Annotated in this window: 54 protein-coding genes, 1 tRNA gene and 1 riboswitch (2 of these 56 only partly in view); of the genes, 30 read left to right on the forward strand and 25 right to left on the reverse strand. The window is 67.5% G+C overall.

Going from position 1 to position 54,663, the window contains the following annotated elements:
* The 4 genes in view from J7U46_RS15780 to J7U46_RS15795 are tightly spaced (at most 44 nt apart) and all read right to left on the reverse strand, a layout consistent with a single transcriptional unit that may run on beyond the window.
* A protein-coding gene (locus J7U46_RS15780) for an FIST N-terminal domain-containing protein (RefSeq protein WP_282827500.1) crosses the window boundary here: on the reverse strand, window positions 1-880 show its 5' portion. Its footprint begins 275 nt before the window's first position; 880 of the gene's 1,155 nt are visible here — the first part of the coding sequence; its start codon is at window positions 878-880; its stop codon lies off the left edge, out of view.
* A 20-nt stretch (window positions 881-900) separates the two neighbouring features.
* Window positions 901-1,581, reverse strand: coding sequence for a PhaM family polyhydroxyalkanoate granule multifunctional regulatory protein (locus tag J7U46_RS15785; RefSeq protein ID WP_282827502.1), 681 nt, complete (start codon window positions 1,579-1,581; stop codon window positions 901-903).
* A 44-nt stretch (window positions 1,582-1,625) separates the two neighbouring features.
* On the reverse strand, window positions 1,626-2,555 hold the full coding sequence (locus J7U46_RS15790) for a TraB/GumN family protein (protein WP_282827504.1): 930 nt from the start codon (window positions 2,553-2,555) through the stop codon (window positions 1,626-1,628).
* Window positions 2,555-3,049, reverse strand: a complete 495-nt coding sequence (locus J7U46_RS15795; protein WP_282827506.1) for a retropepsin-like aspartic protease — start codon at window positions 3,047-3,049, stop codon at window positions 2,555-2,557. Before J7U46_RS15795 ends, J7U46_RS15790 begins: the two co-directional genes overlap by 1 nt.
* A gap of 86 nt (window positions 3,050-3,135) precedes the next feature.
* Between J7U46_RS15795 and J7U46_RS15800 the strand changes: the two genes are divergently transcribed.
* Window positions 3,136-5,283 carry a M3 family metallopeptidase gene (locus J7U46_RS15800; protein WP_282827508.1) on the forward strand — a complete coding sequence of 716 codons (2,148 nt, stop codon included), beginning with the start codon at window positions 3,136-3,138 and terminating at the stop codon, window positions 5,281-5,283.
* A gap of 7 nt (window positions 5,284-5,290) precedes the next feature.
* Here the strand turns inward: J7U46_RS15800 and J7U46_RS15805 are convergent, their stop codons facing one another.
* The 3 genes from J7U46_RS15805 to J7U46_RS15815 all read right to left on the reverse strand — a co-directional run bounded on the left by J7U46_RS15805 (window position 5,291) and on the right by J7U46_RS15815 (window position 9,069).
* Complete coding sequence (locus J7U46_RS15805) at window positions 5,291-7,591, reverse strand: AAA family ATPase (protein ID WP_282827510.1); 2,301 nt, start codon at window positions 7,589-7,591, stop codon at window positions 5,291-5,293.
* Between the two features lie 104 nt (window positions 7,592-7,695).
* Window positions 7,696-7,977: a DUF3567 domain-containing protein gene (locus J7U46_RS15810; protein WP_282827512.1), complete on the reverse strand. Its 282-nt coding sequence runs from the start codon at window positions 7,975-7,977 to the stop codon at window positions 7,696-7,698.
* Window positions 7,978-8,109: 132 nt separating this feature from the next.
* The gene (locus J7U46_RS15815; protein WP_282827514.1) at window positions 8,110-9,069 is read right to left on the reverse strand and encodes a DUF3108 domain-containing protein; all 960 of its coding nucleotides are present in this window, start codon (window positions 9,067-9,069) and stop codon (window positions 8,110-8,112) included.
* 52 nt (window positions 9,070-9,121) lie between these two features.
* Here J7U46_RS15815 and J7U46_RS15820 point away from each other — a divergent pair, with 52 nt between their 5' ends.
* The 3 genes from J7U46_RS15820 to J7U46_RS15830 all read left to right on the forward strand — a co-directional run bounded on the left by J7U46_RS15820 (window position 9,122) and on the right by J7U46_RS15830 (window position 11,812).
* The gene (locus tag J7U46_RS15820; protein ID WP_282827517.1) at window positions 9,122-10,120 is read left to right on the forward strand and encodes a fumarylacetoacetate hydrolase family protein; all 999 of its coding nucleotides are present in this window, start codon (window positions 9,122-9,124) and stop codon (window positions 10,118-10,120) included.
* An 82-nt stretch (window positions 10,121-10,202) separates the two neighbouring features.
* Window positions 10,203-11,138, forward strand: a complete 936-nt coding sequence (locus J7U46_RS15825; RefSeq protein WP_282827518.1) for a nucleoside hydrolase — start codon at window positions 10,203-10,205, stop codon at window positions 11,136-11,138.
* Entirely contained in the window at window positions 11,135-11,812 is a 678-nt protein-coding gene (locus tag J7U46_RS15830) for a DUF4197 domain-containing protein (RefSeq protein WP_282827520.1), read from the forward strand. The genes J7U46_RS15825 and J7U46_RS15830 overlap by 4 nt, the downstream gene beginning before the upstream one ends.
* Here the strand turns inward: J7U46_RS15830 and J7U46_RS15835 are convergent, their stop codons facing one another.
* Together J7U46_RS15835 and J7U46_RS15840 are read right to left on the reverse strand one after the other, a co-directional pair.
* Entirely contained in the window at window positions 11,813-12,625 is an 813-nt protein-coding gene (locus J7U46_RS15835) for a hypothetical protein (RefSeq protein WP_282827522.1), read from the reverse strand. It abuts the gene before it with no gap.
* Window positions 12,622-13,464: a prohibitin family protein gene (locus J7U46_RS15840; protein WP_282827523.1), complete on the reverse strand. Its 843-nt coding sequence runs from the start codon at window positions 13,462-13,464 to the stop codon at window positions 12,622-12,624. The genes J7U46_RS15835 and J7U46_RS15840 overlap by 4 nt, the downstream gene beginning before the upstream one ends.
* Window positions 13,465-13,626: 162 nt before the next feature.
* Here J7U46_RS15840 and J7U46_RS15845 point away from each other — a divergent pair, with 162 nt between their 5' ends.
* A complete protein-coding gene (locus J7U46_RS15845; RefSeq protein WP_282827525.1) occupies window positions 13,627-14,346 on the forward strand; it encodes a ProQ/FinO family protein in 720 nt (239 codons plus the stop codon).
* Here the strand turns inward: J7U46_RS15845 and J7U46_RS15850 are convergent.
* Entirely contained in the window at window positions 14,303-14,698 is a 396-nt protein-coding gene (locus J7U46_RS15850) for a rhodanese-like domain-containing protein (RefSeq protein WP_282827528.1), read from the reverse strand. The two genes, J7U46_RS15845 and J7U46_RS15850, sit on opposite strands and share 44 nt — an antisense overlap.
* Window positions 14,699-14,731: 33 nt before the next feature.
* On the opposite strand from J7U46_RS15850, the gene J7U46_RS15855 reads away from it, so the two are divergent.
* Window positions 14,732-15,790: a homocysteine S-methyltransferase family protein gene (locus J7U46_RS15855; protein ID WP_282827530.1), complete on the forward strand. Its 1,059-nt coding sequence runs from the start codon at window positions 14,732-14,734 to the stop codon at window positions 15,788-15,790.
* 13 nt (window positions 15,791-15,803) lie between these two features.
* Here the strand turns inward: J7U46_RS15855 and J7U46_RS15860 are convergent, their stop codons facing one another.
* Window positions 15,804-17,006, reverse strand: coding sequence for an HD domain-containing phosphohydrolase (locus tag J7U46_RS15860; RefSeq protein WP_282827533.1), 1,203 nt, complete (start codon window positions 17,004-17,006; stop codon window positions 15,804-15,806).
* Window positions 17,007-17,082: 76 nt separating this feature from the next.
* Window positions 17,083-17,190, forward strand: a riboswitch (S-adenosyl-L-homocysteine riboswitch).
* A 60-nt stretch (window positions 17,191-17,250) separates the two neighbouring features.
* Here J7U46_RS15860 and metH point away from each other — a divergent pair.
* On the forward strand, window positions 17,251-19,986 hold the full coding sequence (gene metH, locus J7U46_RS15865; protein ID WP_282827535.1) for a methionine synthase: 2,736 nt from the start codon (window positions 17,251-17,253) through the stop codon (window positions 19,984-19,986).
* Here metH and J7U46_RS15870 read toward each other — a convergent pair.
* Together J7U46_RS15870 and J7U46_RS15875 are read right to left on the reverse strand one after the other, a co-directional pair.
* On the reverse strand, window positions 19,983-21,317 hold the full coding sequence (locus tag J7U46_RS15870; RefSeq protein ID WP_282827536.1) for a histidine-type phosphatase: 1,335 nt from the start codon (window positions 21,315-21,317) through the stop codon (window positions 19,983-19,985). The two genes, metH and J7U46_RS15870, sit on opposite strands and share 4 nt — an antisense overlap.
* Window positions 21,318-21,322: 5 nt before the next feature.
* On the reverse strand, window positions 21,323-23,869 hold the full coding sequence (locus tag J7U46_RS15875; protein WP_282827538.1) for a TonB-dependent receptor: 2,547 nt from the start codon (window positions 23,867-23,869) through the stop codon (window positions 21,323-21,325).
* A gap of 205 nt (window positions 23,870-24,074) precedes the next feature.
* On the opposite strand from J7U46_RS15875, the gene J7U46_RS15880 reads away from it, so the two are divergent.
* Window positions 24,075-24,596, forward strand: coding sequence for a glycine zipper 2TM domain-containing protein (locus J7U46_RS15880; protein ID WP_282827540.1), 522 nt, complete (start codon window positions 24,075-24,077; stop codon window positions 24,594-24,596).
* A 6-nt stretch (window positions 24,597-24,602) separates the two neighbouring features.
* Here J7U46_RS15880 and nudC read toward each other — a convergent pair whose 3' ends face one another.
* Genes nudC through J7U46_RS15900 form a run of 4 tightly spaced genes read right to left on the reverse strand, consistent with a single transcriptional unit; the run spans window position 24,603 to window position 29,144 of the window.
* Entirely contained in the window at window positions 24,603-25,412 is an 810-nt protein-coding gene (gene nudC, locus J7U46_RS15885; RefSeq protein ID WP_282827541.1) for an NAD(+) diphosphatase, read from the reverse strand.
* A gap of 6 nt (window positions 25,413-25,418) precedes the next feature.
* The gene (locus J7U46_RS15890) at window positions 25,419-26,930 is read right to left on the reverse strand and encodes a YifB family Mg chelatase-like AAA ATPase (protein WP_282827543.1); all 1,512 of its coding nucleotides are present in this window, start codon (window positions 26,928-26,930) and stop codon (window positions 25,419-25,421) included.
* A 31-nt stretch (window positions 26,931-26,961) separates the two neighbouring features.
* Entirely contained in the window at window positions 26,962-28,536 is a 1,575-nt protein-coding gene (locus tag J7U46_RS15895; RefSeq protein ID WP_282827545.1) for a hypothetical protein, read from the reverse strand.
* On the reverse strand, window positions 28,533-29,144 hold the full coding sequence (locus J7U46_RS15900) for a fused MFS/spermidine synthase (protein ID WP_282827547.1): 612 nt from the start codon (window positions 29,142-29,144) through the stop codon (window positions 28,533-28,535). Before J7U46_RS15900 ends, J7U46_RS15895 begins: the two co-directional genes overlap by 4 nt.
* Window positions 29,145-29,425: 281 nt before the next feature.
* Between J7U46_RS15900 and J7U46_RS15905 the strand changes: the two genes are divergently transcribed.
* The 4 genes from J7U46_RS15905 (at window position 29,426) to gshA (ending at window position 33,552) form a co-directional block, all read left to right on the forward strand.
* The gene (locus tag J7U46_RS15905; RefSeq protein ID WP_282827549.1) at window positions 29,426-30,154 is read left to right on the forward strand and encodes a TorF family putative porin; all 729 of its coding nucleotides are present in this window, start codon (window positions 29,426-29,428) and stop codon (window positions 30,152-30,154) included.
* A gap of 37 nt (window positions 30,155-30,191) precedes the next feature.
* Window positions 30,192-30,530, forward strand: a complete 339-nt coding sequence (glnK, locus tag J7U46_RS15910) for a P-II family nitrogen regulator (RefSeq protein ID WP_282827551.1) — start codon at window positions 30,192-30,194, stop codon at window positions 30,528-30,530.
* Window positions 30,531-30,561: 31 nt separating this feature from the next.
* Complete coding sequence (gene amt / locus J7U46_RS15915) at window positions 30,562-32,094, forward strand: ammonium transporter (protein WP_282827553.1); 1,533 nt, start codon at window positions 30,562-30,564, stop codon at window positions 32,092-32,094.
* Window positions 32,095-32,256: 162 nt separating this feature from the next.
* On the forward strand, window positions 32,257-33,552 hold the full coding sequence (gshA, locus tag J7U46_RS15920; RefSeq protein ID WP_282827555.1) for a glutamate--cysteine ligase: 1,296 nt from the start codon (window positions 32,257-32,259) through the stop codon (window positions 33,550-33,552).
* 15 nt (window positions 33,553-33,567) lie between these two features.
* Here gshA and J7U46_RS15925 read toward each other — a convergent pair whose 3' ends face one another.
* Together J7U46_RS15925 and J7U46_RS15930 are read right to left on the reverse strand one after the other, a co-directional pair.
* Window positions 33,568-34,329 carry a hypothetical protein gene (locus J7U46_RS15925; RefSeq protein ID WP_282827557.1) on the reverse strand — a complete coding sequence of 254 codons (762 nt, stop codon included), beginning with the start codon at window positions 34,327-34,329 and terminating at the stop codon, window positions 33,568-33,570.
* 82 nt (window positions 34,330-34,411) lie between these two features.
* Window positions 34,412-35,494 (reverse strand): DUF2332 domain-containing protein, encoded by a 1,083-nt coding sequence (locus J7U46_RS15930; protein ID WP_282827559.1) that lies wholly within the window; start codon window positions 35,492-35,494, stop codon window positions 34,412-34,414.
* Window positions 35,495-35,633: 139 nt separating this feature from the next.
* Here J7U46_RS15930 and J7U46_RS15935 point away from each other — a divergent pair, with 139 nt between their 5' ends.
* The gene (locus J7U46_RS15935; protein WP_282827561.1) at window positions 35,634-35,984 is read left to right on the forward strand and encodes a DUF4870 domain-containing protein; all 351 of its coding nucleotides are present in this window, start codon (window positions 35,634-35,636) and stop codon (window positions 35,982-35,984) included.
* Window positions 35,985-36,117: 133 nt separating this feature from the next.
* Here J7U46_RS15935 and J7U46_RS15940 read toward each other — a convergent pair whose 3' ends face one another.
* A complete protein-coding gene (locus tag J7U46_RS15940; RefSeq protein ID WP_282827563.1) occupies window positions 36,118-36,606 on the reverse strand; it encodes a glutathione peroxidase in 489 nt (162 codons plus the stop codon).
* Between the two features lie 220 nt (window positions 36,607-36,826).
* Here J7U46_RS15940 and J7U46_RS15945 point away from each other — a divergent pair, with 220 nt between their 5' ends.
* Window positions 36,827-37,747, forward strand: a complete 921-nt coding sequence (locus J7U46_RS15945) for a hypothetical protein (protein ID WP_282827565.1) — start codon at window positions 36,827-36,829, stop codon at window positions 37,745-37,747.
* 136 nt (window positions 37,748-37,883) lie between these two features.
* Here J7U46_RS15945 and lplT read toward each other — a convergent pair whose 3' ends face one another.
* On the reverse strand, window positions 37,884-39,164 hold the full coding sequence (gene lplT / locus J7U46_RS15950) for a lysophospholipid transporter LplT (protein ID WP_282827567.1): 1,281 nt from the start codon (window positions 39,162-39,164) through the stop codon (window positions 37,884-37,886).
* A gap of 219 nt (window positions 39,165-39,383) precedes the next feature.
* Here lplT and alr point away from each other — a divergent pair, with 219 nt between their 5' ends.
* Together alr and arfB are read left to right on the forward strand one after the other, a co-directional pair.
* On the forward strand, window positions 39,384-40,493 hold the full coding sequence (gene alr / locus J7U46_RS15955) for an alanine racemase (protein ID WP_282827569.1): 1,110 nt from the start codon (window positions 39,384-39,386) through the stop codon (window positions 40,491-40,493).
* Between the two features lie 14 nt (window positions 40,494-40,507).
* Window positions 40,508-40,915, forward strand: a complete 408-nt coding sequence (arfB, locus tag J7U46_RS15960; protein WP_282827570.1) for an alternative ribosome rescue aminoacyl-tRNA hydrolase ArfB — start codon at window positions 40,508-40,510, stop codon at window positions 40,913-40,915.
* On the opposite strand, the gene J7U46_RS15965 is transcribed toward arfB, so the two are convergent.
* Entirely contained in the window at window positions 40,881-41,786 is a 906-nt protein-coding gene (locus J7U46_RS15965) for a DMT family transporter (protein ID WP_282827572.1), read from the reverse strand. The genes arfB and J7U46_RS15965 overlap by 35 nt on opposite strands.
* A gap of 10 nt (window positions 41,787-41,796) precedes the next feature.
* Window positions 41,797-42,426, reverse strand: a complete 630-nt coding sequence (locus J7U46_RS15970; RefSeq protein WP_282827574.1) for a LysE family transporter — start codon at window positions 42,424-42,426, stop codon at window positions 41,797-41,799.
* Window positions 42,427-42,547: 121 nt separating this feature from the next.
* Between J7U46_RS15970 and J7U46_RS15975 the strand changes: the two genes are divergently transcribed.
* The 8 genes from J7U46_RS15975 to J7U46_RS16010 are packed head-to-tail and all read left to right on the forward strand — an operon-like array spanning window position 42,548 to window position 48,267.
* On the forward strand, window positions 42,548-43,333 hold the full coding sequence (locus J7U46_RS15975; RefSeq protein WP_282827576.1) for a hypothetical protein: 786 nt from the start codon (window positions 42,548-42,550) through the stop codon (window positions 43,331-43,333).
* 11 nt (window positions 43,334-43,344) lie between these two features.
* Window positions 43,345-44,706 carry a DNA repair protein RadA gene (gene radA, locus J7U46_RS15980; protein WP_282827578.1) on the forward strand — a complete coding sequence of 454 codons (1,362 nt, stop codon included), beginning with the start codon at window positions 43,345-43,347 and terminating at the stop codon, window positions 44,704-44,706.
* 10 nt (window positions 44,707-44,716) lie between these two features.
* A complete protein-coding gene (locus tag J7U46_RS15985) occupies window positions 44,717-45,085 on the forward strand; it encodes an antibiotic biosynthesis monooxygenase (RefSeq protein WP_282827580.1) in 369 nt (122 codons plus the stop codon).
* A 40-nt stretch (window positions 45,086-45,125) separates the two neighbouring features.
* On the forward strand, window positions 45,126-46,049 hold the full coding sequence (locus J7U46_RS15990; RefSeq protein WP_282827581.1) for a branched-chain amino acid transaminase: 924 nt from the start codon (window positions 45,126-45,128) through the stop codon (window positions 46,047-46,049).
* 26 nt (window positions 46,050-46,075) lie between these two features.
* Window positions 46,076-46,291 carry a zinc-finger domain-containing protein gene (locus J7U46_RS15995; RefSeq protein WP_282827583.1) on the forward strand — a complete coding sequence of 72 codons (216 nt, stop codon included), beginning with the start codon at window positions 46,076-46,078 and terminating at the stop codon, window positions 46,289-46,291.
* A 5-nt stretch (window positions 46,292-46,296) separates the two neighbouring features.
* Window positions 46,297-46,752 carry a nuclear transport factor 2 family protein gene (locus J7U46_RS16000; RefSeq protein WP_282827585.1) on the forward strand — a complete coding sequence of 152 codons (456 nt, stop codon included), beginning with the start codon at window positions 46,297-46,299 and terminating at the stop codon, window positions 46,750-46,752.
* Window positions 46,749-47,738 (forward strand): alpha/beta fold hydrolase, encoded by a 990-nt coding sequence (locus tag J7U46_RS16005; protein ID WP_282827587.1) that lies wholly within the window; start codon window positions 46,749-46,751, stop codon window positions 47,736-47,738. The genes J7U46_RS16000 and J7U46_RS16005 overlap by 4 nt, the downstream gene beginning before the upstream one ends.
* 10 nt (window positions 47,739-47,748) lie before the next feature.
* Window positions 47,749-48,267 (forward strand): DUF2946 family protein, encoded by a 519-nt coding sequence (locus J7U46_RS16010; RefSeq protein ID WP_282827589.1) that lies wholly within the window; start codon window positions 47,749-47,751, stop codon window positions 48,265-48,267.
* 56 nt (window positions 48,268-48,323) lie between these two features.
* Here J7U46_RS16010 and J7U46_RS16015 read toward each other — a convergent pair whose 3' ends face one another.
* The gene (locus J7U46_RS16015; RefSeq protein ID WP_282827591.1) at window positions 48,324-48,869 is read right to left on the reverse strand and encodes a c-type cytochrome; all 546 of its coding nucleotides are present in this window, start codon (window positions 48,867-48,869) and stop codon (window positions 48,324-48,326) included.
* Window positions 48,870-49,018: 149 nt separating this feature from the next.
* Here J7U46_RS16015 and J7U46_RS16020 point away from each other — a divergent pair.
* From J7U46_RS16020 to J7U46_RS16030, 3 genes are all read left to right on the forward strand, one after another.
* A tRNA-Arg gene (locus tag J7U46_RS16020) sits at window positions 49,019-49,094 on the forward strand.
* Between the two features lie 542 nt (window positions 49,095-49,636).
* A complete protein-coding gene (locus J7U46_RS16025; RefSeq protein ID WP_282827593.1) occupies window positions 49,637-50,341 on the forward strand; it encodes a response regulator transcription factor in 705 nt (234 codons plus the stop codon).
* A complete protein-coding gene (locus tag J7U46_RS16030) occupies window positions 50,322-51,743 on the forward strand; it encodes an ATP-binding protein (protein WP_282827595.1) in 1,422 nt (473 codons plus the stop codon). Before J7U46_RS16025 ends, J7U46_RS16030 begins: the two co-directional genes overlap by 20 nt.
* Before the next feature lie 166 nt (window positions 51,744-51,909).
* Here J7U46_RS16030 and J7U46_RS16035 read toward each other — a convergent pair whose 3' ends face one another.
* Window positions 51,910-52,050 carry a hypothetical protein gene (locus J7U46_RS16035; RefSeq protein WP_282827597.1) on the reverse strand — a complete coding sequence of 47 codons (141 nt, stop codon included), beginning with the start codon at window positions 52,048-52,050 and terminating at the stop codon, window positions 51,910-51,912.
* Between the two features lie 47 nt (window positions 52,051-52,097).
* On the opposite strand from J7U46_RS16035, the gene J7U46_RS16040 reads away from it, so the two are divergent.
* The 3 genes from J7U46_RS16040 to J7U46_RS16050 form a co-directional block, all read left to right on the forward strand.
* Complete coding sequence (locus tag J7U46_RS16040; RefSeq protein ID WP_282827599.1) at window positions 52,098-53,477, forward strand: YHYH protein; 1,380 nt, start codon at window positions 52,098-52,100, stop codon at window positions 53,475-53,477.
* Between the two features lie 19 nt (window positions 53,478-53,496).
* A complete protein-coding gene (locus tag J7U46_RS16045; protein ID WP_282827601.1) occupies window positions 53,497-54,072 on the forward strand; it encodes a hypothetical protein in 576 nt (191 codons plus the stop codon).
* A 242-nt stretch (window positions 54,073-54,314) separates the two neighbouring features.
* A protein-coding gene (locus tag J7U46_RS16050) for a hypothetical protein (RefSeq protein ID WP_282827603.1) crosses the window boundary here: on the forward strand, window positions 54,315-54,663 show its 5' portion. Its footprint extends 806 nt past the window's final position; only the first 349 of its 1,155 coding nucleotides appear in the window; its start codon is at window positions 54,315-54,317; its stop codon lies off the right edge, out of view.

Below are 54,663 nucleotides of genomic sequence, written 5' to 3' on the forward strand. Positions count from 1 at the left end.
AGCTCAGGTGGTCGCCACGCCGCAGGCCTTCGCTGATGGCCACGCCGTGGCGCGCAGGGTCGATGCCGACCAGGTGGCGCACCATCACCTCGGGCCCCAAGGCATGCGGCCGCTGGCGCGTGCTGAACTCGCTGCGGCGCAGGCCGGCCAGGGTCTGGCGCAGGCGTGGCAAGGCCTCGCGCCAGTCGTCGGCCTCGGTCAGCACCGGCAGGGTCAGGTCTTGCAGCAACAGATCCAGTGCCGGCTCGCCGTCCAGCGCCAGCAGCAGGTTGCCGTCACAGTCGCTGACCTCACGCTCCTCGCCCAGCGGCTGGCAGCCCTGGCTGACGCGCGAAATGATGTCGACGCCGGCACCAAAGGCCACGCCCGAGAGGCCGCCGCGCCAGACGCCGTCGGCGATCTGCAGGCCCGGCTCGGTGCTCAGGCTGCTGGGCAGGCCGCCGAACAAATAACCATCGGCCGTGTGGCCGGCCATGTCGAGCAGCAGCTCGGGCAGGTCGGGAGCGGTGGCATCGGCATGGACTTGCGCCAGCCGCGCCGGCCAGCGCGCGAGCGGCCGAGCGCCGGAGAAAACGCGGAACTGCTCCTGCGGCAGCTCGGCCAGCATCAAGGCCAGGGCCGGTTCCTCATCGAAGTACTCAGCCTCACCGGCGATCAGGCCGACGGCGCTGCAGCCCACCCAGGCCACGCCCGGCCAGCGCTGCCGGGCCTCGTCCAGCAGGGCCTCGGCGGCCGGCACGAAGGCCGCACTCAGGTAAAGCCAGCCCAGCGTGGGCTGCAGGCCCGATGTGGCGCGCTGGGCCTCGATCTGTGCGGCCGCCAGCGCCATCGCCATCTGCGGCAGCGGATGGGTGGCATGGGCGCTGGCAAAGGGCTTCATGGCGGCCCGCAACAAGGCTTTCAGCGGCGGCGCGCCGTCGTCTTGGCGGCTGCCTTCTTGGCGGCGGGCTTGCCGGCCAGGCCCTTGGCCACCGTGCTGGCCACGGCGCCGGGCATCGAGGCGGCCTTGCGCAGCGTCTCGCCGGCGGCGTCGAAGCTCTGCTTGACCATGGCGCCGGCCAGGTTCTTGGCGGCATCGGTGGCCTGGTCTTTCATTGCATTGGCGGCCAGCTGGGTGAACTGCTGGCTGAGCGCCCCCCACCATTGCATGGGATCGACCGGCGGTGTCTTGGCATCGGCCTTGGTCGCGGGCTTGGCGGCTTCTGCCTTGTCCTCCACGACCTTCTTGGCGCGTGCCGCAGCCTTGGGCTTGGCCGGCAGGCCGGGGAAAGCCGGCATCTCCGGCATGGGCATCTTGAGGCTGTCGCGCAGCTCGGCCAGCGGCACGTTCATGGTCTGCAGCGTGGACAGCGTCATACGCTGGACCTCCAGCGCCTGGATGGTGGCGTTCAGCATGCGGGCGTTCTGCTCCAGCCAGAACTGCACGGTGCGCAGCTCCTCGATGCGCTTGCCCAGCTCCTCCGGGTTCAGCGTGGGCGCCACCCACTGACCGATGCCCGGCAGGGCCGAGCCGGCGTTCTTGACCAGGCCTTGCAGGAAGTCGAAACCCGGGACGAACTTGGTGAAGCTGGTGTCGGCCATGCGCGCTGTCTCCGCTTTGAAGAGGGTGAGCGCATCCTACGCGCTCAGCGCGGCTTGGGCAGCACTTGTTCCACCTCGAAGCCCTGCGCCCGCAGCAGTCGGGTCAAGGCCTTGTCGCCGCTCATGTGCAGGGCCCCCACCGCCACCAGCACCCGCTTGCCCGAGCCATGCAGGGCGGTGATGCGCGAGGCCAGGGCTTCGTTGCGGCCGTCGTTGATGCGGGCCAGCTGGGCACGCTCGATCTCGTCGTCCGCGCAGTGGCAAGTGGTCATGGACACCTCCAGCAGGGCCGCCATGTCGCCACGCTCCCAGGCCTCGGCCGTGCGGCGCAGCACGGGGCGCAGGCGCTGCTTCTCCAGCTGCTCAAGGCCCAGCGACAGCTCGCGCCTGGCCGCTGCAGGATCGGCGGGCACCACCGCCGCCAACTGCTCGGCCACCGATTCCAGCGCATGGATGGCTCGCCCGTCCCGACGCGCCCAGTTCAACAACGCGAACTCCTGGGCATAGGCCGGGTCCAGCCCATCCGCACGGCCGGACAGGCCCACCAGCGTCAAGAGCTGCACCAGCGGATGCAGGCCGGCCAGGGCCTGCTCGGGCATGCACGCGGCCCGGATCTGGGCCTGCAGCCGGCGCTCGCTGCGCAGGTCGAGCGGCATGGCAGGCAAGGCCCGCAGCGCCAACGGGAACTGCGGATCGTTGGCATCCAGCTCCACGGCCAGCAGTTCGGTCTTGCTCCAGGCCTCTCGCAAGGCCGGCCCCGGGAACAGCCAGCCCGGGCGGCCGACGTGGATGCTGCCGTAGAGGTAGCTGTCGTGGCCGTCGCGGCGGATGCGCCACAGCGGGCCGCGGTCCACCGCCTCGGCTTCGAGCTTGCGCAGCTCGGCAGCACTGGGCTGAGGCACGCTGGGGCAATCCTGGGCGTGAGCAACACCGGCCCACAGCAGCAGGCCGGTCAACAGAATTCGAACCCACATCAACGGTTTCCTCTCAAGCGCAGCTCATTGCCGCTCATGCTCATCTGCAGCTTGGACAGCATGTCCATGCCGAGCAGCGGCGCATCCAGCTGCGGTAGCACCGTGACCGGCAGCTGCCGCGCCTCCACGCCGCCCTCCAGCTGCAGATGGGCCCGGGCCCGCCAGCCGGTGGCCACACCCCCGGCCGTGCTGGAGCGCACCTCGCCCTCGGAAAGCAAGCCAGCCTCGCGCGCGAGCCGCTCGGGCAGCGCGGTGGAGGTGGCGCCGGTGTCGACCATGAACATCACCTCGATCTCGCCCAGCCGACCCGGCCAGTGGAAGTGGCCATCCGGCCCACGCTTGAGCACGATCTCGCCATTGCTGTCGATGCGGATGCGGCTGCGCCCCTGCTCGCGCTCCCAGGCCTTGAAGCCGAGGAAGACCAGCAGCATCACCAGCAGCCAGAGGGTGCCGAGCTTGAGGGAGGCGGGGAGTTCTTTGGAGCCGTCGTTCATGCCGCAACGATGCCATGGTTTTTGATTGGGCTCGGCCTCATCGGTTAGCCTTGCGCGCTTCGCATCCCGCATTTGGAGCCTGTCCCATGAGGATTTCCCGCTTGTCTCGTGCCATGGCCGCGACCGCCACCCTGGCCGCTGCCGCTTCGCTGAGCCTGGCCCAACCGGCCACCGACAACCCGCTGCTCAAGCCCAGCACGCTGCCCCTGCAGTACCCGGCCTTCGACAAGATCGCCGACACGCATTTCGGCCCGGCCCTGGACGCCGGCATGGCGGAGCAATTGGCCGAGGTCGAAGCCATCGCCAACAACCCGGCGGCCGCCACGTTCGAGAACACCATCGTCGCGCTCGAGAAGAGCGGCAAGACCCTGGGCCGCGCCAGCACCGTGCTGTTCTCGCTGCTGGGCGCCGATACCAACCCGGCCCGTCAGAAGCTGCAGGCCGACTACGCCGCCAAGCTCTCGGCCCACCGCGATGCGATCTCCTTGAATGCCAAGCTGTTCGCCCGTATCCAGGCGCTGAACGCCCAGCGCGACAAGCTCGGCCTCGATGCCGAGTCCGTGCGCCTGATCGAGCGCTACCAGCGCAACTTCGTGCGCGCCGGTGCCCAGCTGAACGAGGCGCAGAAGACCCGCATCAAGGCCATCAACTCGGAAATGGCCACGCTGTCCACGCGCTTCAACCAGAACGTGCTGGCCGAAGTCAATGACTCGGCCCTCGTGGTCGACACCGCCGAGCAGCTCGCCGGCCTCACGCCCGATCAGATTGCCGGTGCCGCCGCAGCGGCCAAGGCCCGCAAACTGGAAGGCAAGTACGTCATCGCCCTGCTCAACACCACGGGCCAGCCCTACCTGAATCAGCTGACCGACCGCGCGCTGCGCGAGCGCCTGTACAAGGCCTCGGTGGCGCGTGGCAGCCGTGGCAACAGCTTCGACAACACCGCCATCGTGGCCCGCGTCGCCACGCTTCGTGCCGAGCGCGCCGCCCTGCTGGGCTTTGCCACGCATGCCGACTATGTGCTGCAGGACGAGACCGCCAAAACGCCGCAGGCCGTGAACGACATGCTGGGCAAGCTGGCCCCCGCCGCCGTGGCCTCGGCCAAGCGCGAGGCCGCCGAGCTGCAAGCCCTGATCGACCAGGAGCAAGCCGCCAAGAAGCAGCCCACCTTCAAGCTCGAAGCCTGGGACTGGAGCCTCTATAGCGAACGCCTGCGCGCCGCCAAGTACGGCTTCGATGAATCGCAGCTCAAGCCCTACCTGGAGCTGAAGACGGTGCTGGAGCAAGGCGTGTTCTACGCCGCCGGCCAGCTCTACGGCCTCAAGTTCAAGCAGCGCGCCGACCTGCCGGTCTACCACCCGAGCGTGACCGTCTACGACGTCTACAACGCCGACGGCTCGCAGCTGGCCATCTTCATCGCCGACATGTACTCGCGCCCCAGCAAGCGCGGCGGTGCCTGGATGAATGCCTATGTGCAGCAGAACAAGCTGCTCGGCACCCTGCCCGTGGTGGCCAACCACCTGAACATCCCGCCCCCGGCCGCCGGCCAGCCCACGCTCCTGACCTGGGATGAGGTCAACACCATGTTCCATGAGTTCGGCCATGCGCTGCACGGCATGTTCTCGAACGTGATGTTCCCGAGCTTCTCGGGCACCAGCGTGCCGCGCGACTTCGTCGAGTACCCCTCGCAGGTCAACGAGATGTGGGCCAGCTGGCCCAGCGTGCTGGCCAACTACGCGCGTCACCACAAGACCGGCGAGCCCATGCCGCAGGCCTTGCTGGACAAGGTGGCGGCCGCCAAGAAGTTCAACCAGGGCTATGCCACAACCGAGTACCTGGCCGCCGCCCTGCTGGACCAGCGCTGGCACCAGCTGAAGGCCGCCGATGTGCCCGCCGCCGACCAGGTGATGGCCTTCGAAGCCAAGGCGCTGAAGGAAGCTGGCGTCGACTTCGCCCCGGTGCCGCCGCGCTACCGCACGCCCTACTTCAGCCACATCATGGGCGGCTACTCGGCCGGTTATTACGCCTACATCTGGAGCGAGGTGCTGGACGCCAACACGGTGGCCTGGTTCAACGCCAACGGCGGCCTGAAGCGCGAGAACGGCGACAAGTTCCGCGCGACGTTGCTGTCACGCGGCGGTGCCGAAGACGCGATCCAGATGTTCGTCAAGCTGACCGGCCATGCGCCGCAGATCGAGCCGTTGCTGGTGAAGCGCGGCCTGGTGACGGCCAAGTAAATGCGATCTACCTGAAACCGATACCGCGTCTTTGCCGGACCTCCGGCTTGACGCGGTGCTCGGACTCCAGCTGGGCGAGGAACTCGTCCGGCGTGAAGGCCTCGCCGAGGATGGCGACCTGCTCGGCCACGGCGGCGAAGTCGCCATGGGTCAGCTGGTCCAGCAAGGCCAGCCGCTCGCGCTGCTCGGCGCTCAGTGCCATCCCATCACCGCCCAGCGCCTCGCGTGCAAACATGCGCTCGCGCTGCTCGGCCTTGAGCGGATGGAAGCGGATCTTGAAGGCGAAGCGGCGCAAGGCCGCCTCGTCCAGCTCGTCGAACAGATTGGTCGTGCAGATGAAGAGCCCGTCGAAGCGCTCCATGCCGGCCAGCATCTCGTTGACCTCGCTCACCTCGTAGTTGCGCTCGGCCCGGCGGCGGCTGCGCAGAAAGCTGTCGGCTTCATCGAGCAGCAGCACCGCGCCCTCATGGGCGGCCGCCTCGAACATGCGGGCCATGTTGGTCTCGGTCTCGCCGACAAATTTGCTCATCAGGTCGCTGGCCTGGCGCACCATCAGCGGCCGGTGCAGCGATTGAGCGATGTGCTCGGCCAGGGCCGTCTTGCCAGTGCCCGGCGGGCCGAAGAAGCAGAGATTGCCACGCCCCCGGCGCTGCAGGGCCTCGACGATGCGCGGTATCTCGAAGCGCGATTCGCAGTTCAAGAGCTCGGGCTCGTACTGCGTCACGACCTGACGAGTGCGGGAGTCCTGGCCGCTCGTGCCCAGGGCCTTGTCGGCATTCAGCAGCTGGCGTTCGATCAGCTGCTCGCTGTTCGCCCCATCGCCGGCCAGTTGGGCAAAGCGTACCGCCGTGCGGATCTGCGCCGGCGTGAGTGCGCGGCGCTCGGCCAGGCGTTCGGCAAAGCCCTCGCCGACCTTGACCTCGGCCAGCGCCCGCTGCACCAGGCCGAGGCGCGCGCCGGGTGGCGGCGACTTCAGCTCCAGGTGGTACTGGAAGCGGCGGCGGAAGGCCGGGTCGATCTGCTCGATGCGATTGGTGACCCAGACCACCGGCACCGGGTTGGTCTCGAGGATCTGGTTGACCCAGGCCTTGCCGCTGACCGAGGCCGAATGCGGTGCCTCCAGCGCCGAATCGAGCCGGGCCATCAGCTGCATGGTGTCGCTGGACAGCGGCGGGAACACGTCCTCCACCTCGTCGAACAGCAAGGCCACCTTCTCGCTGGCCTTGAGGAATTGCTGGCTGATCTGCAGCGAGCGGTAGCGGTCGCGGCCGGTGAGCGAATTGCCGTCGCGGTCCGCGTACTCGACCTCGTAGAGATCGAGGCCCGCCTCCTCGGCCGCCACCTTGGCCAGCTCGGTCTTGCCGGTACCGGGCGGGCCGTAGAGCAGCACATTGACACCGGGCTCGCGCCGCTCCACGGCCTGGCGCAAGAGCGTGCCCAGCACCTGCAGGTCCTCAGCCACGAACTGGAAGTCGCGGCCGGTGAGCGTGCTCTTGACCACGGGCCGCGTGAACACGGCCATCAGGTCATGCGGCCCTTGGTACTCGCGCATCAGCACCGGCGGCAGTTGATCGCTGACCTTCATCAGGTCGGCCAGGTCGGTGATGTTGTGCTCCGAGATCAGGTTCTCGACCATGCCTATGCGCTCGAGCCGCGAGCCGGCGCGCAGGGCCTCGGCCACATCGCGCTCGTCCACGCCAGCCACGGCAGCAATCGCTGCGAAGGCCTCCTGCGCGTTGTTGACCTTGAACTCGACCAGGGCGCCGCGCAGCTCGCGCTGGTAGCGGGCCAGCGTGCCGTAGAGCAGCAGCGCGCGCTCGGCCGGGTTGAGCTGCAGGAGGTTGCCGAGCGCGGCGATGTTCTTCTCGACCAGGGTGTGCTCGCGCTTCAACTGCCGGTCCAGGTGGTCGCAGGTGGTGGCGAGCACGGCCAGCACGTCCTTCGGCGCGTCCTTCACATACTCGTCGAGGTAGAAGAACAGCGTGGCCTCGGCGAAGGGGCCGCTCCAGACACCGAAGCGGTCGAGGAAGGCGGCGTCATCGAGCGCTGCATGCCCAGCCCACAGCTCGTTGCCTTGCACGCGGCGTTCAAGGAACTCGCGCAGCCGCGTCAGCACGCGCACCGGCCAGACCAGGTGGCGGCCGGTGAAGGACAAAAGGCCGTTGAAATCGCGCCGCAGGTTGAAGCGGCCGGCATGGCGCACCGTCAGCGTCAGCACGAAATGCGAGCACATGCGATCCAGCACCGGGGCATTGCTGAGCCCGGGCGAAGCCAGCACACGTTGCTGCTCTGCCAGACGCTTGACCATGGGGCCACTCCTCGCTACCTGCGCCCGCCCCTTCGTGGGGCGGCGTGGTCCGATCTTGGCGCAGCGCGGCGCCAAGAACAAGGGCCCCGAAGGGCCCCTGCTGTTCAATGCATCACGACGGGCTGCTGTCCCATGTTCGCGTAGCGCTCGATGAAATCGTCCAGCTCGTCCTCGGAGGGCTCACGGTCGCCGATCAGCGCCTCGACGCCTTCCTGGAACTGCTGGGCCATGGCCCCCTCGATGAAGATCTCTCGCCGAGCGAACTTGTCGACGATCTCGAAGCCACCCCGGCTGAGACATTGCGAGGCCTCTTCGCTGACGCCCGTATCAACCGGCACCTCGAACTGGACCACGATGTAGCTGGGGGAGTTGTAAAGCATGTGCATGAGAACTCTCCTATGGCCGGTAGCTGGATCCAGACTAAGCGCATTCAAGGGCGCTCTGGAACAAATACTGGCAGAAAGCCCCTTATCTCGGGGGAATCCATGAGACCGCCCTGTGGTGGAAGCGGCACAAGATCACGGCGCGGGCGGCTGCTCGTCACGCTGCAGCAGCAATTCCCAGCGCAGCACCCCACCCTGCACATGGCGCACGCGCACCGGCAGGTGGTGGCGGGCCGGATCCAGCCACAGCTCGATGCGGGCATCCCAGGCGCCCACCGGCTCGCGCAGCAGGTGCAGGCTCTGCGCCAGGCGCCCGGCCGGCAGCTCGATGCCTTCCTGATCCAGCACACGGAAATGCCATTGCTGCAGCTCGCCCTTCAGCGTGGCCACCGGCATCACGAGTTCGGTGCCGCTCTGGTAGCGCTGCGGCTCGGCATCCACGAGGGCGGCGAGTTGCAGCCACCAGCTGATACGGTCTTGCGCGCCCTCCTGCAAGGGCAAGAGGGCCGGGCTGGCCGAGAAGCTGATCAGGCCCTCGTCGCGCCGGAAGTTCGTGGCCTGGCGGTCGCGTGGACCTTGCTTGCCCTGCTGCCTTTGCGCAAAGCGGCGCGGTGCGAGGCCGCTCTCGGGGTCCAGGTCACCGAGGCTGCGCCAGGCCGGCAGGGCCTTGCCCTCGAGCTCGCGCTCCAGCAAGGCCTCGTAGTGCCCCTCGCTCGGCCGCCAGCTGAGGCGCGCCGTGCCCTGCTTGTCGCCCTGGACCAGCAGGTACTGCCAGCTGAAGCCTGCCACGGTCTGCGGCGCGGCGGTCGCTGCGACGGCTTGCTCCGGCATGGTCCGCGCAGCCCGGCCGGGCACGCGAGCCGGGCGCGGGGCCTCAACGGGTGCCGGCTCCGCCTGGGCCGCAGGCGCTAACTCGGGCAGCAGCAGGCTGGTCGTCACCACGCGCGCCTGTACGCCCAAGGGCAAGGCCGGCGCACGGGCCATCAGGCTCCAGACCAGCAGGGCATGCAGGCCCACGGCCGCTACCAAGGCGCCCACCAGCACCGGGCGGCGGGGCGAGGAAGGCAATGGGGTCGTCGGCAGGGCTTGCAGCATGTGGACAATGCTAGCCAACGCGGAAGACATTCCGCATCGTCACCGAATAGCAATGAAACTCGCCACCTACAACGACGGCTCCCGCGACGGCCAATTGCTGGTCGTCTCGCGCGACCTGAGCCAGGCCCATTTCGCCAGCGGCATCGCCACCCGCATGCAGCAGCTGCTCGACGACTGGAACTTCGTCGCGCCGCAGCTGGAAGAAATCTCCCAGAACCTCAACCACGGCAAGGCCCGCCATGCCTTCCCGTTCGAGCCGCAGCGCTGCATGGCGCCATTGCCGCGCGCCTACCAGTGGGCCGATGGCTCGGCCTACATCAACCATGTGGAGCTGGTGCGCAAGGCCCGTGGCGCCGAGGTGCCCGAGAGCTTCTACACCGACCCGCTGATGTACCAGGGCGGCAGCGACGATTTCCTCGGCGCCTGCGAAGGCGCACGCTTCGTCTCCGAGGCCATGGGCATCGACTTCGAGGCCGAGATCGCCGTGATCACCGGCGACGTGGCCATGGGCACCGGCCCCGATGCGGCGCTGGAAGGTGTGCGCCTCGTGATGCTGGCCAACGACTGGAGCCTGCGCAACCTGATCCCGAACGAGCTGGCCAAGGGCTTCGGCTTCTTCCAGAGCAAACCGGCCACGGCCTTCAGCCCGGTGGCGGTGACGCCCGATGAGCTGGGCGAGGCCTGGAAGAAGGGACGATTGCACCTCACGCTGCAGACCATGTGGAACGGCCGCAAGGTCGGCCAATGCGAGGCCGGGCCGGAGATGACCTTCCACTTCGGCCAGCTGATCGCCCACATCGCCAAGACGCGCAATGTGCGAGCCGGCTCCATCGTCGGCTCGGGCACGGTCAGCAACAAGGACTGGGCCAAGGGCTACAGCTGCATCGCCGAGAAGCGCGCCATCGAGATGATCGAGAGCGGCGGCGAGGCCAAGACCGAGTTCATGAAGTTCGGCGACACGGTGCGCATCGAGATGAAGGGCAAGGACGGTCAGAGCCTGTTCGGCGCGATTGAGCAGGATGTGCTGCCGCTGCACGAGGAAGCGAAATGAGGACCGAGCGCAGGGCCGCTCCCAAGCCGGTCCTCATCCCCTCGGGGGATCGACCGACGTACCCGTCGGGCGAGGGGCTCACATGACCCCACGTCAAATCCTCATCGACACCGATCCGGGCCAGGACGATGCCATCGCCATCCTGCTTGCCCTGGCCAGCCCGGAGCTGGAAGTCCTGGGCATCACGACCGTCGCCGGCAATGTGCCGCTTCGGCTGACCAGCCGCAATGCCCGCATCATCTGCGAGCTGGCCGGCCGCAGCGACATCCCGGTCTACGCCGGTGCCGACAAACCCTTGCAGCGCGCCCTGGTCACGGCCGAATTCGTGCATGGCAAGAGCGGCCTGGACGGCATCACCCTGCCCGAGCCGCAGATGCCGCTGCGCGAAGGCCATGCGGTGAATTTCCTGATCGAGACGCTGATGGCGCGCGAAGGCGTCACCGTCTGCGCGCTGGGGCCGCTGACCAATATCGCCCTGGCCTTGCAGAAGGAACCCCGCATCGCCCAGCGCATCGAGCGCATCGTGCTGATGGGTGGTGGCTACTTCGAGGGTGGCAACATCACGCCGGCCGCCGAGTTCAATTTCTATGTGGACCCGCAGGCGGCGGCTCAAGTGTTTGCGGCCGGCATCCCGATCACGATGGCGCCGCTGGACGTGACCCACCAGGCGCTCACCACGCGGCCGCGCATCGCCGCGCTGCGCGCCCTCGGCAATCGCGTGGGCGAAGCTGCGGCCGCGTGGATGGAATTCTTCGAGCGTTTTGACGAAGAGAAATACGGCCAGGAAGGCGGGCCACTGCACGACCCCTGCGTGATCGCCTGGCTCTTGAAGCCCGAGCTGTTCACCGGCCGGCGCTGCAACGTCGAGATCGAGACCGGCAGCGAGCTGACCCTGGGCATGAGCGTGGTCGACTGGTGGGGCGTCACCCGCCGGCCGCAGAATGCGCTGGTGCTGGGCGGCATCGATGCCGACGGCTATTTCCGCTTGATCACCGAAAGACTGGGAGTGCTGCCATGAAGCGTCGTGATTTCACCCTTGTTGCGGGCTCCGGCCTGCTGATGCCGTCGGCCTTTGCGGCCGCCCTCAGCGAGACCGACGCCGCCAGCGGCATCCGCGCGGCGCTGGAGCGCGGCGCCGAATCGGCCGTGGCCCTGCTCGGCAAGAACGACGGCTTCATGGGCAACCCGCTGGTGCGTATCGAACTGCCCGAGCGGCTCAAGAGCGCCGTCAAGCTCCTGAAGGCCACCGGCCAGGGCAAGAAGGTCGATGAGCTGCTGCTGGCCATGAACCGCGCGGCCGAAGCCGCCGTGCCGGCTGCCAAGCCCCTGCTCGTGAAGGCGGTGAGGGACATCAGCGTGGAAGACGCCTTGAAGCTCGTGCGCGGCGGCAACGACAAGGCGGTGACCGATTTCTTCGCCGGCAAGACCCGCGAACCGCTGTCGGCAAAGTTCCTGCCCATCGTCACGCAAGCCACCGAGAAGGTGGCGCTGGCCGACAAGTACAACGCTGTCGCCGGCAAGGCCGCGGGCATGGGCCTCATGAAGGGCGAAGACGCCAACATCCAGCAGTACGTCACCGCCCGCGCGCTCGACGGCCTGTTCCTGATGATCGGTGAGGAAGAAAAGAAGATCCGCCAGGATCCGATAGGCACGGGCAGCGCGCTGCTGAAGAAGGTGTTCGGCAAGCTTTGATCAAGGCGACGGCCGCACAAAGCGCCTTATCGCCTCGACCAGCTCGGCATCCTGGCCGACAAAGCCGTGCGGCGAGCGGCCTTCGCAGGCATCGCCACTGCCGCCCGGGCCGCCCTTGATCAGCTGCTGCTCCAGGCGCGCATTGCGCAGGCGCTTGGCCACCTCGGCCATTTGCCGGGGCGGCGAGCGCGGGCAGTCGTCGTCGGCATGTCCGAGCAGCAGCACTGGCTGACGGATGGCGGCGAGGTCCAGGTCGAAGACCGATTGCGAGGTCCAGGTCTTGCGGCCCATGGGCGTGCCCACCGTCAGGATGGAACTGAGCACGACCCCATCGGGCGCGGCTGCACCTTGCAGGCGCGAGGCGGCGTTGACGGTCGAGATCGTGCCGCGGCTGGTGCCCACCAGCCAGACCTGGCCGCCGCCCTGGACGGCGCGCAGCGTCTCGATCAGGCGGCCGAGGTCTGCGGCATGACGCGGGTCGGTGCGAAAGCCCGCGAGGCCGTCGTCGCCGGCCTGCTGGTCCGAGGGCGCATCGACCAGCGCCGTGCCAAAGCCCTGGGCCTGCAGCAGCGGCTGCGCACGCACCAGGGCATTGCCCTTCAGCGCGGTTGCGCAACCCTTTTCATCGAGCTTGAGATGGCCGCCACCGCCGGCCAGCAGAACCAGCGTGATCGCTGGCTCTGCGCTCGGCGGGTTCAGCGAAAAGGCCTGGCTCGCGCCCTCGCGCACCGCCAGGCTGCGCAGCTCGCCGCAAGGCGCCGCCTGGACGGCGCCGGCGGCGGCCAGCATCAGCAGGGCCAGCGCCGCCCTCATTTGGCGCTGCTACCGCTCGGGTTCAGCTGGATGAAGGGCGTGCCGCCACCGGTGTAGTGGGGCAGGCGGCCGTCCCACTTCTTGATGGCGTCGGCCTCGTTCTCCAGCTGCTTCAGGCGCAGCAGTTCGGGCGTCACTTCCTGGCGCTTGGCCTTCAGCGACTCGGCCTCGCCGCGCGCCTTGGCCAGCGCCTGCTCGGCTTCCACCTTGATGCGCTCCAGGTCACGCTCGGCGGTCAGCTTCTTCTGCTCGGCCTCGACCTTGGCTTCAATCGCCTTGTCGAACACGGCCGAGAAGTCGTAATTCACTGCAGCCAGCGAGTCCACGATCACGCCATGGCGCTTCAGGCGCTGCTCCAGCGCGTCACGGATCTTGCTGCTGACTTCGGTGCGCTTGGTCACCAGCTCCTCGGCCGTGTACTGCGCAGTGATCGCCTTGGTCGATTCCTGCGCGGCAGGCTCGATCACGCGGGAAGCCACGGCGTTTTCATTGCCGATGGCCTGGTAGGTTTGGGCCACCAGGGCCGGGTCCAGACGCCAATTCAATGCCGCCGAGACGGCCACCTGCTGCAGGTCTTTCGAAGCGGCCACACCCTTGCCCTCGTTCTTCTGCAGGCGCACATCGATCATGTGGACCCGGTTCACGAAGGGCATGACGAAATGCAGGCCCTCGCCCAGCGGCTCGGGATCGACCTTGCCGAAGGTGGTGATCACGCCGCGCGTCCCGGACTGCACGATGCGCACCGGATTGATCATGCTGATCAGGACGATCACGGCGACGACGCCGACAGCGATCTTGGGCAGGGCGCCGAAGCGCGACGACGATGACGAGGAATACATGGCTCCTTCTCCTTCAGAGGTGTTGTGATTGAGGGCCGCAGGCTAGCAGTGCTGGGGTGCATCGCAAGTCGCCATCGGACGAACGGCTGGCACAAGCGCATGAGCTGCGTGGACAATACGGCCCTTTCCGAACCGAACGGCGCCAGCGCCTGACCTGCATTCATGACCGAGACCACTCCCCTGCCCGAGGCCACCGCCAGCGAGGCGCCCGAGGCCAACGAGGCAGCCGAACAGACGCCTGAAGCGAGCGCGGCTGCAGCGCCCACGCTGAGCCCGGCCGAGGTGGCTTCGCAACTGAAGGCGTTGTTCCCGGCCCTGTTCACCGGCATGCAGAAGCCCTTGAAGCTGCGCATCCAGGCCGACATCCAGCAACGCGCGCCGGGCAAGTTCACCAAGGCCCAGCTGTCCGCCTTCCTGCGCCGCCACACCGGCAGCACCGGCTACCTGATCGCCCTGGGCAAGGCCACGCACCGCTACGACCTGGACGGCAATGCCGGCGACGAACTGCTCGAAGAGCACCGCCTGGCCGCCCGCGAGGAACTGAAGCGCCGCCGTGGCGTGCAGCAGGAACGCGAGGCGCTGGAAAACCAGCAGCGCATGAACCGCGCCCAGCTGCTGCGCGATTTCCAGCGCACCACGCTGACCGAGGCCAACTTCTGCGTGCTGAAGGGCCTGAGCCCGGAAGAGCTGCCGGGCATCCTCGAGATCGCCAAGCGTGAAGCGGCCGAGCGGCCGGCGATGGAACCTCAGCAAGCGCGCGAGCCGCGCCCGGACCTGCGCCGCCAGCCGCGCCGCGAAGGCGGCGGTGGCCGCCCCGGCGGCAAGCCCGGCAACGGCCCTACATCTGCTCCCAAGGCAGGCCGTCGAAACGCCAGCCGCTGAGGCGGCCGCGCTGAAAATTGGCGTCGAGCTCACCCTCGAAGCCATGCACGACATTGACCACCTCGCTGAAGCCGGCGGCCTCCAGGGCCTCGCCGGCCGTCAGCGTGCGCTGGCCTGAGCGGCAGATCAGCACCACCGGCCGGTCCAACTGGCCATCGACCTCGCGCCTCACCTGGGCGACGAACTGGGCCGCATCGGCCTGCATCTCGGGGTACTCGTACCAGGCCAGGTGCACCACGCCGGGCGGATGGCCCACGTAGAGGTATTCCAGCTCCATGCGGATGTCGAGGAACAGCGCCTGCGGTCGTTCCTGCAGATAGGCGTGCGCATCCTTGGGCAGCAGGTGCTTCATGGGGTCTTTGGCCTGTGTTCCTACAATCGGGGCATGAACGACGCCTCTTCCATCCGCTACACGCGCGGCGCCCAGCTGCCGGACATTCTGCAACAACGGATCGCCATCCTCGACGGCGCCATGGGCACGATGATCCAGCGCTACAAGCTCGGTGAGGCCGACTACCGCGGTGAGCGATTTGCCGAGCATCACAAGGACCTGAAGGGCAACAACGACCTGCTGGTGCTGACCAAGCCCGAGGTCATCAGCGAGATCCACGAGCAGTACCTGGCCGCTGGCGCCGACATCATCGAGACCAACACCTTCGGCACCACCACGGTGGCGCAGGAAGACTACGAGCTCGGCGAGTACGCCTACGAAATGAACGTGGCCGCCGCCAAGCTCGCCCGCGCCGCCTGCGACAAGTACTCGACGCCCGACAAGCCCCGCTTCGCCGCCGGCGCCCTCGGCCCCACGCCACGCACCGCGTCCATCAGCCCGGACGTGAATGACCCCGGCGCCCGCAATGTCGATTTCGACACCCTGCGTGCGGCCTACTACGAGCAGGCCAAGGGCTTGCTGGAAGGCGGGGTCGACCTGTTCCTCGTGGAGACCATCTTCGACACGCTGAACGCCAAGGCCGCCATCTTCGCGCTGGACGAGCTGATGGAAGACACGGGCGAGCGCCTGCCGGTCATCATCTCCGGCACGGTGACGGACGCGTCCGGCCGCATCCTCTCGGGCCAGACGGTCACCGCCTTCTGGCACTCGGTGCGTCATGCCAAGCCGCTGGCCATCGGCCTGAACTGCGCCCTCGGTGCCACGCTGATGCGGCCCTACATCGAGGAGCTGGCCAAGGTGGCCGGTTCGACGGCCATCAGCTGCTATCCGAATGCCGGCCTGCCCAACCCGATGAGCGACACCGGCTTCGACGAAACGCCGGACGTGACTGGCCGATTGATGGAAGAGTTCGCCAAGAGCGGCTTCCTCAACATCGCCGGCGGCTGCTGCGGCACGACGCCGGGGCATATCGCGGCGATTGCGGCCAAGGTTTCGGCCTACAAACCACGCCTCAGCGGGCAGAAGTTTTTCAGCGAGTTGGTCGAGGCCTGAACTTTGCTGAAGCTCAATAGAGCTTCAGCAACCGCTCCATGTTGACGAGCAGCTTCAGCTCATGCGGCGCCAAGCTCGCCGCCACCGCCTGCGCAGCCAACCGCGTGTCGCGCGGCACCGGTTCGGAAAGCGGGTTGCCACTCTTGCCGATCAGCGCAGCCACCAGTGGCTCGTTGGCGCTGTGGCCGCGCTTGGCCACCACGCCCATCTCGTTGTTGGCCAGGCGCACCAGGCTGCCCGGTGGATAAAGGCCCACGGCCTTGATCAGGGCGGCGCCAGCTTCGTCGGGCTTTTGCAATTCATCCAGGTAGACCGCACGCGCCGCCGCTGCGGCCGACATGGCCTTGCGTGAGCGGCGCGGCGAGAGTCGGGCGGCAAAGATGTCGATGCGGCGCAGCATGCGCGCCAGCTGCTCGGCGCCACCGCGACCGGCCAGCGGGCCCGGGCCGGCCTCGTGGCGCAGCATCAGCGTCTGCAACCAGAGTTCGTCCTGGATGCCCAGGGTGCGCAGCAGCTGCGGCGCAGTGGCGGCGCGCTGGCGCACCTCGTCGCGCTGGGCGTCGGTGAGCGCATCGTCGCGGGCACAGAGCCGGTCCTGCAACTCGCTGATCGCGATGTTCATGCTCAGGGCCGCGCGGGTCAGCGAGGCCCGCCACTCCTCGCGCCAGCCCATGTGGCGGCAGCAGAGCTCGGCCAGCAGCAGGCACAGCAGGCCATGCTTGGCGCTGTACTGCTGGTATTCGTGGCTCACGTCGAAGACCAGGCGCATCAGCATCGCATCGGCGTTCTGCTGCACGCGCGCCATCATCTCCTGGTAGTGGTGCTCGAAGCGGGTGGCGAAGTCCTCGGGCTTGGGCTCACGCAAGAGGCTGTGCACATGCAAGAGCAGGTCGGCCCAGGCTGCCTGGTCGCTGAAGCTCGGCGGGCTGCGCTTGACGATGGCCTCGGGCCGGTAGTCGGCCTTGGCGCCGGCGATGCTGCCCAGGGTGGCGCCCTGGTGCATCATCGTGTCCATCTTGTGCGCGAGGGCCTTCTGGTATTCCTTGGTCTCGTGCGCCAGCACGAAGGCACCCCGCTCGATCAGCAGGTGCACCAGCGGCGTGTTGGGCAGCACCTGGCCGGAAGCGAACAGCAGCTTGCCGCTTGAATCGCGCAGCGAGAAACCCAGCACCTGGCCGATGCGGATCGAATGCGGTGGGATGGGGATGAGGTCCAAGGGCTTGCGCTCGCTTCCAAGTCGGATTGTCGGCCTTGCCGGGCCAGGGCTGAAGCCCTGCGCGTAAAATCCCGCACGGTCCGAGGAGCGTTGCGACGAGGGGCTACCCTAGGGAGCCCGCCGCCAGGCTTGGACCGGACGGCTCGCCAGTCAAGCGGCCGTCTCCAAACGACGCTCACCGAACCCTGTAGACCCTGGGGCCGCGGTGAGTGCGCGGCCCGCCCTGATGTTGCCCGAGGCCGCCATGACCGCATCCACCGCCCCCCGCCCCGCACCGATGAAGCTCTCCGGGCTTGAGCCGGTGCTGATCGGCGAAGGCAGCCTGTTCGTCAACATCGGCGAGCGCACCAACGTCACCGGCTCCAAGGCCTTCGCCCGCATGATCCTGGCCGGCCAGTTCGAGGAAGCGCTGGCCGTGGCCCGCCAGCAGGTGGAGAACGGTGCGCAGGTGATCGACGTGAACATGGACGAGGCCATGCTGGACAGCAAGGCCGCCATGGTGCGCTTCCTGAACCTGATCGCCTCCGAGCCCGAGATCGCCCGCGTGCCGATCATGATCGACTCGTCCAAGTGGGAGGTGATCGAGGCAGGGCTCAAGTGCATCCAGGGCAAGGGCATCGTCAACTCGATCTCGATGAAGGAAGGCGAGGCCGAGTTCCGCCGCCAGGCCAACCTGGTGCGCCGCTACGGCGCCGCCGCCGTGGTGATGGCCTTCGACGAAAAGGGCCAGGCCGACACGTTCGAGCGCAAGATCGAGATCTGCGAGCGCGCCTACAAGATCCTCGTGGACGAAGTTGGTTTCGACCCCGAGGACATCATCTTCGACCCCAATATCTTCGCCATCGCCACCGGCATCGAGGAGCACGACAACTACGCGGTCGACTTCATCAATGCCACGCGCTGGATCAAGGAAAACCTGCCGGGCGCCAAGGTGAGCGGTGGCGTGTCGAACGTCTCCTTCAGCTTCCGCGGCAATGACCCGGTGCGCGAGGCCATCCACACGGTCTTCCTCTACCACGCCATCAAGGCCGGCATGGACATGGGCATCGTCAACGCCGGCATGGTCGGCGTGTACGACGACCTGGATCCGGTGCTGCGCGAGCGCGTGGAAGACGTGGTCTTGAACCGCCGCCCGGACAGCGGCGAGCGCCTGATCGAAGTGGCCGAGAGCGCCAAGGGTGCGGCCAAGGATGACTCGGCCCGCCTCGCCTGGCGTGCCGGCGACGTGAACGCGCGGCTCTCGCATGCGCTGGTACACGGCATCACCGACTTCATCACCGACGACACCGAGGAAGCCTGGCAGGCCATCAAGGCCAGCGGCGGCCGGCCGCTGCACGTGATCGAAGGCCCGCTGATGGCCGGCATGAACATCGTGGGCGACCTGTTCGGCCAGGGCAAGATGTTCCTGCCGCAAGTGGTGAAGAGCGCGCGGGTGATGAAGTCCGCCGTGGCCCACCTGATCCCCTACATCGAGGAAGAAAAGCGCCAGCTGGAAGCGGCCGGTGGCGATGTGAAGCCCAAGGGCAAGATAGTCATCGCCACCGTCAAGGGCGACGTGCACGACATCGGCAAGAACATCGTCACGGTGGTCCTGCAGTGCAACAACTACGAGGTGGTCAACATGGGCGTGATGGTCCCGTGCCAGGACATCCTCGCCAAGGCCAAGGTCGAGGGCGCCGACATCATCGGCCTCTCCGGCCTGATCACCCCGAGCCTCGAAGAGATGCAGCATGTGGCGGCCGAGATGCAGCGCGATGACTATTTCCGCGTCAAGAAGATCCCGCTCCTGATCGGCGGCGCCACCTGCAGCCGCGTGCACACGGCCGTGAAGATCTCGCCGCATTACGAAGGCCCAGTCGTCTATGTGCCCGATGCTTCGCGCTCGGTGGGCGTCTGCACCGAACTCTTGAGCGACGAACGCGCCACGCGCTTCATCGACGAGCTGAAGGCCGACTACGACAAGGTCCGCGAGCTGCACGCCAACAAGAAGCAGACGCCGCTGGTGACGCTGGCCGCCGCGCGCGCCAACAAGACCAAGGTCGACTGGGCCAGCTATCAGCCGCCGGCACCGAAGTTCATCGGCCGCCGTGTGTTCAAGAACTACGACCTGGCCGAGCTGGCCCAGCACATCGACTGGGGCCCGTTCTTCCAGACCTGGGACCTGGCCGGCCCCTTCCCCGCCATCCTGAAGGACGAGATCGTCGGCAGCGAAGCGCAGCGCGTTTTCAGCGATGGCAAGCGCATGCTGCAGCGCCTGATCGAAGGCCGCTGGCTGACCGCCAATGCGGTGTTGGGACTCTACCCGGCCGCGCAGGTGAACGATGACGACATCGAGATCTACAAGGACGAAAGCCGCAGCGAGGTCCTGATGACCTGGCGCGGCCTGCGCATGCAGAGCGAACGCCCAGTGGTCGATGGCGAGATACGCCCGAACCGCTGCCTCGCCGACTACATCGCCGCGAAGGGCGGCGTGCCCGACTACATCGGCCTGTTCGCCGTCACGGCCGGTATCGGCTGCGACAAGAAGGAAGCCCAGTTCCTGGCCGACCATGACGACTACTCGGCCATCATGCTCAAGGCCCTGGCCGACCGCCTGGCCGAAGCCCTGGCCGAACGCCTGCACCAGCGCGTGCGCACCGAGTTCTGGGCCTATGCGTCCGACGAGGCGCTGTCCAACGAAGACCTGATCGCCGAGAAATACCGCGGCATCCGCCCGGCCCCCGGCTACCCGGCCTGCCCGGACCACCTGGTCAAGGCCGAGATGTTCCGCGTGCTGACGCCGGAAGAGATCGGCATGGGCCTCACCGACAGCATGGCCATGACGCCGGCCGCCAGCGTCTCGGGCTTCTACATGGCCCACCCGGAGGCGAGCTACTTCAACGTGGGCCGCATCGGCGACGACCAGGTGCAGGACTGGGCCGAGCGCATGGCACTCGACAAGCGCGCCGCCGAGCGCGCGCTGGCACCGTTGCTGGGCTAAGGCTTGGCTGCGTAGCAGGCCTTCAGCCCGCTCAGCTCATAGAAGTGACTACCCGGCGCCTGCCGGGCGGCGCCACAGCTCGGCTTGAAGTCGGTCTCTTTCTCGTTCAGCAGCATGCGCACCAGCACGCGGCCCTCGGCATTGCGGAAGCTGTCCCACTGCACATTGGCCGCATAGGGCGCGGCATCCCGGGCGCGCCAGCGGCTGCTGGCATGGCTGTAGGCCTGGGCCGCCGGCAGCGGTTCGGACAGGCCCTGGATGCCCAGCAGGGTCACGAAGGGCATCAGGATCTCGGCATGGGTGAAGCGCAGGCGCGCCGTGTCGCGGCGTTCGGCGGCGGCAAGGAAATCGGCGAGCAAGCCCTCGGCCATCGCGTAGCTGACGGCGTCTTGCTCGCGCGTGCCGGGCCCCTTCACATAGAAGTCCTCGGCGTCGTTCGCCTCTTCCAGCAGCACAGCCACGTCTTCAGGCAGGTAGCGGTCGAAGCTGAAGCCCAGCTCGCGCTGCAGGCCCGGCGCAATCTCGTAGACATCGGACAAAGCGAACAAGGCATCGAGTGGCTTCATCAGCTGCTGCTGAGCGAGGAAGGCCGGCTTGAACAGCGCAGCCAGCGTGCGCTCAGCGGCAGCGGCGAGACGCGGGTCGGCCTTGATCGCAGCCAACCGGCTCGAGAGCTCAGGGCTGCGCTGATGGGCCTGGTAGGCCTGGCTGTGGCGGAAGACCGCCCAGCGCGGATCCTGCGGGTTGGTCAGCGTGTCGCTCTTGGCATTCAGCTTGTGGAAGTACAGCGTGAAGCGGTCGACCTGCGGCTCCGCCAGGACAAGGCCCGGCACGGCCGCACCCAGTGATTCGCTGAACGAGGCCGCGCTGTCGCGCGCGCGGTCCACGCCCGAGTTCAGCACTTGTACGCTGCCCGGCTGGGCGGCCAGGCGCTTGAACAGGGCTGGCAGCCGCGCCGCCAGGCGGCGGGCCAGCTGCCGATGCTCCTCAATGCCAATCTGCGAGAGATTGCCGTAGCCGAGCTTGGCATGGGCAGCGTTGAGCCGCTCCAGATCGGGCCCGAGCTCGCGGCCCAGCGGCGTCAATGCGTCCTGCTGCTGCGCCTGCTGCCACAGCTTCAAGAGCTGCTGCTCGGCCTTGGCGCCGGTCATGCCGCGCGAACCGTGGCGGGCCACGATCTGCGTCTGCACCGGCTCGTACCCGGCCGGTGCGGCCTCGTAGCTGCTGCTGGATTGCAGCGGCTGGTAAGGCGTCTTCGAGCTGTAGTGGCCCTCGGCCCCGGCTGGCGGCGAAACCAGCAGGGCAAGCATCAGCAAGGGAACGTGGCGCATGGAGATCAGAACTGGCTGAAAGTCAGCGTCACACGATAACCGCGGCCGTACTGCTCGTTCTGCGCGTTGTAGGGCTTGCTGCCCTGGTAGGTGTAGTACTTCTCCTTGTTGAGGTTGGTGGCCTCGAAGCCGAGCTGCAGGCTCTTGCTGATCTGATAGCGCAGCGAGAAGTCCAGCTGGGTCTGGCCATCGACCCAGACGTCGCCATTGGCATCGACCACATCGGCGCCGGTCTGCAGCAGGTAGCGCGACTTGGTGTTGGAGGCCAGGCGCAGGCTCAAGGGCCCCGATTCATAGCCCAGCATCAGGTTGATCACGCGGTCCGACTGGCCGGGCAAGGCCAGCTCGCGCGAGAGCTGGGTGCTGCTCGCCTTGTCGAAGCGGGCTAGACGCGTGCTGGACGAGGCGAAGGTGGCATTGGCGCCAACAATCAGCCCGCTGGCCCAGCCCGGCAGCATGCGCAGCGGCTGAGCGTAGGCCAGCTCCACGCCATGGACCTTGGCCTTGTCGCCGTTCACGGCGCTGAGGGCGCTGGTGTAGGCCGCCCATTGGCCGGTGCCGGCCAGGTTGGTGGTGTAGGTGTAGTCCTTGATGTGCTTGCTGAACACATAGGCCGAGAGCACGCCGTCCTTGCCCAGCACGCGCTCGATGCCGAGGTCGAGGTTGGTTGCGGTCAGCGGTTTCAGGTCGGGGTTGCCGATGGTCGCTTCGGTCGGGCTGCTCAAGGCCACGCCGGGCGCCAGCTGGCTGAAGTTGGCCCGCACCACGGCCTTGGTCAATGCGGCGCGCAGGCTGGTGCTGGCGTCGAGGTTGTTGCGCAGCTGCAGGTTGGGCAGCAGGTTGGAATAGCTGCGCTCGCTGCTGCGCGGCGTGACCACGTTGCTGGGCGAGAGCTGGCTGCCAACGGCCGAGAACGAGGTGCGCTCGTCACGCAGGCCCACGAGCACATTCCACTGGTCCATGTCCAGCGACAGCTGGGCATAGGCCGCATCGATGTCCTCGTGCATGGTCCAGTCGTTGACGGTCGAGGCCGAAACGCTGGTGGCGGCCGCGCGGCTCAGGCCCTGCACGCGGGCGCGCACCAGGGCGGGATCAATCGCCAGGCCGATGCGCTGCGGGAAATCGACCTCGTTGCCGCTCGTGAAGCCGGCCAGGGTGGTCGGGCCCGCGCCCCAGTAGTTGGGGCTGGTGGCCGAGGCGCTGTTGAAGGCCCATTGGTCGGTGTCGTTGCTCTTCTGGCGGCGGCTGGCCTTGGCGCCAAACTTGAGCGTGGCATCGATCTCGCTGCCGATGGCGAACTTGCGGCTCAGGTCAAACTTGCCGTGGTGCTCGCGGTCCTTGCTCAGTCGCGACTGGAAGGTGATGGCGTTGAGGTTGTAGAGCGTCGCGTCGTAGAGCTTGGTGGGGCCGCTCAGCTGCGGCAGCTCGGTGCCGGTGAAGGAGAGACCTGCCAGGCCGTTCTGGCGGAACTGCACGTCGTTCAGCGCGTCGGGCTGGTCTTCGTTGGCCGAGCTGAAGCCGAGGCGCGCATCGAGCTTCCAGTTCTCGATGGGCGTGCTGCCGCCCAGCACCAGCGACTTGATGTCGCGCGTGTACTTGCGCTGGCGCAGGCGGCGCTCGGCGCGGGCCGTGAAGGTGGCGCCCTCGGCGGCCGAGCCGCCGGTGATGTTGCTGAGCGTCAGGCGGTCACGGATCTCGTCGTCGCTGAAGGCACTCCAGAAGGTCTTGGCGTACAGCGTCTGGCCGGCCTCGGGGCGGAACTCCAGGTTCAAGGCCAAGGCCTTGCGCTCGCGCACCGGCTGGTAGTCGCGCAGCTCCACCGTGGTGAGCTTGCCGGCAGACCAGCTGCCGCCGGTCTCTTCATCGTCGGACGCGAACTTGCGCTTCTCGGCGCCTGCACCCAGGGCCAGGCCCAGCTTGCCGCCCATGAAGCGGTCGGCCCACAGCAGGCCGCCGAAGGGATTGGTGCGGCCGGACAGCGTGTCGTAGCCGGCACCGCCATTGACGCTCAAGAGCTGACCCGGCAGGTCGAAGGCCGACAAAGTCTTCACCTCCACCGTGCCACCGAGCGAGTTGGCATCCATGTCGGGCGTCAGGGTCTTGCTGACCTCGAGCGAGCGGATCAGGCCCGAGGGCAGCACGTCCAGCGAGACGCCACGGCGGCCGTTCTCCGGCGCCGGCACCAGGGCGCCGTTGATGGTCACCGCATTGAGGTCCGGGCCCAAGCCGCGCACCGTGATGTAGCGGCCCTCGCCCTGGTCGCGCTGCACCGACAGGCCCGGCATGCGGGCCAGCGCCTCGGCGGCATTGATGTCGGGCAGGGCACCGATGTCGTCGGCACTGATGACGCTGAGGATGTTGTTCGCTGCTTCCTGCGTGGACAAGGCCTTGCGCAGGCTGGCCGCCTGGCCGGTGACCACCACGGTGGCCAGGCTGGCCGGCTTGGGCGCCTCCGCTGAGCTGGTCGATTGGGCCTGGCTGTTCAGGCTGGCGGCCAGGGCCAGCGTGAGGACGCTCAGTTGGAAGGGCTGGTGCAGGGAGGTCGACTTCATGATGGATGCACCGCCCTCACCGGGCAGCCGCTGATGCAAAGCCGGCGATTCTGTGGAGCCAATGTGTGAGCCCGATGACAGCGGGCGCCGTGGTGGCGACGCCACCACGTCACATCCGCTTGCACCTGCAAACCCCTGGTGACGCGTTCTGCACGGGCTTGGTGCCAAGCTTTCGGCCGTATTCCTGAATCAGCGAGGCATTCCCATGAAGTTCCCCCTCAACGCCAGCCAGACCATTGCCTCCGTCGCCATTGCCGGCTGCCTGCTCGGCGGCGCCTTTGCCCTGGGCAAGATGAACAACGGCAGCAGCGCGCCGCCAGCCCAGCAAGCGGCGGCAGACGACGCCAAGCCCACCGCAGCCAAACCCGCCGCCACGCAGGCCAAGGCCGAGCTGTGCAAGGGCTGCCTGCGCGTTGTGGAGCTGCGCACCGAGGAGCGCACGGCCAAGACCAGCGGTGTCGGCGTGGTCGGTGGCGCGGTGATCGGCGGCCTGCTGGGCAGCCAGATCGGCGGCGGCAATGGCAAGAAGATTGCCACCGTGGGCGGCGCTGTGGCCGGTGGCTACGCCGGCAACGAGATCGAGAAGCGCCGCAACACGCACAAGGTCTGGGTCATCAAGCTGCAAGGCGAAGACGGCCGCATGCAGACGCGCGAGCAGGCCAGCAACCCCAACCTGCAGGCGGGCGATGTGGTCGAGCTCCGTGAAGGGCAGCTGCTGCGGCGCTGAGGAGCGCTAGGCGCTGCGGCTGCGCAACCAGGCGGCCGTGTCTTCGATCAAATGCCCCGAGATGCTGAAGCGCGGCGGCACCTGGGGCAGCTCATTGACATCGAACCACTGCGCATCCTCGATCTCGCCCGGCTGCGGCACGATCTCACCGCCGGCCCATTCGGCCGTGTAAGCCACCATCAGGCTGTGCGGGAAGGGCCAGCTCTGGCTGCCGTAGTAGCGCAGGTTCTGCACCCGCAGGCCCACCTCTTCCATCACCTCGCGGTGCAGGCATTCCTCCAGCGATTCGCCCGCTTCCACGAAACCGGCCAGCGCGCTGTAGGCGCCGGTGGTGAAGCCCGGTGAGCGGGCCAGCAGCAGCTCGCGGCCGCGCCAGACCAGGGCCATCATGGCCGGGCTGATGCGCGGATAGACGATGTGCGAGCAGGCCGGGCAGCGCCGCGCACGCTCGCCCGGCAGGGGCTCGGTCGGCGTGCCGCAGACGCCGCAGAAGGCATGGGCGCGGTCCCATTCCAGCAACTGGGCAGCGCGCGAAGCCAGGGCCATCAAGGGGTCGGGCAAGGCGCGCATCGCCGCGCGCAGCGGATGGGCCTGCCAGCCCATGGGCACCTCGTCCAGGCGCAGGGCCCAGCAATCGTGCACGCCAAGGCGGCCGAGGTAGAGGCGCAGGCGAGCCGACGGCGGCGCGATGGCACGCAAGACCTGGCCCTCCAGCAAGAGCATCTGGCCCTCGACGAAGGCAAAGCACCAGGCCTCGGGCGTGGCGGGCGCCAGCGCCTCGATGGCGGGAACGAAGAGCAGGGAGTCGGGGGTCATCGTGTTTCAGGCGGAAGGAAAGCCGCGCCGCAGCTGCACGGCCTCGGCCAGATGGGTGGTGGTGATCGCGGCCGCGCCGGCCAGATCGGCCACGGTAAGCGCCACGCGCAGCACGCGGTGGTAGCTGCGTGCCGACCAGCCGAGGCTGGTGGCAGTCTTGTCGAGAAAGCGGGCCTCGGCCGGGCCCAGTCGAGCATGCTGATCGAGCGCTTGCGGCGCGAGCCTCGCATTGCTGCAGCCCTGACGGTGCAGCGCGCGGCCGCGCGCCTCTGCCACCCGGGCCGCCACGCTGGCGCTGCGCTCGCCATCGGGGCCGGTGCCCAGCGCGGCGGGCGGCACGGCGGGCACCTCGACCCGCAGGTCGATGCGATCCAGCAGCGGGCCGCTGAGCCGGCCCTGGTAGCGCACCACCTGCTCCGGGCTGCAGCGGCAGGCCTGCACCTGGCTGCCGTGGTGGCCACAAGGACATGGATTCATCGCTGCCACCAATTGAAACCGGGCCGGAAACTCGGCCTGACGCGCGGCCCGCGAGATCAGGATGCGGCCGGTCTCCAGCGGCTCACGCAGGGCTTCGAGCGCGGGGCGCTGGAACTCTGGAAACTCGTCGAGGAAGAGCACGCCATGCTGGGCCAGCGAGATCTCGCCCGGCCGGGGTGGCGAGCCGCCGCCAACCAGGGCCACGCTGGAGGCACTGTGGTGCGGCGCCCGAAATGAACGCTGGCCCCAGCAGGCCGGATCGAAGCTGCCGGCCAGGCTCAGCACGGCGGCGGACTCCAGCGCCTCCTCGTCGCTCAGCGGCGGCAACAGGCCGGGCAGGCGCTGAGCCAGCATGGACTTGCCGCTGCCCGGCGGGCCGATCAGCAAAAGGCTCAGCTCGCCGGCGGCGGCAATCTCCAGCGCCCGCTTGGGCGCGGCCTGGCCCTTGATGTCGAGCAGGTCGGGCCCGGCCCAGGTGGATGCCCTCGCGTCGACCTGGGCTCGCGGCAACTCCTGCTCGGCGCCGGGCAGCAGGCAGGCCACCAGGTCGAGCAGATGGGCCGCCTGGCGCACCTCCACGCCATCCACCAGGGCCGCCTCGGCCGCGCTGGCCTCGGGCAGGAGCAGCCGGCGTTGCGAGCCCTCGCGGCGCAAGGCCAGGGCCATGGCCAGGGCGCCGCGCACCGGCCGGAGTTGGCCGGCCAACGACAACTCCCCCGCGCATTCGAAGCCGTCCAGCCGGGCTTCGTCGAGCTGGCCGCTGGCCGCCAGGATGCCAAGGGCGATCGGCAGGTCGAAGCGCGCGCCCTCCTTGGGCAGATCGGCCGGCGCCAGGTTCACGGTGATGCGCTTGTTGTGCGGGAAGCTGAGGCCGCTGCTCTGCAGGGCGGCACGCACGCGTTCACGCGCTTCCTTGACCTCGGTGTCGGCCAGGCCCACCAGGGTGAAGCTGGGCAGGCCGTTGGCCAGGTGCACCTCGACGCTGACCGGCGCGGCAGCGAGGCCGTCGAGCGCGCGGCTGTGAATCACGGCCAGGGACATGGGTGCGCCTCTTTCAGGTTAGCAGCGCACCCTAGCGATTGGGCGGCAGCATGAACTGCAAGGCGCCGAACAGCGGCGCCTGACCATGGCGGTACTCGTTGAGCATGTTCAGGTCGGTGATCACGCCGGGCTCCGTCAGTGGCGAGCTCCGCAGGTGCTCGGCAGCCGGCACGAGGGGGGTGTTCAACAAGCGCCAGGCCACGGCCGGCCGCGCAAACAAGGCATCGGCGAAGCTGGGTCGCCCCCCGGTCAGGCAGGCACGCAAGACCGCTTCGGCATCGGGCCGGCGCTGCAGCGGTACATCACTCATGTAGGCGAAATTGCTGTAACGCACCACATGGCCGAAGACGCTCATCGCGGTGGCGTAGGCATCCAGGCTGTCGGTGGTGTTCATCGCGGCGATGCCGCCGGGCGCCAGGTGCCTGCGCAGTTCCGTCAGGTACTCGCGCGACAGCAGCAGCGAGGTGTAGGCGCGCCAATGGAAGGTGGTGTTCTGGAAGATCAGGTCGTACCGCGCTTGCGGATGGGATCGCAGCCAGCGCCGGCCGTCGTCGATGTGAACATGCACGCGCGGGTCGCTCAGCAGCGGCGCGACGTCCGGATAACGCGAGATCAGCTCGCGGTAGCCGGGATTGATCTCGACCACATCGACCTGCTCGACGCCGGGGAAGCCAAGGATGGCTTCCGTCCAGGCGCCGGTGGACAGGCCTATCACCAGCACCCGCCGCGGCGCCTTGTGCAGCACGGCCATCAGGTAGGCACGGTCCAGCATGTTGGAGTTGCGGCCCATGTCCACGTTGATGCGGCCGTCGTAGGCATTGCCGCCATAGGTGATGTCGCCGCCATCGCCATTCCTGCCGGCCACGTGCAGGATCCCGTGCTTGTTCTGGATCAGGTGCGTCAGCGGCACATCACCCTGCGCGGGCTCCGCAACCTTGTCGATGACGGCCAGTGGCTGCCAGGTGAGGACTGCGCCCACCCCCAGCAGCAGCACAGGCATGAGGAACCAGCTGGCCCGTCGCTGCGCCGCTGCCGCCAGCGTCAGGCAGGCCAGCAAGGCCGTTGCCCCGACGACAAGGGCCCAGACGCTCTCGACCCTCAGCACGTCCAGCAGCCAGAAGCCGGTGATCAGCGGGCCGAGGGCCGAGCCCATCACATTGGCAAGATAGACATGGGAGACCGAGCGCCCGAGGCCCGCTTCGGCCTCCGACGAGCCCAGGTGGTGGACGATGGGGAACAGCACGCCCTTGGCCCCCGCCGTGAGCGCGATCATCAGCACGAGGCCGGCCATGCGCCAGGGCTCGTTGCCGAGCAGCGGCGCCATCAGCTGCAGCGCGATCAGGTCCAGCGCGGCGGCCCAGCACAGCACACGCGCCGCCGAGGCCAGCAGGTTCGGGCTGCTGGCGCAGATGCGGCGCCCGACGATGGCGCCGGCGGAAATGCCCAGCAGGAAGGCCGTCAGCACGATGGCGAAGGCCTGGGGCCGCCCCTGCTGACCGAAAGCCAACAAGCGCACCCAAAGGATCTCCTGGCTCAACGAAAGCAGGCCCACGCTGAAGGACAGCGACAGGGCCAACCGGCGCATCTTGTTTGGCTGGATGCTCATTGGGCGGCCCTCCCACGCAGGGCGCTGGCCACGATCAGGCTGGCGCTCGCGTTGAGCGCGGCGGCCAGCCAGACGGCCTGGCGCAGGTCCAGCCAGTACAGCAGCAAAAAGCCTATGGCCAGGGCGCCCGTGGCGGCGCCCAGGGTGTTGATGAAGTACAGCGTGCCGGTGGACACGCCCACATTGCCGGAGCTGCGCCAGGCATGGGCCACCAGCATCGGCAGCGTGGCCCCCATGCAGACGGTGGGCAGCAACAACAGGCCGAAGCTCAGCGCCGCCGCCGCGGGCCGCGCCAGGCCGGCGAACAGGGCTGCGCAGGCCTGCAGCAGGTCGACGCTGACCAGGCCATAGGCCGCAATCGCGCCTTCGAACAGGCAGAAGGCCAGCAGGATGCGGCCGGGCCAGCGGTCGGCCAGGGCGCCGCCGAGCAAGGCACCGAGGCCGAGGCCCAGCATGAAGGTCGACACCACGATGGTGACCGACTCGATGTCCACGCCGATGACCACGAACAGCAGGCGCTGCCAGGCCAGTTGGTAGACCAGGGCCGCGAAGCCGGAGAGAAAAAAGGCGGCCGCCACCCGCAAGGTGGCGCGAGATCCGTAGCTCAAAAGGCATTCCTCCGCATGCTTGGTGCGGGCGATGCTAACCCGCTGGGATGAGCCCTGGAGCCAGGCCATCCGCACGCTTGTGGGGCGCGCACCAGACTGGCGCAACGGCCGGAAATGGGCCATTGTGGTGCGCCGCAAGGGCCGCCAAGGGGCGACGAAACGGTGCCGGCCCCGGGGCGTCAGTCACAAAGGAGCCAAACCGGTGCTGGCACGGAAGCTGCAAGACCCGCAGCGATTGTCCGTTTGCCATTCCTTCCCATCCCCTTCAAGGAGTACCGAGCATGAAGCATCAATTCGCCGCCCTGGCCCTGGCCCTCTCGGCCACCGCCCTGCCCGTTCTGGCTGAAGAAGCACCGGCACCGGCCGATCCCCTGTCCTTCAACGTCAGCGTGACGACCGACTACCGCTACCGCGGCGTCTCGCAGACCCGCCTGAAGCCGGCCCTGCAGGGCGGCGCGGACTACGCGCTGCCGAACGGCTTCTACATCGGCACCTGGGGCTCGACCATCAAGTGGATCAAGGACGGCGGCGGCGATGCCCAGGTCGAGCTCGACCTGTACGGCGGCTACAAGACCGAGCTGGCCAAGGACCTGACGGTGGACGTGGGCCTGCTGCAGTACTACTACCCCAGCAACAAGCTGCACCCCAGCGCCAACACGCTGGAAGCCTACGGCGCCCTGACCCTCGGCGTGGTGACGGCCAAGGCCTCGTACAGCACCGGCAACCTGTTCGGCTTTGCCGACAGCAAGGGCAGCGTCTACCTGGACCTGAGCGCCAACTTCGACCTCGGCAACGGCATGACCCTGACGCCGCACATCGGCCACCAGAGCGTCAAGAAGAACTCGGCCTATGCCTACAACGACTACGCCGTGACGCTGGCCAAGGACTTCAGCGGCCTGGTCGTCAGCGGCACGCTGATCGGCACCGATACCGACGCTTATGTCGGCGGCCCGAAGTCCAGGAACCTGGGCAAGGCCGGCATCGTGCTCGCCGTCAAGAAGAGCTTCTGAGAACACCACACGAGACATTCGTTAGGAGTAGCGCAACATGAAACTGATCACCGCCGTCATCAAGCCCTTCAAGCTTGACGAGGTGCGCGAGGCTCTCAGCGCCATCGGCGTGCAGGGCCTCACCGTCACCGAGGTCAAGGGCTTCGGCCGCCAGAAGGGCCACACCGAGCTGTACCGCGGCGCCGAGTACGTCGTCGACTTCCTGCCCAAGGTCAAGATCGAGGCAGCTGTGGCCGACGACGTGGTCGAGCAGGTGATCGAGGCCATCGAGTCCTCGGCCCGCACCGGCAAGATCGGCGACGGCAAGATCTTCGTGTCGCCGCTGGACCAGGTGGTCCGCATCCGCACCGGCGAGACCGGCACGGACGCTCTTTAACAACAAGCGAAAGCCCGTTGGAGAACAAACGATGAAGAAACTTCTCGCCTCCCTGGCCCTGGCCGCCGCGGTCTTCGCGCCCGCCGCCTGGGCGCAGGACCAGGCCGCCTCGGCCCCGGTCGCCGCTTCGGCCGCCGCCGTCGTCGACGCCGCATCGGCTGCCGCCCCCGCCGCCCCCGCTGCTTCTGCTCCGGCCGAAGCCGCCTCGGCCGCTGCAGCCCCAGCCCCCGTGCCCAACAAGGGCGACACGACCTGGATGATGGTCTCGACCCTGCTGGTCATCATGATGACCGTGCCCGGCCTCGCGCTGTTCTACGGCGGCCTGGTGCGCAGCAAGAACATGCTGTCGGTGCTGATGCAGGTGATGGTCGCGTTCTCGCTGATCGTCGTGCTGTGGGTGCTGTATGGCTACAGCTTCGCGTTCACCGAGGGCAATGCCTTCATCGGGGGCACGGACCGGCTGTTCATGAAGGGCATCTGGGACAACGTCGCCGGCACCTTCTCGAACGCCGCCACCTTCAGCAAGGGCGTCTACATCCCCGAGATCGTGTTCGCAGCCTTCCAGGCGACCTTCGCCGGCATCACCGCCTGCCTGATCGTCGGTGCCTTCGCCGAGCGCGCCAAGTTCGCAGCCGTGCTGCTGTTCCTGGCCCTGTGGTTCACCTTCAGCTACCTGCCGATCGCCCACATGGTCTGGTTCTGGGCGGGCCCGGATGCCTACACGGCTGCTGATGTGGTCGACAAGGTCAACGGCACGGCCGGCCTGATCTGGCAATGGGGCGCGCTGGACTTCGCCGGCGGCACCGTGGTGCACATCAATGCCGCCGTGGCCGGCCTGGTCGGCGCGTACATGATCGGCAAGCGCGTGGGCTACGGCAAGGAAGCCTTCACGCCGCACAGCCTGACGCTGACCATGGTCGGTGCCTCGCTGCTGTGGGTGGGCTGGTTCGGCTTCAACGCCGGCTCCGCCCTGGAAGCCAACGGCTTCGCCGCCCTGGCCTTCATCAACACCTTCGTGGCCACGGCTGCGGCGGTGCTGGCCTGGTCCATCGGTGAAGCGCTGCATCGCGGCAAGGCCTCGATGCTGGGTGCTGCCTCAGGTGCGGTGGCGGGCCTCGTTGCCATCACCCCGGCCGCCGGCAACGTCGGCATCGGCGGTGCCCTGGTGATCGGCTTCGTCGCTGGCTTCGCCTGCCTGTGGGGCGTGACCGGCCTGAAGAAGCTGCTGGGTGCAGACGACTCGCTGGACGTGTTCGGTGTCCACGGCGTTGGCGGCATCATCGGCGCCCTGCTGACCGGCGTGTTCAACTCGCCGGCCCTCGGTGGCCCCAGCGCCGTCGGCGACTGGGTCACGGCCTCGATGATCGCTCCGGATGCCTACAGCATCGCCAGCCAGGTCTGGACTCAGGCCAAGGCCGTGGGCGTGACCATCGTCTGGTCGGGCGTGGTCTCGGTGATCGCCTACAAGGTCGTGGACCTGGTGATCGGCCTGCGCGTGAGCGAGGAAGAGGAACGCGAAGGCCTGGACATCAGCTCGCACGGCGAGACGGCCTACACCAAATAAGTACAAGCTTTCTGCTGAACTTCAGAGCCGCCTTCGGGCGGCTCTTTTTTTTGCCGTGCCGCTATCGCCCCGCCAAGGCCGGGTCTTGTTTATCTGACTTGTGCCCCGACCTTCCCCTGTCCCTAGAATGCCCCGACACCCAGCTCGAAGAAGCCGCACGCCATGGTCCCCCACCTCATCACCGCCCTGAATGGTCCGATCAACGAGCTGGAGCAGCGCATCCTCGAGTCGATGCCGGCCATCGAGCGCTGGTTCCGCCTGGAGTGGATGGAGCACACGCCGCCCTTCTACACCTCGGTGGACGTGCGCAACGCCGGCTTCAAGCTGGCGCCGGTGGACACCAACCTCTATCCCGGCGGCTTCAACAACCTGACACCCGAGATGCTGCCGCTGGCCGTGCAGGCGGCCATGGCAGCCATTGAGAAGATCTGCCCCGAGGCCAAGAACCTCTTGCTGGTGCCCGAGAAGCACACGCGCAACACCTTCTACCTGAGCAACGTCGCGACGCTGGTTCGCATCTTCACGCAGGCCGGGCTGAATGTGCGCCTCGGCACACTGGACGAAACCGTCACCGAACCCACCGAGCTGAACCTGGCGGACGGCAGCACGCTGACCGTGGAGCCCCTGGTGCGCAACCGCGGCCGCGTGATGCTGAAGGACTTCGACCCCTGCACCGTGCTGCTGAACAACGACCTCTCGGCCGGCATCCCGAGCGTGCTGGAGAACCTGCACGAGCAATACCTGCTGCCGCCCCTGCATGCCGGCTGGGCCGTGCGGCGCAAGACCAAGCACTTCACTGCCTACAGCGGCGTGGCCAAGAAGTTCGCCAAGCTGCTGGGCATGGACCCCTGGCTGATCGACCCGATGTTCGCCGGCGCGGGCGAACTGAACTTCGCTGACGGCACCGGCATCGAGGCCCTGCAGTCGCAGACCGACGCGCTGCTCACCAAGATCCGCCGCAAATACAAGGAATACGGCATCCAGGACAAGCCCTTCGTCATCGTCAAGGCCGATGCCGGCACCTATGGCATGGGCATCATGACCGTGCGCGACGCCAAGGACCTGGAGGCACTGAACCGCAAGGCCCGCAACAAGATGAGCGTGATCAAGGACGGCCAGGAGGTCTCCGAGGTCATCATCCAGGAGGGCGTGCCGACCAATGAGCGCGTCAACGATGCCGTGGCTGAGCCGGTGGTCTACATGATGGACCGCTATGTGGTGGGCGGCTTCTACCGTGTGCACGCCGAGCGCGGCATCGACGAGAACCTGAACGCCCCCGGCGCCAGCTTCGTGCCGCTGGCCTTTGCTGAAAGCTCGCAGCTGCCCAAGCCGGGCGAGAAGCCGGGCTCCAACGCGCCCAACCGCTTCTACATGTATGGCGTGATCGCCCGCCTGGCCATGCTGGCGGCCAGCTACGAGCTCGAGGTCACCGACCCCGAGGCCGAGATCTACGCCTGAGCGGGTTCAGGCAGATCAGGACTGGGGCTTCAGCACGAGCGTCGTGCGCCCCTCGTTCCTGCCAATCGTGCCCGAGCCCTGGTTGTGTGACTCGCTCTTGAGCAGCACCAGGCGGTCGGCCTGCAGGCCGTATTGATGCTCCTCCTCACTTTGCTGCTCGAAGCTGAAGACGAGGAAGGCGCGGCCCGACAACGACTCCCGGGTCTTGGCCGCCAGCGGCAGGCCTTGCGGGCCGACCCACAGCTCCAGCGTGGCGGCGTACTTCTTGACGGCGTCTGCAAACTGGCCGCTCATCTTTGGCTTCTCAAGATCAAAGCTCAGGAGCGTGGCCGGTTTGCCTTGCCAGCTGTCGGCCTTCTCGCCCTTGAGCTTGGCGCGATCCAGCAAGCGGCTCAAGCGACTCGCCGGGTTGAGCAGCTCGCGCAGCGATCCCGGCGATAGCCTGCTCATGCCGCTCGAAGCCGGCGTCTTGGACTTGGGATCGGCGGCCTTGGCCTGCTCTTCGGCCTCGGCCTTCTGCAGGAGCTCGCGGGCAAAGGCCAGGCGCAAGCCTTGCGGGCCTTCCTCAACGTGCACCGAAGCCTCGCCCACCGACTCCTCCAGGTCCTTGCCTTCGCCATTGCGGTTGATCGACTTGACCTCGATCGTGGCCTTCAAGGGGCTGAGAACTGGCTTGGCCAACTGGGCACGCAGCTCGGACAGGGTATCGGCCTGGCTGGCCAGCGGGGCAGCCAGCAGCGCGGCGGCAAGAATGCAGCGGGTCTTTGTCTTGAGCATGGCGGCTCCTCCTCGGGTCTCGGTTCTTGGTGCGATCAACGCACGGCGGCCGCAGTATAGGGAGCCAATCCAGGGAGCCAAATCAGGGCAAGAGCCATTGCAGCCAGCGCCCATGCGGATGCGACCAGGCCAGGGCTTCATGCCGCAGCTCTCCAGCCTCAGCCCATTGCAGGCTCCAGAGTGTGGCGCTGCCCTCGTCCGGTGGCACGGCGGGCCGGGCCAGTCCGGGTGCATGCAGGGCCGGCAGCTCGGCATTCAGCCAGACGAGGCCGTGCTCCCGCACGAGAGCCGCCACGGCCTCGACATGGCGTTGCCAGGACTCGCGGTCGAAGTAGAAGAGCACCCAGCTGTTGAACAGCACCGGCTGCACGCCCGGCGGCAATTGCTTCAGCCAGTCGCGCAGCAGGTCCAGGCCCGCACGGGACGCCTGAACGCGATGGCCGGCGGCCCGGGCCAGGGCGATGGCCTGGTTCAGCCGCACCGCACGCTCGCGCTCGCTGGGCCACAGGCAGGCGCGCAGCCAGCGCACGGCGAGTTCGTCGTGCAGATCGATGGGCGAAAGGTCTGAGCCCAGCCGTTCGACCAGCCGGAAGCCACTCGCCTCTGGAGGTGGCGCGGCCTCACCCCGCCATTCGCACTGAATCACCGGCCGGCCCGTTTCTGCCGCCGCGCCGCGCTGGAAGCGGCCGTAGTCGTAGCGATAGGCATCGACGCCCAGGTTCAGGCCGGCACTGCTGCCGAAGTCGAACAGGGCAAGGTCAGGGTTGCCACGGCGCGCGGCGATGGCCTGCAGCGCCGGCCACAACGCGGCGCAACGGCCGATCTCGTTGGTCTGCGTGTTGCGGCTGCGCAAGGAGTTCAGCAGGAACTCGCGCTGCTGCGCGACGAAATCCAGCAACAGGGCCGGCAGCTCGGCATCGGGCGCCCGAGTGCCACCGACGCTGGCGTAGTAGGCCACCAGCGGATGGTCCGTGCCGGCCAGCACGCGCTCATGCAAGGCCGCCAGCAGCAGTACCGGCTTGCGCTGGGTGGGCGGCGCTTCGTCCAACAAAGTCAGCAAGGCGGGCGACGTGGCCACCTGGCGGCAGATCGCCTGGTACAGCGGGTCATGCGGGCATTCGCGCTCGGCGAACTGGCGAAACTGTTCGGCAGGTGTGAGGCTCATGGCCGCAGCCTAGCGATCAAAGCCACCGACAGGCGTGCCGATCCGGCATGGAACCATGCACGGCCCGGGTTTGCGCCAATGACGGCCGCCACCTCGGGTCGGACACTGCCGCCCAACAACACATCGGGAGTTTCCTGCCATGAACGACGTCACGACCACCGCCTCGAACAGCAACGACCGCACCATGGCGATCCTGGCCCACATCGGCGGTCTGTTCACCAGCTGGGTGGCGCCGCTGATCATCTACCTGATCAAGAAGAACGAAGCCGATGGCGCCTTCTCGACCGACCAGGCCAAGGAAGCGCTGAACTTCCAGCTGACCATCTTCCTGGCCTACATGGTGTCGGGCCTGCTGATGGTGGTGCTGATCGGCATCCTCTTGATCTGGATCGTGGGCCTCGTGAACCTGGTGCTCTGCATCGTGGCCGCCGTGAAGGCGAGCAACGGCGAGACCTACCGCTATCCGTTCGCGATTCGGCTGATCAAGTGATCCATCGCGCCCTCTTGGGCCGAGCGCAGGGCCGCTCCCAAGCCGGCCCATTTGGCGATGTGCTTGACGGTCAATCCGGCAAGCATCGCCGCCCCCTCGGGGGGCCGGCCAAGGTACGCCTTGGACGGGGGGCTCACCCAGCCAACGCGGCCTCGATGTCGGCCCTCAGTTTCTCCGGCTCATCGTTGGGCGCATAGCGCTTGATGACCTGCCCATTGCGGCCGATCAGGAACTTGGTGAAGTTCCATTTGATCGCCTGCGTGCCGAGGATGCCGGGCTTCTCGCCCTTGAGCCATTGCCACAGCGGATGGGCGTCTTTGCCGTTCACCTTGACCTTGGACATCATCGGGAACGAGACACCGTAGTTCAGCTCGCAAAAGGACGAGATCTCCTCGTTGCTGCCAGGATCCTGGCCGCCGAACTCGTTGCTCGGGAAGCCGATCACGACGAGGCCGCGCGCTGCATAGTCTTTCCAGAGCTGCTCCAGCCCCTTGAACTGCGGCGTGAAGCCGCAGGCGCTGGCCGTGTTGACGATGAGGATCACGCGGCCGCGCTGGCTCGCAAGGTCGGCCGGCTTGCCCTCGATCGACAGGGCCTGGAAGTCGTAGACGCTCTGAGCCATGGGCTGCTTCCTGTGAATGAAGGAGCGATGCTAGCCCGGGTTGGGCGGCCACAACACTTGGGTCTTGTCCCCCCCACGAGGCTCTGGCAAACCAGGGCCAGACCAGACAACATGCGCCAGGGTTTTTACCCCTGGCGCGCCGGAGGGACGAAGCCTTCCAATCGGGGCGCCGTGCAATCCCCCGCCCAATCTCGATAGTTTTGCGATATGGAGCCCGCTCTTGGATCACCTGGCCTGTTTCTCGCCCGACGATTTGCGCTCCAAACCTGCCCTGCTTGAGGGCTACCGCTGGCGCCTCCTGGCGCAAGGCGACTCCTGGTTCTCCGTGGCGGCCGCCCAGGCCCATGGCAGCCTGCTGCAGGAGCTGATGTTCAAGCAACCGGCCGCGGCGCTGAACTGCGCCGGTAGCGGCGACGCGTTGTCCCACATGGTCGACCTGGAATCGGCGCCCGAGTTCGTGCGCCTCTTGACCGCCGCCGATGCGCCGGCCTGGGACGGCATCCTGCTGTCCATAGGCGGCAATGACGTGATCGCGGCCGCCCAGACCCCCGCCCATCTGGAAGACGGCACGCCGGTGCCGCTGGAGAAGCGGCTGCTGCGCCGCCAGACCGAATGGGGTCCGCCCTCGGCCGGCGTGGGCCGCTATTTCTCCGAGCCGGGCTGGACCACCTTCGCCGAGTACGTGAAGACGAATTTGCGCCATCTGCTGACGCTGCGCGAGCAGGGCCCGAGCGCCGGCAAACCGGTGTTCCTGCATTGCTATGCCGTGCCCTTGCCTCGACCCGCAGCAGCCGCCGATGGCCGGGGCCCCTGGCTCTACCCGACGCTGAAGGCCTATGCCGTGCCCAATGCCGACTGGCTGGCCGTCAGCCGCCTGATGGTGATGCACCTGGCCCAGTTGCTGAAGAGCCTGGCGGCCGACAAGGAGAACTTCCCCGGCCTGCACGTGTTCGACAGCACGGCCGTGCCGCTGGCCCTGGCCACGCCGGGCTCCAGCGGCGTCAGCGGCGACTGGCACAACGAGATCCACCTGAACCACAGCGGCAGCTTCAAGATCGCCCGCGCCTGGTCGGACGCCATCGACCTGGTGTTCAACAAGCCGCCGCCGGCGCCGGGACGGCGCGGCTCGTCGGCCAGCTGAACGAGGGCAACCAGCCCACCAAGCAAAAGACCGCCCTGGAGGCGGTCTTCTTGTTGGAGCGCAGCCTTGCCGCATGCAGGCGGCAAGGCCTTCAGCGGGCGTCGCCAAGTGCGCAGGCACTTGACTCGGTCCCGCCTCAGTGCCCGCCGTCGCTGCGCGCCAGCGCCATCAGCCGCGCCAGCTCTTGCGGATGCCTGGCGCAGTTGTTGATGTGCCAGCGGCGGATCAGCCACATGGTGCCGGCCACGATCAGGCCGAACACGGCGATGGCCGCGAAGGCCGACATGCCGCCCTTGGTCATGCCGGTGTAGAGCGCGCCGAGGGCCAGGATGCAGGCCTGCTCGTTGAAGTTCTGCACGGCGATCGAACGGCCGGCGCCCATCAGGTTGTGGCCGCGATGCTGCAGCAGCGCATTCATGGGCACGACCAGGTAACCGCCCACCAGGCCCAGGAAGATCAGGAAGGGCACGGCCACCCAGATGTTGGTCGCCACGTTCAGGCCCATCACCAGCAGGCCCATGGCGATGCCCAGCGGGATCACCGAGGTGGCTTTGTCGAGCCGCATGTAGATCGAGGCCACGACGGCACCGGCCGCCGTGCCGATGGCGACCACGCCGCCGAGGTTGGAGGCCTGCGTCGTGCTGTAGCCCAACGCGGCTGCGGCCCAGGGGAACAGGATGATGCGCAGATTGCCCGACACACCCCAGAACAGGGTGGTCGTGGCCAGCGAGATCTGGCCCAGCTTGTCCTGCCACAGGCGCGAGTTGCAGGACGCGAAGTCGCGCACCAGTTCCAGCGGGCTGCCCGAGAGCGGCTGCAGTGGCGTGCTGGTGCGGGGGATGTAGAGATTGAAGATCGCCGCCAGCAGGTACAGGGCGACAAGGCTGCAGATGGCGGCTTCGGGCGGCGTGTCGATGCCGGTATCGATGAAGGGCAGGTCGAAGCTCAGCAGCATGGGCGCGAGCTTGGGGCCGACCAGTTGGCCGCCGAGCAGGATGCCGAGGATGATGGACGCGATGGTCAGGCCCTCGATCCAGCCATTGGCCTTGACCAGCTGCGAGGGCGGCAGCAGTTCGGTGAGGATGCCGTACTTGGCCGGCGAGTAGGCCGCAGCGCCAAGACCCACGACCGAATAGGCCAGCAGCGGGTGCATGCCCATCAGCATCATCAAGCAGCCCGCCACCTTGATGGTGTTCGAATAGAACATCACCTTGCCCTTGGGCACGGCGTCGGCGAAGGCGCCGACGAAGGGCGCCAGCAACACATAGAACAGCGCGAACATCGGCCCCAGAGCGGGGATCTGCCAGGCCGGTGCCTGGGTGCTCTTCAGCAGTTCGATGGCTCCGACCAGCAATGCCTGATCAGCCAGCGAGCTGAAGAACTGCGCTGACATGATGGTGTAGAAGCCTTTTTTCATGTACCCATCGATAACTGCGGGGGTCTGCCCTGCACCCGGTGGGCACAAGCTCTCTCGATCACATCGGTCACCGGCGGCGCGCTCTTGGCGGCTCGCACAGCAGCGGGTTTATAGCACGCCCCCCTTAGGTGGGACACCTCACAGCCCCGCAGACAGGCGGGGGCCTTGGAGCCGGCTGCCCCAGTAGGACACCACGACCCCGGTGACACAATTGAAGCCATGCCCCGCCCGATAGAAGCCCTCATCCACCAGCCTGCCCTCGCCCACAACCTGGCCCGCGCCCGTGCCGCCGCGCCGGACGCCCGGGTCTGGGCCGTGGTCAAGGCCAATGCCTACGGCCATGGCATCGAGAACGTGTTCGAGGCGCTGCGCGGCGCCGACGGCTTCGCCCTGATCGACCTGGACGAGGCCCAGCGCGTGCGCAACCTCGGCTGGCGCGGCCCCATCCTCTTGCTGGAAGGTTGCTTCGAGACCCGCGACCTCGAGCTCTGCTCGCGCCTGCACCTCTGGCATGCCGTGCATTGCGAGCAGCAGATCGACTGGCTGGCCATGCACAAGACGCACGAGCCGCACCGCGTCTTCCTGAAGCTCAACAGCGGCATGAACCGCCTCGGCTTCACGCCCGCCGCCTTCCGCGCGGCCTGGACGCGCCTCAACGCCCTGCCCCAGGTCGACGAGATCTCGCTGATGACGCATTTCTCCGACGCCGACTCGCTGCGTTTCGGCCAGGACGGCATCGCCCACCAGCTGGCCGCCTTCGAGGCCGCCTGCGCTGACCTGCCGGGCGAACGCTCCATCTGCAACAGCGCGGCCACCTTGCGCCACGCGGCCCGCGCCGGCGGCGACTGGGTGCGCGCCGGCATCATGACCTACGGTGGCGTGCCGGACTATCCCGAGCGCCAGCCGGCCGACTGGGACCTGAAGCCCGGCATGACACTGCGCTCCAGGATCATCGGCATCCAGAACCTGCAAGCCGGCGACACCGTCGGCTACGGCAGCAGCTTCACCGCCGAGCGGCCCATGCGCATCGGCATCGTGGCCTGCGGCTATGCCGACGGCTACCCGCGCCACTGCGGCACCGGCACGCCGGTGCTGGTTGACGGACGGCGCACCCGCACCATTGGCCGCGTCTCCATGGACATGCTGGCCGTGGACCTTTCCGAGTTGCCCGAGAACGGCTGGGGTAGCGAGGTCACGCTGTGGGGCCGGGGGCCCAAGGGCCAGGTCTTGCCCATCGACGAAGTGGCCCGGGCCGCCGGCACCATAGGCTACGAGCTGATGTGCGCGGTCACGCGGCGCGTGCCGGTGGCGGTCGAGCCTCTGGGCTGACGGCTGAGCTGGGCATGCTGCTGCACTGGACGCCGGCCGACTGGGAGCTGGACTTCAGCGCCATCCGCGCCAGCGGCCCCGGCGGACAAAACGTCAACAAGGTCTCAAGCGCGGTGCACCTGCGCTTCGACATCCAGCGCTCCACGCTGCCGCCGCTGATCAAGGAACGGCTCTTGAAGCTCTCCGACCAGCGCATCACCAGCGAAGGCGTGGTCGTCATCAAGGCCCAGGAGTCGCGCAGTCAGGAGCAGAACCGAGCGGACGCCGTGCAGCGCCTCGTCGATCTGGTGCAGAGCGTGGCCCACACGCCCAAGGCGCGCCGCGCCACCAAGCCGACCTATGGCTCGCAGCAGCGGCGGCTGGCCGGCAAGAGCCAGCGCAGCGAGATCAAGAGCTCGCGAGGGCGCGTGCGGGACGCGTAGCCACGAACACGCTGGACAGGCACAAGAGCATGCCCGCCACTGCCAGCAGCGTGGGCCGCCAGCCCTCGAACAAGGCCGAAATCGTCAGCGCGATCACCGGGATCACCACTCCAGTCAGGGCCGCGCGGGCCGCGCCCTCACGCTGGGCCAGCTTGAAGTAGACGATGAAGGCCGTGACCGAGCCCAGCACCGCCAGGTACAGCAGGCTGCCGAGGTAGCGCGGGCTCCAGTCGAAGTGCAGTCCCGTACCGGTGGCCAGCGACAGGCCGACCAGGAACACCGAGCCATAACCCATGCTCCAGGCCAGGATGGGCACCAGCGGCAAGGAACGGCGGGTCAGCGTCAGCGTCAACACATTGCCGACACAGGCGGCCAGCACAGCCGCGAGGCCCATCGCCAGCCCGAGTGCCGCCGTCGGGCGCTCGCCAGTGCTGGCGATCTCGGGCCAGAAGATCAGCACCACGCCGAGTACGCCGCCGCTGGAGGCGATCAGGAAGCGGCGCGTCACCTGCTGGCCGAAGAACAGGCTGCCGGACAGCGCATTGCCGAACACCATCAGGCAGAACAGCACGGCGACGAGGCCGCTCGGGATGTGTCGCTCCGATTCGTAGACGCCCCAGTAATTGCCGCTGTACTGCACGATGCCGGTGGCCAGCATCAGCCAGTGGGCCGAGGCCGGCAGCGCGAGGCGCTCACCGCGAAAACGGGCCAGGGCGAACAGCATCAGCGACGCGAGGCCGAAGCGCCAGGCCACCGAGTTGAAGACCGGCACGCTGCTGTCGAGCTGGAACAGGATCACATGCCAGGTGCTGGCCCAGATCAGCGTGGGGATCCAGAACAGCCAGCGGGCCGAGAGCGAACTTTGGGGCATCGAAGGTCGATCAGGCAGCGCGCTTGAAGGTGGCCAGCAGGGCGCCGGCGGCGATGAAGAGCGAACCGAAGACGCGGTTCATTGTCTTGATGTGCTCCGCCGAACGCAGCGCGGCCAGCACCTTGGCCGCCAGTGCCGTGTAGCCGGCCATCACGACGAGGTCGGTGAAGCACAGGGTCGCGCCGATGACCAGGTACTGCGATGCCAGCGCGGCATGCAGGTCCAGGAACTGCGGCACCACGGCCAGCAGGAAGACCGTGCCCTTGGGGTTGACCGCATTGATGGCCCAACCGCGCAGCACCAGCTGGCGGCGCGTGACAAGGCCGGCGTCACTGCTCTCGGCCACCAGGGGCTTGGCCGGCGCGCGCCATTGCGCGATGCCCAGCCACACCAGGTAGGCCACACCCAGCCATTTGACGAGGGCGAATCCGAGCGACGAAGCAGCGATCAGCGCCCCGAGACCGGCGCCGACCAGCACCACCTGGGTGAGGATGCCGAGGATCAGGCCGAAGGTGGTGAAGTAGCCGCGCCGGAAGCCATGGTTGAGGCCCGAGCTCATCGCAGCGATGGCACCAGCGCCGGGCGAGAGGCTGATTGCCCAGGAGGCGGCGAAAAAGGTCAACCAGACGGAGAGATCCATGACGGTGGCTTTCAAAAATGCAGCAGGGCCGGACGGCCCTGACGGACGAGGGTTTTAGCATGGCCCCCGTGAGCACGCAGAAAGTCAGGCCTTGACGGCCGACATCCGAGGGAGGCAGAAGATGGATGTAAACAAGATCTCGAGGCGCCGCGACCCAGGCCTCGCGCTGGAACATCAGACCCGCGCCCGGCTGCGGAGCAGGCACTGGCTGCGCCTGCATGTGATGCTGATCGCCCTGCTGACGCTGGTCGGGCTCTGGCTGGGCGGTGCCCTGTTGCGCTGGGTGGGCTTCGAGGCCCTCGCGATGCGCTATGCCCTGCTGCTGCCCCTGACCTACTTGCTCTACCTGGGCCTGCTGCGCTTGTGGGCCCGGCTGCTGCTGCAGGGCGAGTCGGGCGACGGTGCCTTCGACGTGGCCGACGCCGCCCTGGACCTGGCCGACGCCCCGCCCGCGCGAGGCTTCAGCAGCGGGGCCGGTGGCGATTTCGGTGGCGGCGGTGCCACAGGCGACTTCGCGGATGGCGCCATCGAGGCCGGGCTCAATGCCGGTGGCAAGACGCTGGGCGCGCTGGCCGATGCCGACGAAGGCATCGTCGTGGCCATCCCGCTGGCGGTGGTGATAGGCATCGCCTCGCTGCTGGCGGCCTTGCTGGGCGTGGGCGTGGTGGCCCTGTTCGGCGTGGACGTGCTGCTGGCCGTGGCCGTCGAGGTGGCCCTGGCCGCCCTGGCCGGATCTTTCGCCTACCGGCGCCAGCGCCAGGGCTGGTTCGGTGCGGCCGTCGGCCACACCTGGCGAGGCGCCCTGCTCATGCTGGTGCTGGGCGTGGCGCTGGGTTGGCTCATCGATCACTGGCTGCCGGCGGCGGACTCGCTGCCCCAGGCCCTGAAGCTGCTGCTGCAGCGATGACAATCGCCCCCATGGCCAAAGAAAAGACGATCTACAGCTGCAGCGATTGCGGCGGCACCAACCCCAAATGGCTGGGCCGCTGCCCGCATTGCGGCGCCTGGAACACCCTCGTGGAAAGCGTGGCCGAGACCGCGGGCGCTGGCAAGAACCGCTACCAGGCGCTGGCGCGCAGCCAGCCGGTGGCGACCCTCAGCGAGATCGAGGCCACCGACTTCGAGCGCACGCCCACCGGCCAGGAAGAACTGGACCGTGTGCTGGGCGGCGGCATCGTGGCCGGCGGCGTGGTGCTGATCGGCGGCGACCCCGGCATCGGCAAGTCGACGCTGCTGCTGCAGGCCATCGATGCGCTGTCGCAGCGCGTCAAGGTACTCTATGTGACCGGCGAGGAGAGCGGCGCCCAGGTGGCGATGCGCTCGCGGCGCCTGGGCCTGGCCGGCACCCAAGTGCGCGTGCTGGCCGAGATCAGCCTCGAGAAGATCATGGCCACGATCGAGACCGAGCAGCCGGCCTTCTGCGTGATCGACTCGATCCAGACGCTGTATTCCGAACAGCTCAGCTCGGCGCCCGGCTCGGTGGCGCAGGTGCGCGAATGCGCGGCCCAGCTGACCCGCACGGCCAAGTCCGGTGGTTGCGCGATGGTCTTGGTAGGCCATGTCACCAAGGAGGGCGCGCTGGCCGGGCCGCGCGTGCTGGAGCACATCGTCGACACGGTGCTGTACTTCGAAGGCGACACCCACAGCAGCTACCGCCTGGTGCGCGCGATCAAGAACCGCTTCGGCGCGGTCAACGAGATCGGCGTGTTCGCGATGACGGAGAAGGGGCTCAAGGGCGTCAGCAATCCGAGCGCGATCTTCCTTTCGACCCATGCCGAGCCGGTGCCGGGCTCCTGCGTGCTCGTCACGCTGGAAGGCACACGGCCGCTGCTGGTGGAGCTGCAGGCCCTGGTCGATGGCGGCGGGCCCAGCCCGCGGCGGCTCTCGGTGGGCCTGGAGCGCGACCGGCTGGCCATGCTGCTCGCCGTGCTGCACCGCCATGCCGGCGTGATGACGAACGACCAGGATGTGTTCGTCAACGCCGTGGGTGGTGTGCGCATCAGCGAGCCGGCGGCCGACCTGGCCGTGATGCTGGCCATCCAGAGCTCGCTGCGCGGCAAGGCCCTGCCCAAGGGCTTCATTGCCTTCGGCGAAGTGGGTCTGGCGGGCGAGGTGCGGCCGGCGCCGCGTGGCCAGGAGCGGCTGAAGGAGGCGGCCAAGCTCGGCTTCTCCATCGCCATCGTGCCCAAGGCCAATGCCCCCAAGAAGGCCATCGAGGGCCTCAAGGTCTATGCGGTGGAGCGCATCGAGGAAGCGATCACCGTCCTGCGCGAGTTCTAGGAGACTGCTGATGAGCACCCCCACCGGTTTCGGCCCCCGCCCCGAGCCGCCCTACTACGCGGTGATCTTTGCCAGCCTGCGCACGCCGCATGATGCAGCCGGCTATGCCGAAGCCGCCGAGCGCATGGCCGCCCTGGCCGCCGCGCAGCCCGGCTACCTGGGCGTGGAGAGCGCGCGGGGTGCCGATGGCCTCGGCATCACGGTCTCGTACTGGCAGAGCCTGGAGGCGATCCAGGCCTGGCGGGCGCATGTCGAGCATTCGGCCATCCGCGAGCAGGGCCGCGCCACCTGGTACGAGCACTACGAGCTGCGCGTGGCCAAGGTGGAACGGGCCTATGGCTGGAGTCGCCCGACCCCGGAGAGCCTGGAGAGCACCTAGGCGCCTCGTAGAATGCCGGGCTACAGCAAGGAGTAGCCCCATGTCCATGGAAGACCGCGACGGCAAGATCTGGATGGACGGCCAATTGGTCGATTGGCGCGACGCCAAGATCCACGTCCTGACCCACACGCTGCACTATGGCTGCGGCGCCTTCGAAGGCGTGCGCGCCTACAAGACGGACAAGGGCACGGCCATCTTCCGCCTGCGCGAGCACACCGAGCGCCTGTTCAACAGCGGCAAGATCCTGCGCATGAAGATCCCCTTCACGATCGAGCAGGTCGAGGAGGCGCAGAAGGCCGTGGTGCGCGAGAACCAGCTCGAGAGCTGCTACCTGCGCCCCCTCATCTGGATCGGCTCCGAGAAGCTGGGCGTCAGCCCCAAGGGCAACAAGATCCATGCGATGGTGGCGGCCTGGAGCTGGGGCGCCTACCTCGGCGAAGAAGGCCTCAAGCGCGGCATCCGCGTCAAGACCAGCAGCTACACGCGCCACCACGTCAACATCACGATGACGCAGGCCAAGACGGTGTCCAACTACACCAACAGCATCCTGGCCAACATGGAAGCCACCGACGACGGCTACGACGAGGCCCTGCTGCTCGACGCCTCGGGCTTCGTCTCCGAAGGTGCGGGCGAGAACCTCTTCGTCATCAAGGGCGGCGTGGTCTACACGCCCGACCTCTCGGCCGGCGCACTGAACGGCATCACCCGCAACACGATCTTCCACATCTGCCAGGACCTGGGCCTGCAGCTGGTGGAGAAGCGCATCACCCGCGACGAGGTCTACATCTGCGACGAGGCCTTCTTCACCGGCACCGCCGCTGAGGTGACGCCCATCCGCGAGTTGGACCGGATCGAACTGGGCAGCGGCTCGCGTGGCCCCATCACCGAGAAGATCCAGAGCGCCTTCTTCGACATCGTCAATGGCCGCAACCCCAAGTACGCCCATTGGCTGAGCCTGGTCTGAAGTACCGAACCGAAAGAGAACCCAAGATGTCCAACGAACAACAAGCCAAAGCCATCGTCGAAGTGACGGCCAAGGACGTGCAAGGCCCCGGCGTGGTGGCCTGCCCCAACCCCAAGATGGCGCTTTGGAGCAACCATCCCAAGGTCTTCATCGACGTGACGCATGAAGGTGGCGGCAAGTGCCCCTACTGCGGCACCGTCTACAAGCTCAAGGCCGGCGAGACGCTGGGCCACGCGCACTGACACCGATGCCGCTGCCGCCGCAAGCCGCCGTCCAGCTGCTGGCCTCGACGCCCGAGGACAGCGAGGCCCTGTTCTACGAAGCCCTGCAGCGCGCCGACCTGGAGCGCCTGATGGCGCTGTGGTCGGACGAGGACGAGATCTCCTGCGTTCATCCGGGCGGCCCGCGCCTGGTGGGCCATGGCGCGATCCGCGCCGCCTTCGAGACCCTGTTCGGCCACGGCCCGATCAACGCCCATCCGGAACGCGTGCGCAAACTGCACCATGGCGACCTGGCCATCCACCAGGTGCTGGAACGCGTGCAGGTGGCCGGCACCAAGGGCGAAGCCCAGACCGCCTGGGTGATTGCCAGCAATGTGTACGTCAAGACCGCAATGGGCTGGCGCCTGGTGCTGCACCATGCCAGCCCCGGCAGTGCCAGCGATGTGCAGGAGCTGAGCGAAGGCCCGGCCACGCTGCATTGAGCAACCAGCCCGCCCTGCAGTACCGCGCGCCACTGTGGCTGCCCGGCGGCCACGCGCAGACGATCTGGCCGGCGCTGTATGCGCGCCGCTTCGTCGGCGAGGCGCCGCGCTTCGTCCGTGAGCGCTGGGACACGCCCGATGGCGACTTCATCGACGTCGACCGGCTGGATTCGCCGGTGGCTGCGGACGCACCGCTGCTGGTGCTCTTCCACGGTCTGGAAGGCAGCTCGCAAAGCCAGTATGTGCAGGCCTTTGCCGGCATGGCCCGCGAACGCGGCTGGGCCTTTGCGATGCCGCATTTCCGCGGCTGCTCGGGTGAGCTGAACCTGGCGCCGCGCGCCTATCACTCGGGTGATTTCGAGGAAATCGGCTGGATGCTCGGGCGTTTCAAGGCGGCGCATGACGGGCCCCTGATCGCCGCCGGCGTCTCGCTGGGCGGCAACGCCTTGCTGCGCTGGGCAGAAGAAGCCGGCGATACGGCTGCCGCCACGGCCCGGGCTGTCTGCTCGATCTGCTCGCCCATCGACCTGGCCGCGAGCGGCAAGGCCATCGGTCAGGGCTTCAACCGGCTGGTCTACACCCGCATGTTCCTGCGCACCATGGTGCCCAAGGCGCTGAAGAAGCTGGAGCAGCACCCGGGCCTGTTCGATGGCGACCGGCTGCGCGAGGTGCGCGATCTCTACGAGTTCGACAACCTCTTCACCGCGCCGCTGCACGGCTACCGCGACACCGAGGACTACTGGGCGCGCGGCTCGGCCAAGCCGCACCTGCACCGCATCCGCATCCCGGCCCTGGTGCTGAATGCGCGTAACGACCCCTTCGTGCCCTGGACCTGCCTGCCCAGCCAGGCCGAGGTCGGCAACGACCTGGTGCGCCTGTGGCAGCCGCCGCATGGCGGCCATGTCGGCTTCCCTGCGGGCTGGCCGCCGGGCCAGGTGATGCAGATGCCGAAGCAGGTGTGCGACTGGCTCGCACAGTCGGTCTAAAGTTGCCCGCATGGACGAGATCGTCAAAGCCGCGCTGAAGAAGTGGCCCAACGTGCCGCATTGCTACGGCTGGCTGGCGCTGGACGCGCGCGGCGACTGGTACATGCGCGATGAGCGCATCCAGCAGGCCGGGCCCTTCCCCCAGGTCAAGGGCAGCCGCATCGAGCATCGCAAGCTGATCGAGTTCATCGAGCGCAACTATGCGGCCGATGCCACGGGCTGCTGGTTCTTCCAGAACGGGCCGCAGCGCGTCTATGTGGAACTGGAGGCGGCGCCCTGGATCTGGCGCGTCGCCGCCGGAGGTCAGCTCACCAGTCACACCGGCCTGGCCACCCAGGCCGAGGCCTGCTGGCTGGATGAGCAGGACCGGCTCTTCATCGCGACGCCGCTAGGCCTGGGACTGGTCCACAGCATGGACATGCTGGAGGCAGCGCAAGCCGTAGAACAAGGGCTGTGGCAGCCGGACACCGCCCGGCATCAGGAACTGCTGGCCCGATACGCCGTACAACTGAAGCCCGCGCCGCTCTGAAATGCAAAAGCCGACCCGAAGGTCGGCTTTCTTGAATCAACGGCTGGCCGAGCGGCTTACTTGGCGGCAGATGCGGCAGCAGCCGGGGCCTTGGGTTCGTCGAACTTGGCACCGCCCTGGTTGGCCATGTAGACCACGGCGCGCTGGATTTCGAAATCGCTGAAATCACCGCCACCCTGGGCGCCCATATTGCCCTTGCCCTTCAGGGCCGAGGTCAGCAGCGCCTCGACGCCGCCCTTCACGCGCGGGCCCCAGGCTGCGGCATCACCGAGCTTGGGAGCGCCGGCAGCGCCGGTGGCGTGGCAGGCCGAGCACTGGGCCTGGAACACCTGCTCACCGGTCTTCATCGCGGCGGCGTCGTTCAGGTCCTTGATCTCGATGCTGCCCACCGGCTGGATGCGAGCGGCAGTGGCCTGCTCTTCCAGGCCCACGCTGCCGGCGGCCGGCTTGGTCGCGGTGGAGACGTAGTTGGCCAGCATGATGATGACGATCACCGGCACCACAAAGGCAAAACCGACCGCCCAGATCAGTTGCTTGGGCGTCTTGATGGGGCCTTCATGGGCTTCGTCGTGGTCGTGCGCGTGATCATGGGTTCCGCTCATGAAATCCTCGTAGGCGTCGGCTGTCTGTCGTGAAGCAGGCCCTGCGGGCCAAACAAAGCCAGCAGGACACAAAGCCGGGGATTATATCTACCGCCTCCGCCACCCGGCCGGGCATCGCTCACGGCACTGCTAGAATCCGCAGCCTTGTTGCGCCCGTAGCTCAATGGATAGAGTACTGCCCTCCGAAGGCAGGGGTTGTTGGTTCGATCCCAACCGGGCGCGCCAGAGATTCAAGGAAAACGCCACCTTTGAGGTGGTGTGACTTAGCCCATAGTGTGGCCAATACGGCCAGGGTTAAGTTGATTCGACGACTGGCCAAGCTTTGCTTTACAGACGTTGCCGCGTAGGGCATCAGCTGACTGCCACGCCAGCTAGAACAACGAAATTGCTTGCGGTCTTGTCGTGGTGGCGCGCTGTAGTGACGAAACGACGGCCTTGAGAATCGCTCACGTCACTGACTCTGAGACTCGCATGTCCACTCAGGTAAGGCGGCGGTCTGTCCTCAGACCGTCGACTTCAGCTTGAAGCACCTTAGTGGCATCTTGAGCGAAATCAAACGCAAACCAGCTGCGTAAGCCAAGCTAGCGTGCCGTTCGTCGTAGGCAGCTATGCAGCGGTTGCCGCCGTTCGCGGCAGTACGCCGAGTTCACGGTAAAGGGCATGAAGCCGTCGTTGGCTCCCAGCCGGCAGCCATACTTGATGACATTCACGTCATCCTGTACGGACCCGCGTGAGAGAAACTTCTCGGCTACATGCACAGCACTCCCATGAAAGTCCTGCTGGTCGAGGACGAACCCAAGATTGCTGCCTTTGTCCAGACCGGCCTGACCGACCGCGGCATGCAGGTGCGGGTCGTCGACGACGGCAGGGCTGGCTATGAGTGCGGCTTGCAAGCTGGGCTGGATGCCATCGTCCTGGACCTGATGCTGCCGGGCCGCGATGGCCTGGATGTGCTCGCCGCATGGCGTCGCGAGGGCGTGCAGACCCCGGTGATCCTGCTGACGGCGCGCAATGAGTTGGGGGATCGCTTGCAAGGATTGGCGTTGGGCGCCGATGACTACCTGGCCAAGCCCTTCTTCATCGAGGAACTGGCGGCGCGGCTTTTGACCATCCGGCGCCGCCTGAACGGCGAGAGACAGCATCTGCTGCAGGTTGGCGATCTGACCCTGGATCGCATCGCGCGCGCTGTTCGCTGGTCCGACCGTCAGGTGGAGCTGACCAGCCGTGAATTCAATCTGCTGGAGTTCCTAATGCGCTCCACTGGTCAGGTGTTCTCGCGCACGCAAATCCTCGAACATGTGTGGGGTTACGACTTCGACCCCAGTACCAACGTGATCGATGTCTGCGTCAAGCGCATCCGCGCCCGGCTATCTCAGGCGGGAGCCATCGGTGAACGTGCCCCCAGCATCGAAGCCGTCCGTGGCGTCGGCTACCGCTTCTGTCCGCCCGCGCATGCAGATGGCTCGCTCTGAATCGGCCCGTTCATTTCGCTGGCGTGTCTTCGCGGTGGCGATGCTCAGTGTCGGAACGGCCCTGGTACTGGTGCTGCTGATCGGCTGGCACAGCCTGATCGAGCGGGAGCGGGTGCGCCTGGACGAACGGCTGTGCATGGAGGGCCGGCGACTGGCCGGACTGTCCGACCAGCAGGATGAGCGGCATCGCTGGGACCGGTTGAGCCAAGACCTGGCACTCAAGCTGCATGTCGACGACGCGTCCGACCTGCGCTTGCGAGTGACGGACGTGCAAGGCGTGATTGCGCTGCAGTCCCGGGGGCCTTGGCCCCTTGGTCCTGCTGCAGCATGGCGGGACGACAACCGGCTTCCTCCGGTAGGCCAGTCAACCGACCCTCGTGGTCGATGCCGCTGGGTCGCGGCAGAAGGCCAAGGGCGGGACTGGCAGGCCGTGCAGGTCCAGCTCTCGGGTGCCACGGCCGAACTTGCGGTCGATTCGGGCTCGCTCGCGGCTGACCTGCGCGCGGACCTGCGCGACGTGTTGCTGCTGACCATACCCGTGGGCATCCTGCTGTCCGTCTTAGGTGCGGCGCTCTTGTCGGGCATGACGATGCGGCCGCTCAAGCGCCTGCGCGAGGCGATGCGGCGCATGGGCCACCAGGCCTTGAGCGAGCGCCTGTCGGATGCCGGCGAGGACCAAGAGTTTCGCGAGTTGATCGCGGCCTACAACACCATGCTCGGGCGCATTGAGGCCAGCTTCCATCAGGCCTCGCGCTTTTCTGCCGACGCAGCGCATGAGCTCCGCACCCCGCTGACGATCCTCCGTGGCCGGCTTGAACGGGCAATCGGGCGGACCGAGGGCCGCGCCGTGCAGGAGGAACTGGGCCTGATTCAAGATGAGGTGGGGCGACTGGTCGCGATCACACGCAAGCTGCTGATGCTGTCGCAAGCGGACGCTGGCCGCCTGCCTGTGCATGCCGAACCCGTGGACCTGACCGTCCTGCTGCAGGACTTGATCGCCGACGCCGTCATGCTGACGGAATCCCAGACCCTCTTGGTGGAGATCGATTCTGGTCTGCAGGTGGCGGGCGACCGAGGATTGCTGCAGCAGCTGTTCAACAACCTGGTGAGCAATGCGCTGCGCTACCGGAGCGAAGGCGGCTGGATCCAGGTGCAGGCGCGTCGCAGCGGCCACGGTGTCGAGGTCCTCATCGCCAATCCCTGCCTGCCTCTGGATGCCGCCGCTCGCGCACGCTTCTTTGAAAGGTTCTACCGGGCTGATCCTGCCCATGGGCGACGCACTGACGGCACCGGCCTGGGGCTCAGCCTGGTGCGCGAAATTGCCCGTGCCCATGGCGGCGAGGCCAGCTTGCAGGCCAGCGTCGAGGACGAGGTGAGGGTGCGCGTCTGGCTGCCCGTTTGAACAGTGCCAGCAGGTCGCTTGGGCCAGTCTCGATGACGAAGTTGTCATGCCCGCGAGCTCGGCGCTTTCTAGCATCGGGTCATGACTCCTTTCCGCATGGCTCCACGCCCCTGGATCCTGGCCCTGAGCACGGCCGCAACCCTCAATGCCTGTGGCGGCGGCGGGTCTAGTTCCAGCGTCCCTGCACCGGTTCCTGCGCCTGCGCCTGCGCCTGCGCCTGCGCCTGCGCCTGCACCTGCACCTGCACCTGCACCTGCACCTGCACCTGCACCTGCACCTGCACCTGCACCTGCACCTGCACCTGCACCGTCTACGTTCACGCTGAGCAGCGCTTCGCTGGCCGCAGACGGCAGTTTGGGTGCCGAGTTCACCTGTGACGGACCAGGCTCCAGTCCTGCTCTGAGCTGGTCGCAGGCTCCTGTGGGCACGCAGGCATTCGCCTTGCTGATGAGCACGCTGCCCGGGGATGGCAGCATCAAGTACAACTGGGTGCTCTACGGAATCCCAGCGGCCCGAACCACTCTGCCTCGCGACAGCTTCGGCGTGGGCACGTTGGGGGTCGGCAGTGATGGCCCGGCAGCCGCCTACCAGGCTCCGTGCTCACAGGGCCCGGGAGCCAAGACCTATACCTGGACCCTTTACGCGCTGTCGGCTGCTCCGGCCGTGAGCGGCGCCGTGACAGGTCAGCAATTGGCCGATGCGATCGCGCCGCTCACGCTTGGCAAGGCCAGCCTCAATGGCACCTACAGCCGTACCAGCAGCTCGCCCGGCAATGCCGCGGCCTGCCAGCTGGTGCGCGCTTCTCTTGGGGGCTCGACCACCGGTCACGCGCAAGCTGGCTGCGATGCGGACTACGCCTACATCTCTTCGACAGGCCTGCCGCAGCACGTGATGATGAACGGTATCACGGCTACCAACCTGCAGGTGCCCACGGCGCAGCCCTTCCTGGGCAGCAATGCCTGGCGTATCCCTCTCGCACCCACACCGGCCGCCGCGCCGGTGAGCGCGGTCGATGGCCCCATCGGCATGGCCATCAACGGCGTGCCGATCTTCAACCCTTGCAAACAGGGCGGCTGCCAGAACGGCGACACCAAGCTGTTGGGTGAGCTCGACGTTTGCAACGGCCATGCCGGCCGCGCCGACGACTACCACTACCATGCGGCCCCGCTGTGCCTGATGGCAGGCAAGGCAGCCTCGTACTGGGACACGCATCCGCTGGGCTGGGCCCTCGATGGCTACGCGATCTACGGCTACAACGGCCCGGACGGCAAGCCTGCCGCCCGCGACGCGGCTTGCGGTGGCAACACCGGCACCGTGAGCAACGGGCCAGCGGGCTACAGCTATCACGTGACCGACGCAGCGCCCTATGTGCTGTCCTGCTTCTACGGAAAGCCAAGTCCGGACCTCGCTGGCCAGGCGGGCAAGTACGCGCCCCTGCGTCAGCCGCCTGTGACGCCCTTTCCGGTCAGCGCGATGACGCTGAGCACCGATGCCAGCGATGGCTACCAGGTGCTGCAGTTCACCAGCGCGCGCAGCTTCACGACAACCGAGACAGGCAGTGACAGCTACACCAATCCGGCCGGAACTTATCGCATCCGCTACCGCGCCCTGGAGGGGGCCGAGCTGGAGACACAGCTCGCTCTCGGACAGCATCGCGGCAAATCCGCCTGCTGGCAGTTCCAGTTCACCAACACCACGGCAACGACCCAGCCGCCCGTGGTCTATTGCCGATGAGTCACCCCTCGGAGCATCCATGACGCGCCTGCGCAACCCTTTGATCCTCGCGGCCCTGGCGCTGCCCCTGCAACTGGCGCCCAACGTCGCCCAGGCCCACGAACTGCCTGCCGACCGGCTCACTCTGGTGCAGCGGGACGCGACACATCTCAGCCTTCAGCTCTACGTGGACCTGCCAGCCCTGATGCACCGTTGCCTGTCGCCGCAGACCCCGCTTGCAGCCTTCGTGCTCGCCCTGTCGTCACAGTCGCCGGTGGAGCTCGAACCGGCATTGCAAAGACTGCGAACCTGCGTCGAGCCGAAGCTCAGGCTCAGACGTGAAGGCGCACCGCTTCAGATCGCCAACTGGCGCTGGCCGAGCGTCACGCGTGTCCAGTCGCTCATACAGCAGCGCGCCATGCAGTTGGTTGTCGCGCCAAGCGACCACGCCCACGATCCGCCAGAGGAGATCACCGCCGACGCGGTGTCGGCCGATGGCATGAGTGCACTGAGCCTCGAACTGCCGACTGAACTGCAGCCGCTGATGCTGGTCAATTACCGCCCCCGCCAGCGCTGGATCGATCGCTCCAGCGGGCCGATACCCATCACGTTCTGACACCGGGCGCACATTGCCCCGACAAACCCAAGCAGCCGAGCTGCCAAACAAGAGGGAATCTGCACATGCAACAGCGCCGACATGCGTGCCTCAGCCTGCTCATCCTGTCATGGAGCCCCGCGAGCTGGGCGCGCCCACAGGTCCAGACGCCCCCTGATGGTCAGCGGGGGCCTCGCCCGGGGCCGCCCCGAGAGGATCGCGAGCGCCGCGACCCGCGCCAACGCTATTCGCTGCAGCAGGCCATGTCCGACAAGGCGCAATTGCACACGATTGCCTTCAGCGGGCTGGCGTTCCTGAGCGGTGACTTCGCAGCCGACACCTTCCTGCCGCCCGGCAAGATCGCCGACTACTTCGGCTTCCAGTACCTGCGCGACATCGACGCCGCGGCTGGCGGACACAACCCGTCCTTTCTGACCCGGATCGCGTTCAACATGCTGACGCTGATGACGCCGGCCCAGACCGCCCAATTGGCCGAACTGGCCGCTGCTCAAGAGGCAGACCTGCGCCGTTTCGCACTGGCTCGGCTACCGTTGATGCGCGCCTTCCGGCGCGAGCTCGACGGCCAGATCCCCGCAGGAAGCACCGGCCTGG

The organism is Pelomonas sp. V22, assembly GCF_030014915.1.
Classification (GTDB): Bacteria; Pseudomonadota; Gammaproteobacteria; order Burkholderiales; family Burkholderiaceae_C; genus JAUASW01.

What these genes read in the sequence shown, in the direction of transcription:
- J7U46_RS15785 (WP_282827502.1), bottom strand. Translation starts at nt 1,581, where the DNA reads ATGGCCGACACCAGCTTCACCAAGTTCGTCCCGGGTTTCGACTTCCTG.
- J7U46_RS15790 (WP_282827504.1), bottom strand. Translation starts at nt 2,555, where the DNA reads ATGTGGGTTCGAATTCTGTTGACCGGCCTGCTGCTGTGGGCCGGTGTT.
- J7U46_RS15795 (WP_282827506.1), bottom strand. Translation starts at nt 3,049, where the DNA reads ATGAACGACGGCTCCAAAGAACTCCCCGCCTCCCTCAAGCTCGGCACC.
- J7U46_RS15800 (WP_282827508.1), top strand. Translation starts at nt 3,136, where the DNA reads ATGAGGATTTCCCGCTTGTCTCGTGCCATGGCCGCGACCGCCACCCTG.
- J7U46_RS15805 (WP_282827510.1), bottom strand. Translation starts at nt 7,591, where the DNA reads ATGGTCAAGCGTCTGGCAGAGCAGCAACGTGTGCTGGCTTCGCCCGGG.
- J7U46_RS15810 (WP_282827512.1), bottom strand. Translation starts at nt 7,977, where the DNA reads ATGCACATGCTTTACAACTCCCCCAGCTACATCGTGGTCCAGTTCGAG.
- J7U46_RS15815 (WP_282827514.1), bottom strand. Translation starts at nt 9,069, where the DNA reads ATGCTGCAAGCCCTGCCGACGACCCCATTGCCTTCCTCGCCCCGCCGC.
- J7U46_RS15820 (WP_282827517.1), top strand. Translation starts at nt 9,122, where the DNA reads ATGAAACTCGCCACCTACAACGACGGCTCCCGCGACGGCCAATTGCTG.
- J7U46_RS15825 (WP_282827518.1), top strand. Translation starts at nt 10,203, where the DNA reads ATGACCCCACGTCAAATCCTCATCGACACCGATCCGGGCCAGGACGAT.
- J7U46_RS15830 (WP_282827520.1), top strand. Translation starts at nt 11,135, where the DNA reads ATGAAGCGTCGTGATTTCACCCTTGTTGCGGGCTCCGGCCTGCTGATG.
- J7U46_RS15835 (WP_282827522.1), bottom strand. Translation starts at nt 12,625, where the DNA reads ATGAGGGCGGCGCTGGCCCTGCTGATGCTGGCCGCCGCCGGCGCCGTC.
- J7U46_RS15840 (WP_282827523.1), bottom strand. Translation starts at nt 13,464, where the DNA reads ATGTATTCCTCGTCATCGTCGTCGCGCTTCGGCGCCCTGCCCAAGATC.
- J7U46_RS15845 (WP_282827525.1), top strand. Translation starts at nt 13,627, where the DNA reads ATGACCGAGACCACTCCCCTGCCCGAGGCCACCGCCAGCGAGGCGCCC.
- J7U46_RS15850 (WP_282827528.1), bottom strand. Translation starts at nt 14,698, where the DNA reads ATGAAGCACCTGCTGCCCAAGGATGCGCACGCCTATCTGCAGGAACGA.
- J7U46_RS15855 (WP_282827530.1), top strand. Translation starts at nt 14,732, where the DNA reads ATGAACGACGCCTCTTCCATCCGCTACACGCGCGGCGCCCAGCTGCCG.
- metH (WP_282827535.1), top strand. Translation starts at nt 17,251, where the DNA reads ATGACCGCATCCACCGCCCCCCGCCCCGCACCGATGAAGCTCTCCGGG.
- J7U46_RS15870 (WP_282827536.1), bottom strand. Translation starts at nt 21,317, where the DNA reads ATGCGCCACGTTCCCTTGCTGATGCTTGCCCTGCTGGTTTCGCCGCCA.
- J7U46_RS15875 (WP_282827538.1), bottom strand. Translation starts at nt 23,869, where the DNA reads ATGAAGTCGACCTCCCTGCACCAGCCCTTCCAACTGAGCGTCCTCACG.
- J7U46_RS15880 (WP_282827540.1), top strand. Translation starts at nt 24,075, where the DNA reads ATGAAGTTCCCCCTCAACGCCAGCCAGACCATTGCCTCCGTCGCCATT.
- nudC (WP_282827541.1), bottom strand. Translation starts at nt 25,412, where the DNA reads ATGACCCCCGACTCCCTGCTCTTCGTTCCCGCCATCGAGGCGCTGGCG.
- J7U46_RS15890 (WP_282827543.1), bottom strand. Translation starts at nt 26,930, where the DNA reads ATGTCCCTGGCCGTGATTCACAGCCGCGCGCTCGACGGCCTCGCTGCC.
- J7U46_RS15895 (WP_282827545.1), bottom strand. Translation starts at nt 28,536, where the DNA reads ATGAGCATCCAGCCAAACAAGATGCGCCGGTTGGCCCTGTCGCTGTCC.
- J7U46_RS15905 (WP_282827549.1), top strand. Translation starts at nt 29,426, where the DNA reads ATGAAGCATCAATTCGCCGCCCTGGCCCTGGCCCTCTCGGCCACCGCC.
- glnK (WP_282827551.1), top strand. Translation starts at nt 30,192, where the DNA reads ATGAAACTGATCACCGCCGTCATCAAGCCCTTCAAGCTTGACGAGGTG.
- amt (WP_282827553.1), top strand. Translation starts at nt 30,562, where the DNA reads ATGAAGAAACTTCTCGCCTCCCTGGCCCTGGCCGCCGCGGTCTTCGCG.
- gshA (WP_282827555.1), top strand. Translation starts at nt 32,257, where the DNA reads ATGGTCCCCCACCTCATCACCGCCCTGAATGGTCCGATCAACGAGCTG.
- J7U46_RS15925 (WP_282827557.1), bottom strand. Translation starts at nt 34,329, where the DNA reads ATGCTCAAGACAAAGACCCGCTGCATTCTTGCCGCCGCGCTGCTGGCT.
- J7U46_RS15930 (WP_282827559.1), bottom strand. Translation starts at nt 35,494, where the DNA reads ATGAGCCTCACACCTGCCGAACAGTTTCGCCAGTTCGCCGAGCGCGAA.
- J7U46_RS15935 (WP_282827561.1), top strand. Translation starts at nt 35,634, where the DNA reads ATGAACGACGTCACGACCACCGCCTCGAACAGCAACGACCGCACCATG.
- J7U46_RS15940 (WP_282827563.1), bottom strand. Translation starts at nt 36,606, where the DNA reads ATGGCTCAGAGCGTCTACGACTTCCAGGCCCTGTCGATCGAGGGCAAG.
- lplT (WP_282827567.1), bottom strand. Translation starts at nt 39,164, where the DNA reads ATGAAAAAAGGCTTCTACACCATCATGTCAGCGCAGTTCTTCAGCTCG.
- alr (WP_282827569.1), top strand. Translation starts at nt 39,384, where the DNA reads ATGCCCCGCCCGATAGAAGCCCTCATCCACCAGCCTGCCCTCGCCCAC.
- arfB (WP_282827570.1), top strand. Translation starts at nt 40,508, where the DNA reads ATGCTGCTGCACTGGACGCCGGCCGACTGGGAGCTGGACTTCAGCGCC.
- J7U46_RS15965 (WP_282827572.1), bottom strand. Translation starts at nt 41,786, where the DNA reads ATGCCCCAAAGTTCGCTCTCGGCCCGCTGGCTGTTCTGGATCCCCACG.
- J7U46_RS15970 (WP_282827574.1), bottom strand. Translation starts at nt 42,426, where the DNA reads ATGGATCTCTCCGTCTGGTTGACCTTTTTCGCCGCCTCCTGGGCAATC.
- J7U46_RS15975 (WP_282827576.1), top strand. Translation starts at nt 42,548, where the DNA reads ATGGATGTAAACAAGATCTCGAGGCGCCGCGACCCAGGCCTCGCGCTG.
- radA (WP_282827578.1), top strand. Translation starts at nt 43,345, where the DNA reads ATGGCCAAAGAAAAGACGATCTACAGCTGCAGCGATTGCGGCGGCACC.
- J7U46_RS15985 (WP_282827580.1), top strand. Translation starts at nt 44,717, where the DNA reads ATGAGCACCCCCACCGGTTTCGGCCCCCGCCCCGAGCCGCCCTACTAC.
- J7U46_RS15990 (WP_282827581.1), top strand. Translation starts at nt 45,126, where the DNA reads ATGTCCATGGAAGACCGCGACGGCAAGATCTGGATGGACGGCCAATTG.
- J7U46_RS15995 (WP_282827583.1), top strand. Translation starts at nt 46,076, where the DNA reads ATGTCCAACGAACAACAAGCCAAAGCCATCGTCGAAGTGACGGCCAAG.
- J7U46_RS16000 (WP_282827585.1), top strand. Translation starts at nt 46,297, where the DNA reads ATGCCGCTGCCGCCGCAAGCCGCCGTCCAGCTGCTGGCCTCGACGCCC.
- J7U46_RS16010 (WP_282827589.1), top strand. Translation starts at nt 47,749, where the DNA reads ATGGACGAGATCGTCAAAGCCGCGCTGAAGAAGTGGCCCAACGTGCCG.
- J7U46_RS16015 (WP_282827591.1), bottom strand. Translation starts at nt 48,869, where the DNA reads ATGAGCGGAACCCATGATCACGCGCACGACCACGACGAAGCCCATGAA.
- J7U46_RS16025 (WP_282827593.1), top strand. Translation starts at nt 49,637, where the DNA reads ATGAAAGTCCTGCTGGTCGAGGACGAACCCAAGATTGCTGCCTTTGTC.
- J7U46_RS16030 (WP_282827595.1), top strand. Translation starts at nt 50,322, where the DNA reads ATGCAGATGGCTCGCTCTGAATCGGCCCGTTCATTTCGCTGGCGTGTC.
- J7U46_RS16045 (WP_282827601.1), top strand. Translation starts at nt 53,497, where the DNA reads ATGACGCGCCTGCGCAACCCTTTGATCCTCGCGGCCCTGGCGCTGCCC.